The organism is Clostridium hominis, from assembly GCF_014287825.1.
In the GTDB taxonomy this organism is placed as follows: Bacteria; Bacillota; Clostridia; order Clostridiales; family Clostridiaceae; genus Clostridium; species Clostridium hominis.
On sequence record NZ_JACOOO010000037.1, the window covers coordinates 115343 to 164721 of the forward strand.

The window sequence follows — 49379 nt, forward strand, 5'->3', positions numbered from 1 at the left end:
TTTCATTCATTTTTTTGTTTTTATTTAGTATCCATATAAACTTAGTCCTTTAGTAAATAGATTATATAAAAGAATTGTTAATATAATTAGTCCTCCAATAAAAAGTAACTTACCTTGCTTTTCAACTACTGTTTTTTCTGTACAAACAAATTCATTATTACTTATCTCAAAATCAATATTATTTTCCTCAAGTTTTTTTATTATATTATCCTTACACTCTATAGTATTTTCAATAATCTTTTCTTTTAATTCTAAGGTATTTAAAGTTAAATATATCCATTCTTTATCGTTATATATAACTACCTTATTTTCTACTTCATAATGTCTCAAGTATTTGAAGTATTGTGCGGTTTCTAATAATAAAAGTCTTTTATTTGTTTTTATTAAAATCATTGCTGAACTCCAATCAAATATAGGATGCGCTATTGCACTTCCAGTACCAGCAACTATAATTCTAGTTGTATCAGCTTTATAATCACGTCCTATTATTTTTTCCTCTATATATTCATCTGATTCTAAAGATTTTCTTACTTCATCTAGTGCCTTATTTAATAGCTCTTTATAAATTATATTAACCTTTTTATTTTTTATTTTAGTTTCTATATTTTTATCAACTTTAACATTTTCAATATCTTTCATTTCTTCATCTGATACATATTCCACTTTATTATTCATATAAACTCTCCTTTACATATTCATTATTTATCAATTCTCTTACCCTCTTTTTAAGCCTACTTATCCGTTTATACATTACATTTTCACTTACTTTATATTCATTACATAATTCAACCGTGGAATTATTTAGTATATATTTCTTAACAAATAACCTTTTCTCTTCATCATTAAGCTTACTTAAAGCTTCATTTATAACATTTATCTTATTATTATTAAAAAACTTTTCTTCTGAGCTTTCCTCATTTCCATAACCATCACTTATATCATCATAAGAATAATGTTTTTTTAACTTTCTTTTATAATCTAATGCTTTATTTTTTGCTATAGTTGCAACCCAGGTTTTAAAAGATGCTTTATATTCAAAACTACTACATTTATCTAAAATTATCATTATGACATCATCATAACATTCTTCTATATATTCTTTTTCATATGGTTCATTCAAAACATAAGTTATTACTTTTAATATCAATGTTGAATAATCATCTATAAATGTTTCTAGTGCCTCTTTCTCTCTATCAATAAGTCGTTGTATTAACCTTTTTACCGTCATTAATTCTTTCCCCCTTTGCCTTTCATCTATATAGACGCATCCTTTTTCTAATTCTGACATAAAAGCATAAAAAAAAGAAGTACAGAAACCTCTGTACTTCTTCTCTTATATAAATTATTCTATTACACTTACTTTTAATAGGTTAGTTGATCCAACTTGACCCATTCCAGCAGCTATAACAATTGTATCACCTTTTGTAGCGAATCCATTTTCTATTGCTAATTCTGTAGCTCTTTCTAATCTTTCGTCCATAACCTTCTTATGCTCAGCAACTATTGGATATACACCAAAGTTGAATGCTAAGCTCTTAGCAACTAATTCTGTTTCAGTTACAGCAACTATAGCACAGTCTGGTCTGCATTGAGAAATTCTTCTTGCAGTAGCTCCGCTCTTAGTTGAACAAACTATTGAAGCAGCTTGTAATTCATTAGCAGCGTTGCAAGCAGCTCTTGAAATAACTCCAGATATAGCTGGGATGTGCTTCTTAGCTCTTGAAACAGCTGTCTCGTAGCTTAATTGTCTTTCAGTTTCAACAGCTATCTTAGCCATAGTTTGAACTGATTCAACTGGCCAATCTCCATTAGCTGATTCTCCTGATAACATGATAGCATCTGTACCATCTAAAATTGCATTAGCAACGTCAGAAACTTCTGCTCTTGTTGGTCTTGGATTTCTCATCATTGAGTCTAACATTTGAGTTGCAGTAACAACTATCTTTCCAGCATGGTTACATTTTTCAATCATCATCTTTTGAACTGCTGGTAATTTTTCGAATGGTATTTCAACCCCTAGATCTCCTCTAGCAACCATTATACCGTCTGAAACTTCGATAATTGAATCGATGTTATCAACACCTTCTTGGTTTTCTATTTTAGAGATTATTAGGATGTGCTCTCCACCATTTTCCTTTAATATTTCTCTTATAGTTTCTACGTCTGATGCTTTTCTTATGAATGATGCAGCAACAGCGTTAACTCCCATTTCACAACCGAATTTTAAGTCAGCTATATCTTTTTCAGTTAAAGCTGGTAATTTAATTGATACTCCTGGAACGTTAACTCCCTTATGAGTAGCAACAAATCCTGTATTTTGAACAACACAGTGTATTTTGTTTCCTTCGATTGATTCAACTGTTAATCCAACTAAACCGTCATCTATTAATATAGTATCTCCTGGTTTAACATCATTAGCTAATCCAGCATAAGTTACTGAACATTCTTGAGTGTTACCTATAACATCTCCACCTGCGTGTACAGTGAATTTATCTCCTGCTTTTAATTCAACCTTCTTAGGATCGAATTTACCAGTTCTTATTTCTGGCCCTTTAGTATCTAACATAACAGCAATTTCTTTATTGTGCTTCTTAGCTAATTCCTTAACTAAATTAATTCTCTCTGCATGTTCTGCATGATCACCATGTGAAAAGTTGTGTCTTGAAACGTTCATTCCTGCTTCAATTATTTGTGATAATACTTCTGGTTTTTCACTAGTTGGACCTATAGTACATATTATTTTAGTTTTTCTCATGTAAATAACACTCCTTCATGATTTAGTTTTTATATCTATTAACAATGTTTGTTACTTTGATATTTCCTCTGAAATAGAGAATAATTTTTCATCAAATTTTCTACCTAAAGCTAAAGCTTCATCTATATCTTGGTCAAAGATTTGATTTTCTTTTATTCCAATAACTCTTGAAGTTTTTCCTTCTAGTAAAACTTCAACAGCTTTTGATCCCATTCTTGAAGCTAAAACTCTATCAAATGCTGATGGAGATCCACCTCTTTGAATGTGACCTAATATAGTTGCTCTTGTTTCAATTCCTGTTTGCGCTTCAACGTATTTAGCTAAGTCATAAGCTCCACCAATACCTTCTGCTAATAAAACTAAGTTATGGATTTTTCCAACTTCTTTACCTTCTTTAATTACTTCACATAATTCGTCTTTATCGAATCCTTTTTCTGGAGTTATTGTGTATTCAGCTCCACAAGCAACACCTGCATAAAGAGCTAAGTCTCCACAATTTCTTCCCATAACTTCTACGATAGAAACTCTTTCGTGAGAACTTGAAGTATCTCTTATTTTATCTACACCTTCTATAACAGTGTTTAAAGCTGTATCAAATCCTATTGTGTAATCTGTATAGCTTAAATCATTGTCAATAGTTCCTGGTAGACCTATAGTCTTAACACCTAGTTTAGATAGTAATTTAGCTCCCATGAAAGAACCATCTCCACCTATAACAACTAAAGCGTCAACACCATTTTGTGCTAATAATTCAGCAGCTTCTTTTCTTACTTCTTCTTGTTTAAATTCTAGACATCTAGCAGTTCTTAATATTGTACCACCTCTATGTATTATGTCTGATACTGATGATCTATCCATTTCAAATAATTCACCATTAATTAATCCTGCATATCCTCTTTGAACTCCAACTACTTCTAACCCATGATGTAGTGCAGTTCTAACAACAGCTCTTATTGCTGCATTCATTCCAGGTGCATCCCCACCACTAGTTAAAATAGCTATCTTTTTGATACTCATAAAATATTCCTCCTCGTCACCATGATGGTCTGTGCATGTCCCACCTAGTTTGAAATATTCCTCTATATTATTATTTTATTATTAACTTTTTATTACCTTTATTTATTTTACTTGCAAACATAAAGTAATGCAACTAAAATAACCATCTAATTTGTAGTTTTTTATCGATAGAATCTTGACTTCTATGTCTATTATACCCTAATTTTGACGAAATTATATACTATTTAAATACATATAACAGTATATATGACCACTATTTAGTTATTCATTTCCATTAATGTTAATTGTAAACTTTGTCATTTTAAATGTGCTATACTATTTCCATATTTTTATTATTTTTTGTAAATTTTCATAATAATAAAATAAGAGGTAATTTTTAGCCTCTTATTCTATTATTTTTATATTTTCTTCACCATATACTTTATATAGTTGATCTAATAATTCATTATTAATATTTACCCACATTTCTCTAGGCATTCTATAATTTTTTCTATCATCTGCTGTAAATACATATATAGCTGTATCCCCTTTATGTTGAGATGCTATATGTATCAAATTAGGTTTAGTTTGTTTTGCTTTTGCAAGATTTTCAACCCTTATAAATAATTTTGATGAATTTACTTTTTCTAAAGGTTCTATTGTTTCACATATAAGCTTAACTGGTTCGTCTTCCTTCATGCTTACTCTACCCTTAATAACAACCATACTATCTACTGTAATTAAGTCCCTTACTTTATCTAAAGTCTTAGGGAACACTATTACTTCTATGCTACCGCTTAAATCCTCTAGCTTTATAAAAGCCATAATTGTATTACTTCTGGTTACCTTTTGATTTACTTCAGAAATAATACCACCTAGTATTACTTTGTCTTCATCATGGATAGAATACTCATCATCATCAACCCCCTCTAAGTGAGCTTGTTGTGACTTATAAATTTTATCTACACTTATGGAAGTATACATTTTTAAGCTTTGGACATATTCATCTAATGGATGTCCTGTCAAATACATACCTGTCATTTCTTTTTCCATAGCTAATAAGTTATTCTTTGAAAATTCATTTATATTAGGATAATTTACTTCTGGCTCATTTATATTTTCTTCAACTAAACCAAAAAGACTTATCTGCCCCTCTATATTTCTCTTCTTTTCATTAGATACACTATCCATTACCTTTTCATATACAGCTAAAAGCTTTGATCTAAATATTTTGAACTCATCAAAGGCTCCAGCCTTTATTAAGCTTTCAACAGCTCTTTTATTAATAGCTGATAAATCTATCTTATTTATAAAATCTACTAAAGATTCAAATCTACCTTTATCACTTCTTGAAGCTACTATACTTTCAACTACATTAAATCCAACATTCTTTATTGCAGCCAATCCAAATCTTATAGTATCGCCTTTAACAGTAAACTTTGAGTAACTCTCATTTATTGCAGGGGGAAGTACTTGTATCCCTTGACTTTCTGCAAAATTTATATAATGAGCTACTTTTTCAGCAGTTCCCATAACCGAATTTAACATCGCTGCAATAGTCTCAACAGGATAATAATACATTAGATATGCAGTCTGATATCCAACTACTGCATACGCCGCAGCATGTGATTTATTAAAAGCATAAGACGCAAAATCCATCATTGAGTCAAATATTTTATTTGCAGCTTCTTCTGAAATTCCATTTCTTAAACATCCAGGAACCTCAACATTTCCTTCATCATCAACGATACCATATATGAAATTCTTTCTTTCCTGCTCCATAACACTATGCTTCTTCTTTGACATGGCTCTTCTAACCATATCACTTCTACCAAGAGAATACCCTCCCAGTTTTCTAACTATTTCCATAACTTGTTCTTGATATACCATTACTCCATACGTAACATCTAGAATACTTTCAAGTTCTGGAGTCTCATAATGTACACTATCTTTATTTTTCTTACCTTCTATGTATCTTGGAATTTCTGCCATAGGACCTGGTCTATATAGCGATATTCCGGCTATAATATCCTCAAGACAATCGGGCTTAAGCTCCTTCATGAAAGACACCATACCTGGCGATTCTAACTGGAATACACCTGCTGTCTTTCCTTCACCAATCATCTTGTAAACACCTTTATCATCAAAATCTATCTTATCTAAATCTATATCTATTCCCTGATTTATCTTAATCATCTTAACAGCGTCATTCATAACAGTTAAGGTTCTAAGTCCAAGGAAATCCATCTTTAATAATCCAAGCTCTTCAAGAGTTGTCATATCAAACTGAGTTACTATAGATTCATCATTTTTCTGTAAAGGTACATACTTTACAAGTGGTTTTGATGCTATAACCACACCAGCCGCATGAGTAGATGAGTGTCTAGGTAACCCCTCTAAGGTCTTACTAACATCTATTAAAGTTTTTACTCGCTCTTCTGTATCATAAGCTTTCTTAAGCTCTGGGTTTAACTCTAAAGACTTTTCAATAGTTATCCCAAGCATAGTAGGAATCATCTTAGCTATTCTATCAACCTCTGAGTATGAATAGTTCATAGCTCTTCCAACGTCCCTAATACAAACTCTTGGTGCCATAGTACCAAAAGTAATTATCTGAGATACATTTTTCTTTCCATATTTCTCAACAGTATAATCAATTACTTCTTGTCTTCTTTCATAACAAAAATCCGAATCAATATCCGGCATACTAACTCTTTCCGGATTTAAAAACCTTTCAAAGAGCAAGCTATATTTTATCGGATTTATTTTTGTTATACCTAAAGTATATGCCACTATTGATCCTGCCGCAGATCCTCTTCCTGGTCCTGTTGGAATTCCATTATCATTTGCATACTTTATAAAATCCCAAACTATTAAGAAGTAATCGACATATCCCATCTGATCTATTACTCCAAGTTCATAATTAAGACGTTCAACATAACTTAAAGCTTCCTCATTAGAATTACAAAACTCTCTTATAGCTTTAAGATCTATTGGCTTATCTCTAAAATCATTAAATACATCATATCTATCTATAAGACCAGCAAAACAAACCTCTTCTAAATATTCAAAATGAGTGTTGTATTCTTCTGGTACTGGGAAATTTGGAAGCTTAGAAACGTGAAATTCATAATCAAAATTACATTGTTCTGCAATCTTAACTGTATTTTCTAAAGCTTCAGGAGCGTATGAAAATAAATCATACATTTCCTCTTGGGACTTTAAATAAAATTGATCTGATGGATATCTCCTTCTGTTAACATCCTCAACAGTCTTTCCTGTTTGAATACACATTAATATATCATGTGCCTTCGAATCACTTTTATTTATGTAATGAACATCATTGGTAGCTACTAAAGGTATTCCCGTTTCTTTAGAAAGTTTAATATTAGTATCAATAACCTTTCTTTGTTCCTGCATTCCATGGTCTTGTATTTCTAAATAAAAGTCACCATTAAAAATATCTTTATAAAGTAATGCTACCTCTTTTGCCTTTTCATAATTTTCTTTTAAAATCCAGCTTTGAACTTCTCCTCCAAGACAAGCACTTAATGCTATAAGCCCTTCACTATGCTGTCTTAAAAAATCATGGTCAACTCTTGGCTTATAATAAAAACCATCTATAGATGCTGTGGATACTATATTCATAAGATTTTCATATCCAACTTCATCCTTAACTAATAAAACTAAATGATGTGTACTATTATCTTTATCATTTATCTTAATATCTTTAGACTTTGCTGCTACATAAACTTCACAACCTAGTATTGGCTTTATTCCCTGAGCTTTTGCTTCTTTATAAAAAGCGACACATCCATACATAACCCCATGGTCAGTAAGTGCTATACTCTCCATACCAAGTTCTTTAGCCCTTGAGATAATCTTCTTTATCTTAGCAGAACTATCTAGTAAGCTATACTCACTATGAAGATGTAGATGACAAAACTTTCTTTCTCCCAAAGTATCACCTCACTTTTAACAATATATATTCAACTTTTATACTATTTTTTGATGTTAATCACTTTTCCACTTTTGTATCAACAAAACTTTTAGCCTGCAACTAGGCATTTTTCACCCTTTGCGTCATCAAAGTTTTTCCCCTGCCACAGGCACTTTTCATCTTTTGAGTATAAAAACCTTAACCTAGCCGAAGGCTACATAAAATAGTCTACTGTCTTTGATATTTCTATATAAGGTTTAATAACCTTCTTTACTTTTTCAACATGATATTCATTTACATCATAAGAAAGGTAATCTTCTTTATTATCAAACTTAGTAATTAATGCAATATCATAGCTTCTTTCACTTCTTATATCATCTACACCAACTTCTAGATGTCTTAACTCAGAAATATTACCTTTCATACTTAAAAGAGTCTTCTTAACAAACTCTATATTATCATTAGTAGGTTGGTTTAACTTAAAAAATACTATATGTGTATACATCCTCTCACCCCTTTAAATAGTTAATAGTTAATAATTAAGAGTTAATGATAAAACTACTTCGTAGTTTCTTTAAAATAAAAAATCAATTTCAAAATTCAGCATTAGCTGAATTTATTCCTTAACTTTTAACTATTAATTCTTAACTCTTAATTGAATTAGTAGTTTCCAGATCTCACTTCTTCTGCTATTTTTTCTATTTTTCTTAATCTATGATTAATTCCTGATTTACCTACTGGTGGATCTAGCATTTCTCCTAATTCCTTTAATGACTCATCAGGATAACTTAATCTTAACTCTGCTACTTCTCTTAAGTTTTTAGGTAATCTTTGTAATCCTATTGTACTTTGAATAAGCTTTATACTTTCTACCTGTCTTACAGCTGCATTTACTGTTTTACTTAAGTTTGCAGTTTCGCAGTTAACTAATCTATTTACGTTATTTCTCATTTCTTTCATTATTCTTATGTTTTCAAGCTCTAATAATGAAGTATGAGCACCAACTATATTTAGAAGATCAACTATTTGTTCACCTTCCTTAATATAAATTATAAAACTGTTCTTTCTTTGAATCACTTTTGAGCTTAATCCAAAAGAGTTTATTAGCTTACATAATTGAACTGCATATTCTTCACTATGAGTAACAAACTCTAAGTGATATGTCTTTTCTGGGTTACTAATACTTCCCCCTCCGATAAATGCTCCTCTTATATATGCTCTCTTAAGCTCTTCTGTTTTAACCATCTCAGGTTCGATAGTATAATCTATAGTCAATACATCCTCAACTTCTTTAAAGATTCCTGTCTCTTTAAGTAAATCTCTTACTCCCATATATTCTTCTATAAGAACCATATAAATATTGTTCTTCTTTAGGGAATTACTTTTTTTAACTAGAAGTTTTGAGTGTATATCAAAATAATCTTTTAATATCGTAAATATATGTCTTGCTGATGCTGGATTTTCTGTAGTTATTTTAAAACTAAGGCCTTTACCACTGAATCCAATAGTTCCACTTACCTTCATTATTGCTGATATTTCAGCTAAAGCCTCTTCTTTAGATATGTCTATATACCTACATATTTCTCCTTTAACTTTTGATGAAAACGACATACTTCTATTTCTCCTAACTATGTTTAAATATATATTTTATTATATCATAAACTGAGCCAACTGTGTCATAGAAAAACAGTAAGTATTAAAGGATAAATATAACTTTCTTAGAGAAATGTACTTAGATTAATTTAAAAATAAAATTATTATAATATATTTAAAATAAAAATATGCCTTCTACTGTTAATTTCGAAGGCATATTTTACTATAAAAGAACTTATTAATTCTAAAACATATTAACTACTTCTTATTTCTTTCTCTCATTTTTTGTAGTGAATAAGCATATTCAATAATTTTTTCTTTATCCAACTTTAATTCTTTTTCTATTACTGTTTTCATTATTATCTCAGCTAAATACTCTGAATCATGTTTCACATAACCCTTAGTTATCTTTACTAAATTATCTTCAACTATTTCAACACCTAAGCTCTTTATTTTATCTCTATCTAATTCAACTAGCTTAGATCCTTCTTTTAAGTATCTTGATTCAATATCTTCTGGAATAATTCCATTATTAGCTATAACATATTGAACACATTTCTTTCCACCATAATTTATTAAAGTCCTTAAATGATCTGATGCAGCAAAATCATCTGTTTCTCCTGGTTGAGTCATTATATTTGATATATATATTTTTATTGCATCGCTATTACATATAGTATCTGCTATATCAGTTACTAACATGTTAGGAATTATACTTGTATAAAGACTTCCAGGTCCCATTATAATAGCATCTGCTTCTTCTATTGCCTTAAGCGCGTCTACTAAAGGCTTAGCATTTTTAGGATTTATCATAAGTTTCTTTATCTTAGATTTTCTTGCTATAGCTTCATCAGGTATTCTTGATTCTCCATCAATCTTATCACCATTCTCTAATATAGCTACAAGCTTCATATCATCTAGAGTTACAGGTAATACTTTACCAGTAACAGCAAGTACTGAACTCATTCTTTGGACAGCCTCTTCAAAATTATCACTTATCCCAGCCATTGCAGCCAAAAATAAATTACCAAAGCTTTGTCCTTCAAGACTTCCTTCTTTAAATCTATATTGTAATAACTTTTCCATTATTGGTTCAGTATCAGCTAGTGCTAATATACAGTTACGTATATCTCCCGGAGGAAGCATTCCAAAGTCTTCTCTTATCTTACCAGAACCTCCACCATCATCTCCAACAGTTACTATTGCAGTTATATTGTTAGTATATTTCTTAAGCCCTCTAAGCATAGTTGAAAGACCTGTTCCTCCACCAACAACCACTATCTTTGGTCCGCTCACTAAAAGTCTCTCATCGTCTATTAAATCTTCTACATCTTTATCATTAATAGTTATATTTATCTTGTCACTATTAATTAATCTTAATATCGACTTAAGCCCCTCAGATATAGATATAACTATAACTACTATTCCTAGTAAGGCTAAAAATATAAACACCATTTTACTAGTTAAGTCATATCCTTTATGAATAAATATTTCTCCTACCCCTAATGAAAGTAGCATAGTTCCGACAAAACCAAGTAACACCCATCTTTTTATCCTTGCTCCTGGCTTCATCAAGTAATCAAGTATCATAACTTTTTATCTCCCTTATGAACATCCTCTTTAATATCCCTATGCTCAACATACACATTATAGTTACTCTCATGTAACTTTTCATATATAGAATTTGCTATGGCTACAGATCTATGTCTTCCCCCTGTACATCCTATCGATACTATAAGCTGACGTTTTCCTTCTTTATTGTAGTTTGGTATTAAAAATTGTAACATATCTATAGTTTTTTCTAAAAATACCTTTGTTTCCTCTTGTTGTAATACATAATCTTTAACTGGTTCATCATTACCTGAATAAGGCTTTAACTCTGGAATATAAAAAGGATTAGGTATAAATCTTACGTCAAATACTAAATCTGAATCAACAGGTATTCCATACTTAAATCCAAAGCTTAATACAGTTATTGATAATTGCTTTTGTGGAGCTTCTACATCTCCAAAATTCTTAAGCATTTCTTCTCTTAAATCCTTTATAGCATACTTAGATGTATCAATTATTATATCAGCCTTTTCTTTTACTTCCTTTAACTTTTCCCTTTCAAGTTCTATTCCAGTTATCACTCTTCCACCTGGTGATAATGGATGACTTCTTCTCTTTTCTTTAAACCTCTTAACAAGAACTTCATCAGATGTGTCTAAAAATAGTATTTCATATTTAAATTGTTCCTTAGATAATTCCTTTAAGCTATCAAATAAATCATCGAAGAATATTCCTCCACGTATATCTATAACTAATGCTACCTTATCAATTTTCCCATCACTTTGCTTGCACACATCGGCAAACTTTGTTATTAGTGTTGGTGGAAGGTTATCCACACAAAAATATCCCATATCTTCTAAACTATTAGTTGCTTCTGATTTTCCTGCACCTGATAATCCAGTTACTATAATAAACCTCATCTTTTACCTCCACTTTATTTTAGTTAAGAGTTAACGATTAAGAATTAAGATTTATCTATAAAATTACTATTTAATCCTTAAAACTTAATTTATAAATACAAATATTAATCTATCTTAACTACAATTATTTTACTATTAAATTATATCATAATATAGCATATAAACAATTTTATATATTAACATAAACATACTTATATTACTTTATGTAACGCCCAAATCATCAATCATATACTATAAAAAATTATAGAATGATTCATTGTGAAAGCTAAGATAATATTTTAATTTACCTATTTCAACATATTCAATAGGTAAATTATAAAATACAAAAGGTTTATCTTGCTTTAAACTAAGATAAACCTTTATTTTATAAATTTAAATTATAGATCTTCTCCGATTATTCTTACTTCAGTGTGAAGTTCTACTCCAAATTGTCTCTTAACTTCATCCTGAATATGATGTATTAAATCTAATATATCTTTAGCAGTGGCTCCGCCTTTATTTATAACAAATCCCGAATGCTTCTCTGATACTGCTGCACCACCAATACTACATCCTTTTAATCCTGCATCTTGTATCAATTTACCTGCAAAATATCCTTCTGGACGCTTAAATGTACTTCCTGCTGATGGATACTCAAGCGGTTGCTTTGACTCTCTTTTCCCTGTTAAGTCATCAACTAAATCCTTTATAGACTTTATAGTTCCTTTTTCAAGCTTAAAAGTTGCAGATAAAACTACATATCCTTTTTTCATAACTATAGATGATCTATACCCTAACTCTAATTCTTCATTGGTTAAAGTAATCACTTCACCATTCTCATCTATAACATTTGCACTTTCAATAATTTGTGACATTTCTCCATTATAAGCACCTGCATTCATAAACACAGCTCCACCTACAGTTCCAGGAATACCACAAGCAAACTCAAAACCTGTTAGTGAATTTTCAACAGCTTTATCTGAAACTTGCTTTAACATAGCTCCACATTCTGCTTCAATTCTTTCTCCGTCTACAGTTATATTGCTTACCTTAGTTAAAGATATAACTACGCCCCTAAATCCACCATCTTTAACTAATAAGTTTGATCCGTTTCCTATAACATAAAAAGGTATATTATTTTCCTTACAAATAGTAACTGTCTTTACTATTTGCTCCTTATTTCTAGGAGTTACTAATATATCAGCAGGTCCACCTACTTTAAAATTAACATATTGGCTTAATTTCTCATCTATTTTAACGTCTTCATCACTATAAAAAGTAGTAAATAAATTAACATAATTATTATACTTATTCATTATTGACTCCTTACTTTTCAATATTCTTCATAGTTAAATAGTATAAATTAAATACTAATATTTAACAAGTGCTTTAGAGTATATTCTATTTATTTCCATTAAAGTGGTTATATATACTTTCAGCAGCTTTTTTATCTATCGATGGTGTTTCTAGAATTTCTTCAAGAGTAGCTTCTTTTATTTTATCTACACTTCCAAACTTCATAAGTAAAGCTCTTCTTCGTTTTTCACCTACATATGGTATATCATCTAATATTGAATGTAGAGTTCTCTTATCTCTTAAACTTCTATGATAAGTAATTGCAAATCTATGAACTTCATCTTGAATTCTTCTTATCATCTGCATTAAATTTGATGATCTATTAATAATTAATTCTGTATTATTATATACAATTCCTCTTGTTTGGTGTTTGTCATCCTTAACCAATCCACAAACAGGTATGTCTATATTAAGCTCTTTTAATACTTCAATGGCAACATTTACTTGCCCTTTTCCCCCATCCATCATGATTAAATCTGGGAATACAGAAAATTTTCCAGCAGAAAATTTTATTTTACTTTCTTGTATAGCCTTTATTTCTTCTAACCCATGAGTAAATCTTCTTGTAAGTATCTCTCTCATACTATCATAGTCATTTGCACCTTTTACTGTCTTTATTTTAAATCTTCTATAATCACTATTTTTAGATCTACCTTCCTCAAAGACTATCATAGTTCCTACTGAGTCTACTCCTTGAATATTTGATATATCGTAAGCCTCAATTCTTGATGGCCAATTTTCTAAATCTAATAATTTTTGTAATTCCTCTAAAGAAATCCTATTTATTTCTTTTTCTCTAAAATACTTATCTTTAAACTTTTCTAAAGTTATCTTAGCGTTATTCTTAACCATTTCAAGCATTTCTTTTTTCATTCCCTTTTGAGGAACCTTAACAAATACCCTTGATCCTCTTTTTATAGATAAATATTCTTCTATTAATTCTTCATCCTGTATAGCTGGTACATATATTGTCCTCGGAACCTTGGCTGTTCCTGAATAAAATGAAGTTATAAACTCTTGCAGAAGTTCTTCAAGACTTTCATTTGCTGTATTTTCAAATATAAAGTGTTCTCTTCCTAAAATCTTTCCATCACGAGAAAAGAATACTTGAATACAGCTATCTTTCTCATCTTGGTCTACATTGATAAAATCTTCATCACCTTCCATTGTCTTAAATATCTTTTGCTTTTCAACAATCGCGTCTATAGCTAAAATTTTATCTCTATATCCTGCTGCCTTTTCAAACTCTAAATTCATAGATGCTTCTTCCATCTTTGACTTAAGCTCTTTAATTACTACATTATCTTTTCCACTTAAGATATCTATAATATTATCTATCATCTTTCTGTATTCTGCTTTTGATATATGTCCACCACAAGGTCCCAGACACTTTTTAATATGATAGTTTAAACAAGGCCTATACTTCTCTCCATTTTCCTTTATAGAAAGCTTACAAGTTCTTATTGGAAATATCTTATTAATAAGATTTATAGTTTCATAAACCGCAGTTCCATTAGTATATGGACCAAAGTACTTACTTCCATCCTTCGCATAATTTCTAGTTACAAAAACCTTAGGAAAATCATCTTGAAGCGTTACTTTTATAAATGGATAAAACTTATCATCCTTTAATAATATATTGTATCTAGGACTATACTTCTTAATTAAATTACATTCTAAAATTAAAGCTTCCATTTCAGAATCAGTTACTATGTACTCAAATTCAGCTATGTTTTTAACCATAACCCTAACCTTTTCAGAGTGATTTTTAGAATTTTGAAAATAACTTTTAACTCTATTCTTTAAAACCTTAGCTTTTCCAACATATATAACCTCTCCTAAAGAATTCTTCATCATATAAACACCAGGCTTATCAGGAAGATTCTTTAGATGATACTCAAAATCAAACATTTAATCACCTCCAAAATCAATTAAAAGTGACAAGTGACAAATTAAAAATTTAAGAATAAATTCAGCATAGCTGACTTTAAAACATAAATTTCCGAAACTATATATCAGCTTCTACCTTAACTTGTCATTTGCCACTTTTCACTTGTCACTGAACTAATATCCTAAAACTGCTTGTCGTACTACTTGGCTAGCTATTACTGCTGCTGATCCTGCACCACTTTCTCCATTTTCAACTATAACTGCTACTGCAATTTGTGGATCGTCCATAGGTGCTGCAGCAATAAACCATCCATGTGGTACTGCCTCTGTTCCATCAGGTAGATTATAATCTGCTGTACCAGTTTTACCACCAGCATTTGTTCCCTCAAAAGCTGGCCATCTGTGAGTATTATTATCTACAAGATATTTCATATAATCTTTTACTGTCGCAGCTACATCTGAAGGAATAGCTTGACGTATTTCTTCACTAGATATATTTCTAACAACATTTCCATTCTTATCTACTATACTATTTACTAGTTTTGGCTTCATTAGGACTCCATCATTTGCTACTGCTGCTGTAACTAATGCCATTTGTATTGGTGTTGATAATACTGAACCTTGCCCTATTCCACTTTGAGCCATATTACCTTTTTCATATTCTTTTAATGTTGGGAATTGGCTTGCTGTAGCTGTAAATCCTTCACCTTTAATTACTGAATTAAATCCAAAGCTTTCTGCTGTATCCTTTAATTTTTCATTTCCTAATTCCATACCTAAACTACCAAATACAACATTACTTGAAACTCTATAAGCCCTTCTTAAATCTATAATTCCATGAACTTCATAAGCAAAATTATTTAGCTCTGTTCCATCATCAAATGTTATTTTTCCTTCATCATCAAATTGTCTTTCTGCTATTCCTGGAATATTCTCTAGAGCACTTGATAATGTTACTGTTTTAAATACTGACCCCGGAGGATATACCCCATCTATAGCTCTATTTATAAGAGGAGTATCATCTCCACTTCCTGCATTAGCCTTCTCTATCTCTGCATCTAAATCATTAGGATTAAATGTTGGTTTAGATACCATAGCTAAAATTTCTCCTGTCTTAGGATTTATAGCTACTACAGATCCTTTATTATCTCCTAATGCATCATAAGCAACTTGTTGAAGTGCAGTATCTAAAGTTGTTACTATTCCATTACCTTCCTTACTATCTGATTTTCCAACAAGCATTCCAAAGTTCATATCATCAATAAATGTCTTGAAATTCTCCTTAAAGTTAAAACTACCTGTATTAGCCTTATCTTCTTTTAAATTTCTTATAAAATCTTTTGGATGAACAGTATCTAAAAAGTCATTTATTCCATTTCTAAATGTACTATAATTGCTTAATTCATTATCATAAGTTTCTTCTAAACCACTTAGTCCATATGTTTGATCTATATATCCCAATGGATGAACAAACAAGTTTCCATATAGATAATTTCTTTGTTGAGATTTTTCATCTATTCTTTCGCTTGTTGCTAATTCTGTTCCATTTCTATCGTAAATGCTACCTCTTAATATTTCATTTCTTTTTGCCCATAATCTAACATTTCCTGAGTCATTTGCTATATCAGGACCTTTAAACACTTGAAAATATGCTATATATGATATTAAAGCAATAAAACAAAATAAAAATATAGTCATAATATGTCTCACACTTTTACCTAAATCATTCATCCTTTACGCCTCCTCAGAAATTTTCTGCAATATTCCTAATGCAAAAAATGTAGTTAAAATCGAAGAACCACCGTAACTTATGATAGGTAAAGTTATACCTGTAAGTGGTATTACTGCAAATATTCCACCTATTATAACTAGTGTTTGACATGCTATCATTGTACTAAATCCTACTGCTATTAATTGTGAGAACTTATCATCAGTAACAAAAGCTGCTCTTATTCCCCTATAGAATAATAAGAAATAAAGTATCATAATACCTACAGCAAATATAATTCCAAATTCCTCACATATAACTGCATAAATAAAATCCGAATCATTAACAGGTATATACTCTGGATATCCCTGCCCTAGTCCAGTTCCAAATAGTCCTCCTGAAGCAATTCCATATAACCCCTGAACTATTTGCAGACCCTCATCATATCTATAAGCCCATGGATTTCTCCATACCATTACTCTTCTTTTTACGTGACCAAATAAAAAATACGCAGCAGTAGCTCCAACTGCTGATAATCCTAGACACGTAAATACATACTTCTTTTTACCTGTAGCTACATATAACATAGTTACTGATATACCGAAGAATATTAAGGCAGACCCTAAATCTGTTTGTAACACCATACAAGCAAGTGAGAACATACTCACCAATGCAGGTTGTAGCAATCCCATAAAGTCTTCCTTAAAGTTTTTCTTATCCTCATAAGTTGCTAAAGCTGAGGCTAGATATAAAACTAACGCTATCTTTCCAAACTCTGATGGCTGAAACATAAATGGACCTATTTCTATCCAGTTCTTTGCTCCACCTATATCTGGATTACCAAATATCAATGCTAATGGCATTAATATTAAAGTTATTATCATATATACTTTTTTATACTTAGCAAAACTTCTTAAATCAGGCAATATAGCTACTATCAATATGTACCCAATCAATCCTAGAGTAACCCATACTAACTGCTTTATTGCTAACATCTTATCTAATCTATACAAAGTTGCTATTCCTATGACAGCTAATGTACTTGCAAAAATAAGGATGAATTTATCCCCATCTGGATAAAATCTCCTTATTACAAAATGAGAGTATCCTATTAAGACACATAAAATAACTCCCATAATTATTGCAAATTTATCATAAGGTTGTTCTAAAAAACCTAGATTCACAAAAAGCAGTAAGCATAATAAGTATATTAATCTTAATAGCTTTTTTTCTCTTTTCAATACTTTCATTTAATTCACCCCTAAAGCTTATCTGCTCTTAGTACTGTAAAAATTGCACTTCCTATTTTTATTTCATCACCCGTTGTAAGTTTTATTTTTCCTTCAACCTTTTCCTCATTCACATATATACCATTTGTACTATTTAAGTCTTCAATATATAATGTATTGTTTTTTGCATACACTCTAGCATGATGTCCTGATACGAATGGTTCTGATAATATAATAGAATTATCGTCCATTCTACCTATTGTTACATCACCTCTTATTAACATTACTGATTCTTCTTCAAGGTCTTCATTTCCACCAGCTTTTGTAATTTCAAGACCATATTTATTTAAGTTTGGATTTGTATTTTTCTTTCCTCCTGTTTTAACATCCTTGTACATTATTTTTAATGCATAATATATTATTAAATATAGGATTATGATAAATACTATCCCTGATGCAAATGTAATCAGCTTACTTATATTCATTTGTCCACCTCATATTTTCTTATATTTACCATTATATATTAAATGTTATCTAAAAAAATAACAAGATATTGACCGCTATCTTAATATCTTTTTAAGATATTTTCCAGTGTAAGACTTATCTACCTTAGCAATCTCTTCAGGCGTACCTGTTGCAATTATAGTTCCACCCTTATCTCCACCTTCAGGACCAAGATCTACTATATAATCAGCACATTTTATCATATCTAAGTTATGCTCAATAACAACTACAGTATTACCTGCATCAACTAATCTTTGTAATATCTCAACTAACCTATTTACATCATCTACATGAAGTCCTGTAGTAGGTTCATCTAAAATATATAAAGTCTTTCCAGTACTTCTCTTAGACAGTTCAAATGCTAACTTAATTCTTTGTGCTTCACCACCAGATAATTGAGTTGAAGGTTGACCTAATCTTATATATCCTAACCCTACATCATATAAAGTTTGGATCTTATTCTTGATTCTAGGTATATTTTCAAAGAACTCTAAGGCTTCTTCCACTGTCATATTTAATATATCATCAATGTTTTTACCTTTATATTTTACCTCTAATGTCTCTCTATTATATCTCTTTCCTTTACAAACTTCGCAAGGAACATATACATCAGAAAGGAATTGCATTTCTATTTTAATTATTCCATCTCCTGTACAAGCCTCACATCTTCCACCTTTAACATTAAAGCTAAATCTCCCTGGCTTATAGCCTCTCATCTTAGCTTCTGTTGTTTGTGAGAATAATTCTCTTATTATATCAAAAGTCCCTGTATAAGTTGCTGGATTCGACCTAGGAGTTCTTCCTATAGGGCTTTGATCAATGTCTATAATCTTATCTATATTCTCAAATCCTGTTATTTCTTTATGTTGACCAACTGGATTTTTACTCTTATTTATTATTCTATTTAATCCTTTATATAATATTTCATTTACTAAGGTACTCTTTCCTGACCCTGAAACACCAGTTATCATAGTTAAAACTCCAAGAGGAATCTTAACCGATACATTCTTTAAGTTATTTTCCTTAGCGCCAGTTACGGTTATAAAGTTTCCATTACCCTCTCTTCTTACTTCTGGAACCTTAACTTCCTTTTTACCTGTTAAATATTGACCAGTTATAGACTCTTTACACTCTTTAATTACATCAACAGGTCCTGCTGCTATAATTTCTCCACCATGTTCTCCTGCTCTTGGTCCAATATCAACTATAAAATCAGCCTCTCTCATAGTATCTTCGTCATGTTCAACTACTATAACAGTATTCCCAACATCTCTTAAGTTCTTAAGAGTCTCAATAAGTCTATCATTATCTCTTTGGTGAAGCCCTATACTTGGTTCATCTAAAATATATAAAACTCCCATAAGCGCTGAACCTATTTGAGTAGCTAGTCTTATTCTTTGAGATTCTCCTCCAGATAAAGTTCCTGAACTTCTAGCTAGATTTAAGTAATCTAATCCCACATTTAATAGGAAATTTAACCTGCTTTTTATCTCTTTTAATACTTGCTCTGATATTACCTTTTCCTTATCAGATAGCTCTACTTTATTTATAAATTCAAGTTCTTCTTTTATTGACAATGTTGTGAATTCATAAATATTTTTATCACCAATAGTAACAGCTAAAGCTTCATTATTTAATCTAGCTCCCTTACATTTAGGACACTTATTATTGCTCATATACTGCTCAATTTCACCTTTGATAAGATCTGAGTTAGTTTCTCTATATCTTCTTTCTAAGGCATTTAACTCACCTTCATATGAATAAAGGTATTTAGATTTCACTCCATCCTTTACATATTCTACAGTTAACTTCTTTCCATTAGTTCCGTAAAGAATTAAATCTAATTCCTTTTTACTTAATTCCTTTACTGGTCTATTTAAATCTATATCATATTCTTTAGCTAAAGCTTTTAATATAGCAAAAGTCCATGAATCTTCCTTAAGTCTTCCTTCTCCCCAAGTTGCTATAGCGCCTTCCATAATGCTTAATTCTCTATTAGGAATTACTAGATTAGGATCAAGCTCTATTAAAGTTCCTAACCCATCACATCTATCACATTTTCCAAAAGGTGTATTAAAAGAGAATAGTCTTGGTTCTAGCTCATTAATACTAATACCGCAATCAGGACAAGCAAAATTCTCACTAAACAATATGTCTTTTCCGCCAATAATATTTATTACAACTAATCCATCAGCCAACTTAAAAGCGGCTTCTATTGAATCAGTTAATCTACCTTCAATTCCTTCTTTTATAATAAGTCTATCTACGACAGCTTCAATATTATGCTTTTTATTTTTCTCTAACTTTATCTCATCTTCTGCTAATTCATATATTTCACCATCAACTCTGGCTCTAACATATCCATTCTTTTTAATATTATCTAATAACTTTTCATGAGTTCCTTTTTTTCCTCTTACTATAGGAGCTAAAACTTGAATCTTAGTTTTTTCACCTAAATCCATAACTCTATCAACAATTTGATCCACAGTTTGTTGAGTTATAATTTTTCCACACTTAGGGCAATGTGGAATGCCTATTCTTGCATATAATAATCTTAAATAATCATATATCTCTGTTATAGTTCCAACAGTAGATCTTGGATTTTTACTTGTTGTCTTTTGATCTATAGAAATTGCAGGAGATAATCCTTCGATATAATCAACATCTGGCTTATTCATTTGTCCTAAAAATTGTCTTGCATATGCAGATAAAGATTCTACATATCTTCTTTGACCTTCAGCATATAAAGTATCAAATGCTAATGAAGACTTTCCAGAACCAGATAATCCAGTAAATACAATTAACTTATCTCTTGGTATCTCTAAAGAAACATTCTTTAAGTTATGTACTCTTGCGCCCTTTACAATAATTTTATCCTTCATAAACTACTCCAATCCACTTAGTATTAACTTCGTTAATAGATGAAAAGTTCCTCCGAAGTTCACTTCGTATATTACTTATTTTTTACATAATTTTCGACCTTTAGTCTCGAACTTGTGTTTGTATATAATTGTAGATATTTCCTCGGAAATTGTCAATCGTTATTTCTTTAGTTTCTCTATCATATCTCTAAGTTCTGCCGCTCTTTCAAATTGAAGATTCTTAGCCGCATCCATCATTTCATCAGTATATTGCTTAATTAATTTTTTCTTATCCTTAGCAGATAATTCAACTTTTTCACCTGTATTGTAGTCTGAGGATTCCTCTGCAACTTTAGTTGCTTCAATTACTTCTCTAACTTCCTTCATAATTGTCTTTGGGACTATTCCATGTTCCTCATTATATTGATTTTGTATTTCTCTTCTTCTATTAGTTTCTTTTATTGCTCTATCCATAGAACCAGTAATTCTATCAGCATACATTATTACTTTACTTTCAGAATTTCTTGCTGCTCTACCTATAGTTTGTATCATAGATGTTTCTGAACGTAAGAATCCTTCTTTATCAGCATCTAATATTGCAACCAATGCTACTTCTGGAATATCTAATCCTTCTCTTAAAAGGTTAATTCCGATTAGAACATCGACTTCCCCTAATCTTAGACTTCTAATTATTTTCATTCTTTCTATAGTCTCTATATCAGAGTGCATATAAGTTGTTTTTATACCTAATTCAGTTAAATACTTAGTTAAGTCTTCTGCCATTCTCTTCGTAAGTGTAGTTACAAGAGTTCTAAATCCTCTTTCAGTAGTTTTAATAATCTCTGCATATAAATCATCTATTTGGCCTGTAACAGGTCTTATTTCTACTACTGGATCTAGCAACCCTGTAGGTCTTATTATTTGCTCTGCAATATTAGTTGAATGATCTATCTCATATTGAGCTGGTGTAGCCGATACGAATACTACTTGATTTAGTTTCTTCTCAAACTCTTGAAATTTTAAAGGTCTATTATCATAAGCACACGGAAGTCTAAATCCATACTCTACTAATGAGTCCTTTCTTGATCTATCACCAGCATACATTGCTCTTACCTGAGGCAAAGTAACATGACTTTCATCTATAAACATTAAGAAATCATCTGGGAAGAAATCTAAAAGAGTCTTCGGTGCTGTTCCTGGGTCTCTTCCATCTAATATTCTTGAATAATTCTCTATTCCACTACAATATCCCATCTCTTTAATCATTTCTAAATCAAAGTTCGTTCTTTGTCTTAATCTTTGAGCTTCTAACAATTTGTCCTGCGATGTAAGTTCTTTAAGTCTTACTTCTAGTTCATCTTCAATTTTATGTATAGCCTTATCCACAGTCTCTTGTGAGGCAGCGAAGTGAGATGCAGGGAATATAGCTATATGCTCTCTTTCACCTAATATCTTACCTGTTAAGATATCAAACTCTCTAATTTTTTCAATCTCATCTCCAAAAAACTCTACTCTTATACCTTTTGTAGAAGATGATGCCGGCACAATATCTAAAGAGTCTCCTCTAACTCTAAAAGTCCCTCTAGAAAAATCTATATCATTACGTTCATATTGGATTTCTATTAGCTTTCTAATAATTTCATCTCTTTCTTTTTCCATTCCAACTCTAAGTGATATTGTAAGCTTTTTATATTCATCCGGATTACCTAATCCATAAATACACGATACTGAAGCTACTATTATTACATCTCTTCTTTCAAATAATGCAGATGTAGCAGAGTGTCTAAGCTTATCTATTTCATCATTAATAGAAGCATCTTTTTCAATAAATGTATCAGTTTGTGGTACATATGCTTCCGGTTGGTAGTAGTCATAGTACGAAACGAAATATTCTACTATGTTATTTGGGAAGAACTCCTTAAACTCAGAGCATAATTGTGCTGCTAGAGTTTTATTATGAGCCAAAACAATAGTAGGCTTTTGTACCTTTTCAATTATATTTGCCATAGTATATGTTTTTCCTGATCCAGTAACACCTAATAATGTTTGAAACTTCTCTCCAGATTCTATACCATTAGTTAAGCTTTCAATAGCCGTAGGTTGATCTCCCATAGGCTTAAACTTAGAATGTATCTTAAATTCTCCCATTACTTCAACTCCAAACTTTTTATAATCTAATATAACCATTTTACTTTTAATTTTTACCATATTCAAATGTTTTATAAGTGAGCCTCCAAATTTCATATTTGGCTAGGCGAACTTACTCCTACGAATGTATATGAATAGTGAGTTTCCTTTTAAATCTTTGATTTGGTTGCTCGAATTTATTTGTTTCATCAAACTTATATAGCAAAAGAAACTGCCTAAAGCAGTTTCTACATTAATTTTCAACTATTTACTTTTTATTTCTAAGCTCCTCTAGAACTTTCTTTAAATCATCTGCTCCTACTCCTAGTATGTCTTCTTGTTTTACCATTCTAGGTACTAATAAAATCCCTAATCCTTTATTTCTAGGTTGTACCAAATATTCAACAATGTTACCAGCATCTTTTTTTATCTTAATTCTTAACTTAAATATACTTTCTTTTGCAATTTTAAAAATATCTGTTTCTGAATTAACCTCTTCATCATTAATAGCTATAATCTTATCTCCCCTTCGTATCCCAGCTTCAAATGCCGGAGAACTAGGTGCTACTTCAAGAACTGAAATTCCTTCTTCATCACTAACATATATATATTCACCTTTTGCTTCTACTCTCTTTTGATATCTTAAAATACCTTCATAAGCAAGTGGTACATATATTATTGTTAATATTTGTCCTATTATTCCAAGGCTACTTAACTGAGCCACTCCTATTACTGATACTCCATAAATAAATGCTATTAATCCAGAACTTAATGACTTTTCTTTCTTTTTCTTAGTAAATGTAACAGCACTGTATCCTATAATCCCATAGAAAGGTATTGCTGCTATCATTGCTGTAGCTAGTATATTAATCATATTGGTATGATTAATAATTGGCCACCAATTAGGGGGATTCATTGCTGTTCCTGATGATATTTGCCCATTAAAAATCATAAAAATAGCTATAGGTAATGCCCAATATCTATTTAGTGAAAACCCACCTATTATTTTTCCTTCTTTACTTGTAAATACAGGAATTGCACCTCTACTTCCATCTATTATTATTAATACACCTTGAATAACATATATAACGCCTATAAATGTCATAAGAGATAGTATATCAACAGTAATAAATGATTTTTGATTTATCAAGTTAGCTAAAGCATTAAATATCAAGCTCAATATAGCTAATATAGTGCTTGAGTATGCAAAATCAACAAATTTAGGTTTATAAAATAACATTAATATAGAAATCATAAATACAAATTCTATACCTGAATTTTCATTAAAACTTATTCCTAATATACTTAATATTAAACTACCTAATGCCCCTGCAATTATACCTAGTACAATTTGAGATAATGTAAGTTCTAAGGGAGAGTCTAAACTCTCCCCAATAGTCATCTTTTGAACAATTGATATACGTCTATTTTTAAGATAAAACATTATTCCCATAATTATAAGCATAAGCAAATGTAAGGGTTCAACTATAGCTGTCGCTACGGATTTCAAAGTATATATTATTAAATCCATACTAGTCTCCTATTTACTTTACTTTTCTCTTATTATCTCTAAAGCCTTTTGGAATTGTGGGTCTATATCTCTGCTATACTCTGCTTCTAATACTTCTTGTGGAATTTCTACAGTTATCTCTGGAGCTATTCCAGTTCCATGTATATTTTCTCCATTAGGAGTATAATATTTAGAAGTTGTAACCTTTAATCCACCTTCATTATCAGGTAAGCTTATAAGTTGTTGAACTATACCCTTACCAAAAGTATTTGTTCCAATTATCGTAGCAGCTTGATGATCTCTTAATGCACCTGTAACTACTTCTGATGCAGAAGCACTTCCGCCATCTACAAGTACCACTAATGGAGTTCCTAATAAATCGCCACCTTTTGATTTTGAAACTACCTTTTGATCATACTTATCAATTGTATAAGTTACTATTTCACCCTCTTTAATAAAATGAGATGCTATTTCAACACATTGATCTAAGTATCCACCTGGGTTTCCTCTTAAATCTAATATTAGTTTTTTCATTCCTTGTGCTTTTAATTCATTTATTTCATCTGTGAATTTCTGGCTTACTTCTTCATCACTAAATGTAGTGATTTGTACATATGCTGTAGACTCATCTAACATTTCGCCCTTCACTGATTCATTTTTAATTTCAGCTCTAACTATCTTAACCTCAATTGGCTCTCCACCATCTCTTTGAATAGTTAACGTTACTGGTTGACCTTCTTCTCCTCTTACTCTAGCTACTACCGCTTCAGTATTAAGATCAACTACTTCATAATCATCTACTTTTAATATTACATCTCCAGCCTTTAATCCTGCTTCTTCTGCAGGTGACCCTTCGATTGGTGCAATTATTGTAACTTTATTATCCCTAACTCCTAATTGAGCTCCTATCCCATAAAAACTTCCTTGACTAGACTCCATAAAAGTATCAAATTCTTCTTGAGTCATATAAACAGTATATGGATCTTGAACAGCTGATGCCATACCCTTCATGGCTCCTTCTAATAATTTTTGATCATCTATATCGCCATCATATTTTGAATAAATAAGATCTCTTAATGTAAATAAATACTTATATTTTGAAGTATCTCCTACACTAGATAAATCTTCAATAGCTTTCTGAGGTGCACCCTTAAAAATCACTCCATTAATAGCTAATTTATTCCCTAAGTATAGTAATGCTCCATGTGATGCTACTAATGCCACAATTATTAATACTATCCTTAATGCCTTTTTTCCACCTTTTTTAGAGTTATTTTCACCTCTGCTCAAATCCTCCATACCTTATACTTCCTTTCGAAATTGATTTTGAAAATCACTAATATTTTATATTAAAATATTGATATGATGCATCCACTAATGCAGACACATCATATCAATAAAAAATTCCTAGAAAACTAGACTATATTAAACTATTAAGAACTTTCTTAAAGCTGCAATACTTCCTATTGCACCTACAACTACACCACCAAGTATAAATCCACCTAACATAGTAGTTAATACAAATGCCGGGGTAACCAAGTTAATTAAGAACATTGATGATACTATCCACTTAAATACTCCATTATACGCAAAGTATAAAAGAACACTTGATAAGCCTGCTCCTACTGAACCGATTATAATACCTTCAATAACAAAAGGCCATCTAATAAACCAATCTGTAGCTCCAACAAACTTCATTATTCCTACTTCTCTTCTTCTAGAGTAAACAGTTAATTTAATAGTATTCATTATTAGGAATACAGATACTCCTATAAATATTATAAATAATCCTATCCCTACTATTTGAACAACATTAACAAATGAACTTATCTTTTCAATTTGTTCCTTTTGGTTTCTTATACTTTCTACTCCGCTCATTTTTTCTACCGCTTTACTTACAACGTCAGCATAACTTGGGTCATCTAAAGTAACTATGAACGAACTTGGTAATGGGTTGTTTGTTAAGTCATACCCTTCTAGTATGCCCTTATTTTCAGCTAAATTATCCTGTAAGTTTAAAAAAGCTTCATCTTTTGATTCATATGTAACAGCTTTTACACCACTTTGTTCATTAAGCTTAACTTCAATTTCTCTTTGATCTACCATTTTTATGTCATCATTTAAGTATACTCTTATTTCTACTTGAGATGCTATGTCTTCAATACTTTTATTAAAATTTAATGCTAATAAAGTAAATGTTCCAAATATAAAGAATGTTATTAAAACAGTTAGCATTGCAGCAAAACTAATAGTTCTATTTCTTTTTATACTTTTTAGGGCATCTACTATAAAATAGTTAACAGTATTAATCTTCATTTTCGTACATCCCCCTTGAATCATCTCTTACAATATTTCCACTTTCTATAGCTATAACTCTCTTCTTCATAGTATCTACTATGTCTTTTGCGTGAGTAGCCATTACTATAGTAGTTCCTGCAGTATTTATATCCTTAAGAAGATCCATTATTTCCTTAGCTGTTTCTGGATCTAAGTTTCCTGTAGGCTCATCGGCAATTAATACTGATGGGTTATTAACAATAGCTCTCGCTAATGAAACTCTTTGTTGTTCTCCTCCTGATAACTCATTAGGGAACATTTTATATTTATGAGATAATCCAACTAGAGATAATACTGTTGGTACTCTTTTTCTTATTTCTCTTGGTGATGCTTCTACTACTCTCATAGCAAAGGCTACATTTTCATAAACATTTAAGTTAGGAATTAGTCTAAAGTCTTGGAATACCATCCCTATCTTTCTTCTGTAATATGGAACTTGCTTTCTTGTAACATCAGCTAATTTTTTATCTGCTACTATTACATCTCCTGTTGTAGGTTCAACTTCCTTAAGTAACATCTTTATAAAAGTTGATTTACCTGATCCTGAAGGGCCAACTAAAAATACAAATTCACCTGTATCTATTTTAACATTTACATCCGATAGTGCTTTTACATTGTTATTGTATATCTTCGATACGCCTTTAAACTCTATCATATCTACACCTCTCCTCCACATGTTTACCTTATACTATAGGCTTATTATATCATAATAGCATTATTCCACCAAGTTTTAAAGTTTTTCCAGTTAATTTACTTTAATTATAAGATTTAAATCCTTCACCTAGAACTTCTGTAGATTCATTTACTGTTATGAATGCTTCTGGATTTTTTTCTCTGATGAATTTTTTTAATGTTATAAATTGTTTAGTATCTAAAACTGTGTATATAATCTTAACATCACTTCCTGTAAATCCACCTTGTGCATTTAGTACTGTACATCCTCTATTTATATCCTTAGTTATATAATCTAAAACTAATTTCTCCTTATTAGTTATGACAAATACTTGCTTGCAAGTATTAAATCCATCTATAAACTTATCTATTAATATCCCAATCATAACTACACTGAAGAAACCAAATAATCCTTTATCAACACCAAAGGCTCCAATAGCCATTAAACAAACTAATGAATCTGTAATAAGAACTGCACTTCCTACACCTATTGCTGTATATTTGCTTATTATAGCCGCTATTATGCTAGTTCCTCCTGTTGATGCTCCCTCATTAAATACAATAGCTGCTCCCATAGCTAAAATCCCTGATCCAAAAAAGCTAGCTAAGAATAAATTCTCTGTTAAAATTCCTGGAGTAAAAAAGTTTTCAATAATGTACATAAATACAGAAAGCATTATAGTTGCATAAATACTTTTAGCTCCAAATGATTTTCCTAAAACAAGAAACGCTAATCCAAATAATAATATATTAAGTACAAATACAACTAAACTCGTACTAATTCCTGTAACACTATTAACTACAAGTCCTATACCAGATACCCCTCCAGAAGCAATATCATTTGGAAAGAAGAAATATTCTAATGCTATAGCTGTTAACGCTATTCCAATAGTTATAAGTAAATACTCCTTAAATTTTTTCATCTGTAACCACCCATCCCATCATTAATTATTCATCTCTTACTCTTCATCAATACCTTTAAAACCTTCTCCCATAACCTCATGAACTTCCCCCACAGTTATGAAAGCATATTTATCAACATCTGATATGAACCTTTTTAATTTTATAAATTCATTTCTACCTAATATAGCATACAAAAGGGTAGTATCTTTCCCAGAAAATCCACCTACTCCATGTATAAAAGTACAACCTCTTTCAAGCTCTTCTAATATAAACTTACTTATCTCTTCATTTTTAGGACTTATTATTGTTACTTCTTTACATACATTGAAACCAGCTATAACTTTATCAATTGCAAAGCCATTTATTATTACAGCTAATAATGAATATAGTCCTGCATTTATACCAAAAGTAATTGCTCCTAATAATGTTACGAAAAAGTCTACCATTAGTAAGCCCTTCCCTATATCAATATGCATAAATTTATTAAGTATCTTTGCAATAATATCTGTTCCACCGGTTGATGCATTTGCATTAAATACTATAGCCATACCTAATGCAGAAATGATAGTTCCAAAAGCTGTAGCTAACATTAAATCGTTAGTTATATTAAAAGGAACAAACTTTTCTAAAAAATATATAAATCCTGACAATACTAAGCTTGCATATATACTCTTACCACCAAACTTACTTCCTATAATCAAAAACGCAACTACATATAATATAGCATCCATTATAAGCATAATAATTCCTATTGGTATATATGGCAAATAATTATTTATAACTATCGCTAATCCAGTTATCCCACCTGCTGTAATATTATTAGGCTCAAAAAAATAAACAACTGATATTGCTACTAATAATACTCCAATAGTTATTAATCCAAAATCTTTTATTTTATCCTTGCTCATAATTCCTCTCCTTCTCAACTAATTCATTTTTATTAGTTTTACTCATTTATACCCCATTTATCCAAAATATTCTAAAATAAGATAACAGTCAAGTTATATTATTTAATAATTTAATAATTTTTCTCTTTATAATTTGTAATTAAAGGAAAATAATTACTAAGCTTTTATCGCTTATTTTCTAAATATTAAATTATATTAATAATTTTTCAACTACAAAAGACTGCGATTATAAACCGCAGTCTTTTGTTATAAATATCTATTTTTTTAAAGCAATTGCCTTTTTAACTTTAGTTACTATCTCTTCTGACGTTAAGTTATAAGCCTTTAATAATTCGTCTGGTTTACCACTTTCTCCAAAAGTATCTTTAATTCCAACTCTTAAAACTGGAACTGGATAATTTTCAGCTAAAACCTCAGCTACAGCTGATCCTAGTCCACCAATTATGCTATGTTCTTCTGCAGTAACTACTGCGCCAGTTTCTTTTGCAGCTTTTATTATTAATTCTTCATCAATAGGTTTTAAAGTATGGATATTTACAACTTTAACATTGATGCCTTCTTTAGTTAATAACTCTTTTGCCTCTATAGCTGTATCAACCATTATCCCTGTAGCAAATATAGTTGCATCAGTACCTTCTGAAACTACTACACCTTTGCCTAGCTCAAACTTATAAGTAGCTTCATCATTAATAACATTAACTGCAGCTCTACCTAATCTTACATAACAAGGTCCATTATATTCTGCTATAGCTCTAATAGCAGCTTTAGTTTCAACATCATCACTTGGAGATATAACTACCATATTTGGTATACTTCTCATTAATGATAAATCTTCAACTGATTGGTGAGATGCACCATCTTCACCAACTGTTAATCCAGCATGTGTAGCACATACTTTAACATTTAGTTTTGGATAACATATTGAGTTTCTGATTTGCTCAAAAGCTCTTCCTGCTGCGAACATAGCAAAAGTACTTACAAATGGTACTTTTCCACAAGTTGATAAACCTGCAGCTACTCCCATCATATTTCCTTCAGCTATCCCCATATTTAAAAATCTTTCTGGACAAACAGCTTTAAAATCAGCAGTTTTAGTTGACTTAGAAAGGTCTGCATCTAATACTACTATGTTACTGTTTGTATTTGCTAATTCAGCTAATGCTTTACCGTAAGATTCTCTTGTTGCTATCTTCTTGTTCATATTATCTGTCCCCTCCAATTTCAGCTAAAGCTTTTTCACATTGCTCTTTGCTTGGTGCAGTTCCATGCCATCCAGCTTCATTTTCCATAAATGATACACCTTTACCTTTAATAGTTTTACAAATTATTGCAGTAGGTTGACCCTTGTGATTCTTAGCCTTTTCTATAGCCTCTATTATTTCATCAATGTTATGACCATCAATAATCATTACATTCCATCCAAAAGCTTCAAACTTTTTATCTATAGGAGTTGGATTCATTACCTTTGTAATATCCCCATCTATTTGTAATCCGTTAAAATCTATAAATGCAGTTAAGTTGTCTAGTTTATAGTGAGCTCCACACATAGCAGCTTCCCAAACTTGACCCTCTTCTAATTCTCCATCACCTAAAAGAGTATATACTCTGTAATCTTTATTATCTAATTTTCCTGCTAAAGCCATACCAACAGCTGTAGATATTCCTTGACCTAATGATCCTGTAGACATATCTATTCCTGGTAAGCACTTCATGCTTGGATGTCCTTGTAATCTTGAACCAAATTTTCTTAATGTCTTTAATTCTTCTACATCAAAAAATCCTTTTCTTGCTAATGCGCTATATAAAACTGGTGCTGCATGACCTTTTGATAATACAAATCTATCTCTATTAGGATTTTTATCATCAGCTGGATCTATATTCATTTCTTTAAAGAAAAGAGTTGTTACTATATCTGCTGCTGATAATGACCCACCTGGGTGCCCTGATGCAGATTCTGTTAACATAGTTACTATGTCTGCTCTTATATTTTTAGCCATTAATTTTAATTCTTCGGTATTCATAATTTTGAACATCCTCCTTTATGTATATAAAAGTATAAATCTATTATATGTAAAATCTTTAAAAATATTTTACCATAAATACTAATCACTGTATACTATATAATTTCAAAAAGTATACATTATTTGTTCATGATTCTTATATTGTATATCACTTTGTGCTATTAATTAATCATTTTCTCTATTAAAATATACAATTATCACTTATATAAATCTATTATCTATAATTTTATAAAACAAAAGCAGAGCAATTATGCTCCGCTCAAAATTTAATAAATAATAAAGTATTAAATCAATCCTATGCTAATAAGTAATGCTCTATCTACCTTTTTCATATCAGCATCTGTCATATGCCCTATTTTCTCTTTCAGCCTTCTTTTATCTAATGTTCTGACTTGCTCTAGCAATACAACCGAGTCTCTATTTAATCCATACTCTTCAGATGAAATTTCAACATGGGTTGGAAGTTTAGCCTTATTAATTTGAGATGTAATAGCAGCTACAATAACTGTTGGGCTATATTTATTCCCAATATCATTTTGTATTATTATCACCGGTCTAATTCCACCTTGCTCAGAGCCAATAACAGGGCTTAAATCTGCATAAAAAATATCCCCTCTTTTTACAACCATAGTCGTCATTAAATTCACACTCCGCAAAGCCATTTCTCATATTCATTAATACTGTCAAATTGATAATGTAAGGTTTCAGGTGACGACTCAAATAATTCAGAAATCTCTAAATTAATATTAGACATCTCAATATATCCATTTTTCATTAATTCATAAAATTCTATATTATTTTCGCCTTCGTTATATCTTATTAAATCTTTGCCGATAAATTTCCTATTTTTTTTAAATTGTAACTTATTTTTATTTTTTGATTTATTACTAAATAATTTTGACATATTTCGCCTCCTAAGAGTGCATATTTTCTACTATAAGAAAATTATATTGCAAAATATGTCAATTTGTAAATAGAAATGTCTTTATTTTTATAAATAATTTCTTACATTTACCATTTTTCCATCTTTAATATAAATTCTAGGAACTCTTCTCCCTATCATACACAGTATTTCATAATTAATAGTATCTAGTATTTCAGCCATATCATCAGCATTATTCTTTATTCCATTATCTTCGCCTAATAATATGACTTCATCTCCAACATTAACTGGACCTATATCTGTAACATCTACCATGCATTGATCCATACATATCTTCCCTACTACTGGAGCTAACTTACCATTTATTATTACTTGAGCTTTTCCGTAAAGCCCTCTAATATATCCATCTGCATATCCTATAGGTAAAGTAGCTATTACGCTATCTCTTTCAGTCCTAAACTTTCTTCCATACCCTATGTACTCACCTTTTGGAAGTTCCTTTACATGAATAACCTGACATTTTAATGATAATGCTGGCATTAATTTTAACTTATCTTTATTTATATAATCTGATGGATAATAACCATAAAGTATTATCCCAGGTCTTATTGCATTATAATGCGCATCTTCTATATCAATAATAGATGCACTATTTGAAATATGTTTTACTCCTAAGTTTACTTCTCTTTTCTCTATCTCATTTATAAAGGAATTAAATTTTTCTATTTGATTATGTGCATAGCTTTTATCTTCTTCATCTGCATTTGAAAAATGTGTAAATACTCCTGTGATTTTTAAGTTGATTAATTTACTAATTTCTACAACTTCTTCAACACTTTTTTTATTAGGTAAAAATCCTATCCTACCCATACCAGTATCAACAGCTATATGAATTTTTGCTATCTTTCCTAAAGCCTCTGCCTTTTTAGATAATTCTTTAGCATAATCTAAAGAGTAAACAGTTTGTTCTATATCATTATTTATTAACATTTCTGCAAATGATACATCAGTATATCCTAATATTAAAATAGGTACTTTTATCCCTGCTTCTCTTAGCTCTAAAGCCTCGCTTAACGTAGCTACAGCTAGTTTGTCAGCTCCACTTTCTACAAGAATAGGGGCTACATCTATAGCCCCATGTCCATAAGCATTAGCTTTAACAACTGCTATAATTTCTTCAGCATTAATATTTTTCTTTATTTCATTTATATTATTTATAATGTTATCTAAATTTACTTCTGCCCATACTGGTCTAATATTTACATCCATTTTATCAACACCTCATATTTATTATATCAAACTATAATAAACTATCATCTATTTGTTTTACTTTTTTAAAATCCTTAAATATTATTCTTAGTGTATCTTCACCATCTTTGTTATACACAATTATTCCTATAGGCGTTCTATTCTTTTTATCTACAAACAATCTAGCTATATTTAAATGTTCATTATCTAAAAACAATTCTAAATCAACTTGTATATAAACTGTATCTCCCCATTCTTCTTGATCTTGTTTTAATGAATCACTTTTAATTGGGAATGATAATATTTTATTCATAAACGCTAAAGGATGTAATACATCTAAACTTTTATCTATTACATAGTCTGAGTTAGATATATTATCTATAACTTGGATACCATCGTTTTTGTAGACTTTAACTATATCTTCTCCAAACTCTACCCTTACGCCTTTATCCTTCGAATAATACTGTACTGTATCTTCTCTTTCTTCGCCTCTGCTGTTTTTAATTATATATTCTACATTGGCTTCATAGCACTTTATATCTTTTAAAGATTTTATAATTTCCTCATTTGTTGGAAGCATAACTCCTCTAAAGACAATAACTAATAATATTGAAATAAAAGGAATACATAATAATACTGCGATAATAATTTTTTTCTTCATAAATCCTCCACTTACTAATATTTCATTATTACTAATATTAAGTAATCTTCAGATTTATTCGTATTTTACATTATTATATTATGAATAATAGTTGAAATACCTTCTATTATTTCACTTGCAGTTATAGAATACTTACTTTTACTTACTATTTCTCCAGCTTTCCCATGAACATATGCACCAATTAATGCACTTTCAAGAGGACTGTGTTTCTGTGCTAATAATGATACTATCATTCCAGTCAAACAATCGCCAGAGCCACCAGAGGCCATTTTACTATTACCAGTGGTATTTATATATACTTTTTCACCATCTGTAATAACCGTATTATAACCTTTAAGTAAAACTATACTTTCATATTTCTTAGCATATTCTTTAGCAATATTTATTCTATCGCTTTCTACTTCTAAGATACTCCTACCAACAAGCCTAGCCATCTCTCCAGGATGAGGTGTTAAAATCATTCTCCCTTTTAATCTATCTAAGATTTCAGGCCTTCTTGATAATATATTTATCCCTTCAGCATCTATAACTAAATGACAATTACCTTTTTTAGAAATATATAATAGAAAATCTTCATATTCCCTACTACTTTGCAATCCAGGTCCATATGCTATAGCATTTGCTGTTGTTATTAACTTCTCCACCTTTTCTTCTTCATTAAAATTAGAAGTCATGGCTTCTATTAACATTCCGCTTAATATATCTTGTATATCTTTAGGAGTTACTAATGTAGTTAATCCTGCTCCGGTCTTTAAACAAGCTTTTGTAGCTAAATAAGCTGCACCTGTAAATCCTTTGCTCCCAGCAAAAATTACTGCTCTCCCATAATCACCTTTATGTCCATATATTTCTCTTTTTCTTATAATCTCTTTATAAGAATAATCTTCTAGGATAGTTATTCCTTCATTTATACTATCTTTTACTTCATCAGGAATTCCAATTGGAACTACCTCAAGATCACCTAGATATTTAAATGAATTGTAGTTTATAAATCCTAATTTTACTACTTCAAAAGTATATGTAGTTTTTGCTTTAATAGCCCCTCCCATTGGATTTCCAGTGTTACAATCTAATCCTGAAGGAACATCTATAGCTATTATATCTTTTTTACTATCATTCATAGCTTCTATTACTTCTTTATAAAATTCATTTAATTCTTTATTTATGCCTACGCCAAATATGCTATCCACAATTATTTCATTAGAATTTATTACTTCTTTTAAGTTATGTATATCACTTATGTCTTTTATAAAAGATATTTTACAGTTCATATTGTCAATTATGTCGTAATTAATATTAAAATCATTACTATAATTTTCTCTAGGACTTATAATAACAAAATGAACTTCCTTTTTAGCTAATACAAGTTTTCTACCAATAGCAAGTCCATCTCCACCATTATTTCCAGTACCACAAACAACTGTAAAACTTTTACCTAAATCTTTAATTCTTGAAAATACCTCATTTGCTGCATTTTCCATTAGAACAATACTTGGAATACCTACTATTTCAATAGCTTTTTGATCTACTATTCTACAGCCATTTCTACTCATAACATACATCTATCTAACCTCCATAGTAACAAATGCAATTGCACAAGTTTTATTATGTGATATAGATATATGAAATATAACTTCTTCATATTCTAGAAACTCCTTTACCTTATCAGAAATATTAACTATAGGCTTTCCAAGTTCATCTCTAAGAACCTCTAAGTCATTAAAGGCAAAACCTCTAAACCCTCTTCCTATAGCTTTACTTATAGCCTCCTTAGCAGCAAAGTTCCCAGCTATACTTTCAGCCTTCATGGCTTTACTTTTAAACAACTCTATCTCTTTTCCTGTAAATGTCTTTTCTAAAAACTTAGGTGTTCTTTCTATGGCTTTCTTTATTCTTTCAATTTCTATAATATCTGTTCCAACTCCAAGTATCATGCTATCACCTCTTATGTATCTATTCTTCTATACATAATCATTATAACAATTACATACTTCCAACTAAAGATTCAACATCATTAAAATCTTCTATACATTCATCAACATATGATCCTATAACATCTATTAAATGAATAGGTGATACATTATTTTTGTATAATAGTTCTAATATACTTCTAACTTTATCTTCTTTTGTTGAAATTATATCTACTGAATCTCTTTCAATATTTACTAAAACATCTTCTCTTAAATCTTGTCTTTCAACCTCAATTCCAAAAGCTTGTCCAGTCTTTGTTTGACATTGAGTTAATCTGTAGAAGTACATAATCTTTTTTCCCTTATTTTCAATAGCTAAACTTAATGATTCTACTATCTTCATAGCAATACCTCCTTAACATATTTCATATTAATAAAGATATCACATTATTTTTTTAAATTATGTCAAAAATTGTTTCCTGTTTAACTAAAATTTCCTTACTAATTCTACATAAAATGTTGTTTTAGAATAATTAATATTACATTTTTCCATGTTATATGTAAATATAAAGCAATTTTTATTTATTTATTGTCGAATAACATAACAGATAAATTAAAAGACTGATAAAAAAAGATCTATAAACTACTTTTTTAGTAATTTATTCACTCTTTTTTTACAGCCTCTTTTATCAAATTTATTGAGTTTCTATATTCATATCTTCATCACTTCTATCAATTCTTCTATTACCGACAAATTTAAAATCCTCTGCAACTACTTCAGCTATATACTTCTTATTTCCAAGCTTATCTTCATAGCTTCCGGTTCTTAATCTACCACTTAAACTAATATAGCTTCCTTTTCTCATATACTTACATATTACTTCTGCTTTTCTACCCCAAATAGTGACTGGTATTAAATCAGATTTTCTTGTTCCATCAGCTGCTTTAAAATTTCTTTCAACTGCAACTATGAATCTAGTAAATACCTTCTCACCATCTTCTATAGTCTTTAGTTCAGGGTCTTTAATTAATTTTCCTACTAAAACTATTTTATTCATTTAATTCCACCTCCTGAATATTACTTCTTTGATTATGCCCAACTTAATTTATTCTATACATTACATGACTACTTTTTAGCTATTAATCTTTTACTAAAAAAGAACTATGCCACGCATAGTCCTTTAACTTATTTTATTCTCAAATTATTTTTTCGAATTACGAGGACAGAATTTATCTCTCCGCCTAAAATTAATATTATTGATGATATATAAAGCCAAGTCATCAATACAAAGACAGCCCCCAAGCTACCATATAGCCTTGAATAATTACTAAAGTTATTTATATAAAATGAAAACCCTAATGAAACTATAAGCCATCCTATTGTACTAACTATAGCTCCTGGGAATGCTTCCCTCCAGCTTATTCTTTTAGCCGGCGTATATCTATATATTCCTGCAAATATACAAATCATTATAGTTAAAACCATAATATATCTAATCAAATTCCACAGCTTTCCTATAAGTGCATTATACGGTATATATGAAATCAATAAATCACCTATTAGATTTCCAAATACTAATAATACTAATGCTACAACTATAGTAAATGCTAAGGCAAATGTACATATTAAAGCTATTATTGCTCTCTTTATAAACGATCTATTTTCTTTTAAATTATATGCCTTATTAATTCCTTTGGTAACAGCTCTAAAAGCAGAAGATGCTGCCCACATAGATAAGACTATAGATACTCCTAATAATCCTGTATATTGATTTTCTACAACCTCTACTATAATGGTAGATGTTAACTCAAAAACACTACTAGGAAGTATAGCACTTAACCCCTCAATTATTTGCATGGAATCCAACTTACTAAAACCTATTATTGTCATCAAAAATATTAAAAAAGGGAAAAATGATAATATTAAATAATATGCTAACTGTGCTCCTAATGCGAAGATATCATCATTCTTAACCTTAATAATAAAATATATCATAAAATCAAAGAAAGACCTCTTCTTAATTCTGTTCTCTTTGGACATAAATTTCACCACATCTTTATAAATAATTTGTTATTCTATTATATAATAGTTTTTACCAAAATTTATTATACTTTTAATATTTTTATTTTTCTATCTTAATTATTTAATAACTATGTTGTATAATTCAATTAAATAACAATTTTCGGGGGTGTAATAATGTTACAAGTAATAGAAAACGATTTTTTAAAAATATCTTCATCAACACACGGAGGAGAACTTCACAGTATACAAAGCAAGAAAACTAATACTGAGTACTTATGGAATGGAAATCCTGACTTTTGGAAGTACCATGCTCCAATCCTTTTCCCTATAGTTGGTAAAGTTAAAGATGGTAAATATAAAGTTGATGGTAAAACATATGAACTTCCTCAACACGGTCTTGCTAGAGTTAGAGAATTCTCTCTTAAAAATTGTGAAGATAATAAACTAACTTATGAATTAATTTATTCAGAAGATACGCTTAAAGTTTATCCTTATAAATTTTCTTTATACATTTCATATGAATTAATAGATAATAACCTTAAAGTTTCTTATAAAGTAACTAACCTAGATGATAAAACTATTTATTTCTCAATAGGAGCTCATCCTGGATTCATGTGCCCTATAAAAGATAATGAAAGTCTTAATGATTACTACTTTGAATTTAATAAAAAAGAAACAGCAGATCTAATGACTTTAGATATGAATGTAGGATTAATATCTCATAATACTATTCCATATTTAAATAATGAGAATACTATACCACTTCATAAAGAATTATTTAAAAATGATGCATTAATATTTAAAAACTTAGACTCTAACTTAATTAGTATTAAGTCAAAAAATCATAATCAGTCACTATCAATGGATTTTACAGGTTTCCCTTATATGGGATTATGGGCTATGCCAACAGGATGCCCATTTGTTTGTATAGAACCTTGGTTTGGTCATGCTGATTTTGTAGACTTCGACGGAGAATTAAAAGATAAAGCAGGAATTCAATTACTTGAAATCGGAAAAGAGTTTAACTGCTCATACAGCATAATAGTAACAGAGTAAAAGCTCAAAGAAATTCAATTGAAAATTATAAATGCTAAATGATAAATTAAGGAGGAAACTGCTTAATCAGTTTCCTCCTTAATTTAGAATTGAAAATTTGTAATTGTAGATTAAATAAAGTGCTCCGCACTTATTTATATGATTCTAATTCCCACTCTTGTGGTAACATACTTCTATATTTAAAATTGTTGTATCTATTATCTACTAAAAGAACTCTTCCTTTATCTGTTTCTGTTCTTATAACTCTTCCTGCTGATTGCAACACCTTATTTATCCCTGGATAAGCATATGCATAATCAAATCCATTTATCCCAAAGTATTCTCGAATTATATCATTTTCTATAGATACCATAGGAAATCCTACTCCTACTATAATAGCCCCTATAAGTTTATCTCCAGGTAAATCAACCCCTTCTGAAAACATACCACCTACAACTGAAAAAGCTGCTACATTAGCTCCCCCTTCAAATTTATTCAAAAACTCCTCTTTATCACTCTCCGAAAGTCCTTCCCCTTGAACTATAGTGTTTTCTTCACCATAAATTTCGACATATCTTGAATAAACTTTCTTTAAGTATTCAAAGGAAGGTAGAAATATCATATAATTTCCTTTTAAATCATTTATAAAACCATTAATAATTGTGCATAACTTATCTATATTATTATATCTATTCACATATCTCATATCTAATGGGTATAAATATGTTGATAAATTCTCTTTTTTAAACGGAGAACTAAATTTAACTCTAAAACTTTCTTCATTTCCACCTAATAAATCTATATAATATTTAACCGGAGATAGAGTAGCTGAAAAAACTACTGTTGAACAAGAACCATTTATAACTTCACCTATATTTTTAGATGGATCTATACAAAATATCTTTATAGAAAACTCATTCTTATCCTTCTTTAATATTGTTGTATACTGTTCTGAATATAGTTCACTTAAAGCAACAAAACTTCTTACTTCATAATAAAAATCTAATATTTCTTCGTATCCATTAGTATTTTTACTTTTTACTAAGTACTCATCAGATTCAGCTATAAACAATCTAAGTAGTTTTATTAATTCTTTATATTTAACATTATGATATAAGACATTAAGATTTCTTTCTTCTAACTCTCTTCTTATTTCAATTAACTCTTTATTTATGCTATTAACTACCTTATATAGTTTAGGAACTCTCCCTTTTAATAACCTAGTTACTGATAATACCTTGCTCTTAAAAATCTCTCCACTATACATATCTCTAGCTCTGTTAACTAAATTATGAGCCTCATCAATTAAAATTATATTTTTAGAATTATCATCTTCAAAAATTCTTTTCAATTTTGCTCTAGGGTCAAAAGCATAATTATAATCACATATAATCCCATCACACCATAGTGATAAATCTAAAGACAATTCAAATGGACATACTTTATATTTCCTTGCATATTTCTCAATTACAGTTCTAGAAAATGTACTTTCTTCTTTTAATACTTCACTTATTACTGAATTAATCTTTGAGAAATAGTCTACTGCATACGGACAATCATCAGGGTTACATTTAACTTCATTATTTATACAAGCTTTCTCCTTTGCTGTAATAGTTATAAATCTAAACTTTAAACCGTTGTTAATAAGCCTTGTATAAGCTTCTTCTGCAACTACTCTGGTTATAGTTTTAGATGTTAAGTAAACTATTCGTTCCCCTCTTCCTTCTCCTAAATTCTTCACCGAAGGAAATATAGTGGAGATAGTCTTTCCTATACCTGTTGGAGCTTGAGCAAATAATAAACCGCCTTGCTTTATTGAACTATAGCAATTAACCGCTAACTCTCTTTGCCCTTTTCTATATGTTTCAAAAGGGAATTTCAAATCTTTTATGCTCTTATCTCTTTCAATCTTAAAATTTTCTCTTAATCTAACTGTATCTATATATTGGTCTACTATATTAAATACAAATTCTTTTAAAGACTCAAAAGAAAATACCTTTTGAAAACTCTTAACTTCATTTGTATTCAAATTATAATAACTTAATCTTATTGAAATATTATCTTCTTCATTATCCTTACAATAGAAATACCCATAAAACTTACTTTGTGCCCAGTGCAATGGATTATAATCTTCTTCTATATATAATAAATCTCTATAAGTAGATTTAATTTCTTCTATTATAATTTCATCATTTTCTTTTATTATTCCGTCCGCTCTACCTTCTACTAATAAAACAATATCTCCATAATCAAACTGCCCTTCCATCTTAACTTCTTTTTCATATTCCACATATATTTTAGCATTATCACTTTGAAGCTTTCCGTGAGCTATAGTTCCTTCTATAGCTCTTGTTCTAGATACATGTCTATCATCAAGACTTCCTTGCTGTAAAATATATTCAACTATTCCTCTTACAGATTCTCTAACTACTAAACTCATGTTTAATCCCTACCTAAATTTAATATATTTATTATATCAAATTTTGATTATAATCATAATAAAAGAACTGCCTAGTTAAGACAGTTCTTATTCTGAATGATACTCATTTACTATTTTTTGAACTAACTTCTTAATTGCGCTTGCTTGAGCAATTAATGTCATAACGACTACAAAAGTTCTTATACTATTTTCGTCTTTTTCATCTAAATCAAGTTCTTTTATTACTTCAGTTAATTTATCTTCGTCTAATGCTGGGGTATTTAAATACTCTTTAAAACTATTACTTTGGGTTTCGACAAAAATTTTATATGCCGTTTCCCAGGCAATAATATCATCTGATCTATCATTTATATCATTAAATGCTAGTCTAAATACCTTTTTTATTTCTTCAGTAGTAAGTACTGGTCTCATAAAACTCAATAATACAAGTTGAACCAAATGAATTTTAGTATATCCTCTTTTCTTACCATCTTCCGGCTTACTAATTACTTCACTTTTAATATAATTTTGTACTATATTATTAGTATATTTATCATCTACAAACTTATCATTTAAAAAATCTATAACTTGTGATAAGAAAAGGTCATACTTAGGTAAATCGTCATATGATATTGTCGAATCTTTAGAAATTTCTTCCGCCAATTCTTTTATATAGTTATCATCCATTTTATCAGCCATTTCTATTCACCTCACCTTTTATTTCTTTATTATATTATATAGTAAAAAAAAACTTATTACAAGTTACTTTTTCCTTTTTATGTAATTATTTTTGTTCAATTCAATATTTTCTTTTTATTCGTCACATTTTTTACCAATTTTTTTAAATTTTTTTTAATTTCTTATCAATTTTAAAACTTTTTCACTTCAAAACAAGTAGACAAGCCATTTTTCGTGGTATACTTTTATTACATATTTTTTAAAAACGCCCTTGACTTTTCAAAAATATGGTAGTATAGTTTATTTATGAATTTATTTAGAATTAATATTCTATATAAATATTTTTTTTTATGTTTTTGTATTGACTTTAAATTACAAATTTGTTAATATTAAACTGCAAAATGTCGAAACTTGTTAAGGAGGAATTTAAAATGAAATCAACTGGTGTTGTTAGAAGAGTAGATGAACTAGGAAGAATAGTTATTCCTATAGAATTAAGAAGAACTTTAGATATAGCTGAAAAAGATGCTTTAGAAATTTATGTAGATGGTGAGCAAATAATCTTAAAGAAATACGAGCCTGCTTGTATCTTCTGTGGAGATGCTAGAGACGTTGCTAACTACAAAGGAAAAAATATCTGTAAAAACTGCTTAAACGAGTTAAAGTCAGATAGATAGTTTATATACATACTTAAAAAGGAGCTATTGCTTAAATGCAATGCTCCTTTTTTTAATAAATTACGAAGTACTTTATTTAATGAAAAATTATAAATTCATAATTATAAATTAATGCGAAAACTACTCAGCTAGTTTCTTTTTTAAATTCCTCTCAAGGAATTTTCCCTTAATTTATCATTTATCATTTATCATTTAGAATTTATAATTTTAAGTTGAATTGTCGCTTTTATTCAATTTCTATCGCTACCTTATAAACATCCTTCTTAGGTAAGTCTCTCTCCTTAGATACAATTTTTATAGCTTCTTTTTTACTTATTCCAGTATATATAAGATTCTTCAAATGTTCTTCTATAGATATATTTGCAAAAGCCTCTTCTTTTTCAGCTTTAATCTCGCTATCTGTCTTCCCTTCAATAACCAATACAAACTCTCCTCTTGGCCTATTAGCTACAAACCAATTATATGCATCTTCTATTGTTCCTCTAAATATATCTTCATGCAACTTAGTTAATTCCCTACACACAGCAATTCTTCTATTCCCTAAGGATTTATTTAAGAAATCTAATGTATCTATAAGTCTATGTGGTGATTCATAAAATATAACTGTCTCCCTTTTATCTTTCACTTCTTCCATAAGAGCTTTTCTATCCTTATTTTCTCTTGGTATAAAGCCTCTGAATACAAATTTAGTGGTATCTAGTCCCGAATAAACTAAAGCTGTTGTAAAAGCTGTTGCTCCCGGTAATACTTCAAAAGGTATATCTTGTTCTATACACTTTTGTACTATTACACTTCCCGGATCTGATATTCCTGGTGTCCCAGCATCAGTAACTAAAGCAATATTTTTACCGTCTTTTAATTTATCTATTATATCATCACTCTTGCCTTGCTCATTATGCTGATGGTAGCTAAATAAAGGTTTTTTAATATTAAAGTGATTAAGTAGTTTTAAAGTTTGCCTTGTATCTTCAGCCGCTATTTCATCAGAATTTTCTAATGCTTCTAAAGCTCTTAACGTAATATCTTTTAAGTTGCCTATCGGCGTTGGTACTAAAAATATTTTTCCTAAAGTCATTTTAAAGTCTCCCATAAATTTTATCTATTTCTTCACTATAATTTCCGTTTTCGTTATATACATACAACGGCTCTTCCCATTTTAAGAAAGCTCCACCATCTCTTTGTCCTTCAACTAAAACTATATTAGGTGCTTTCTTAGCACTTGGATGAATCATTTTAACCCTTTTAGGTTCTATATTATACTTTCTCATTAATCCAAATATATCTGCTAATCTCTCTGGTCTATGTACAATAAACATTCTACCATTATCAGCTAATAACCTTCTAGCTGATACTATAACATCTTCTAAGTTACAAAGTATTTCATGTCTAGCTATAGCAAGTTTATCATTAGAATTTAAAATTCCAGCATTATTAAGCTTGTATGGTGGATTAACAGTAATAACATCAAATCTACCTAATTCACTAACAAGCTTTTTATCTTTTAAATCAGCGCACTTAAACCTTACTATATCATCAGTATTATTTAATTTTGAACTTCTATTGGCCATCTCAACCATATCTTCCTGGATTTCTACACCCCACACTTCTTTAGGACTATACTTTCCATAAAGTAAGAAGGGAACTATTCCTGTTCCTGTACATAAATCTAAAACTCTATGCTTCTTTTTTACATTAGCGAAATCTGATAAAAGTACAGCATCTACACCAAATCTAAATCCTGATTGCTTTTGAATCAACATTAACCCATTTAACTGTAAATCATCAATACTCTCATCTATATTTATATTAACGTCCATATTAATCCTCCAAATATCTTTACTACTATTATGCACAAAAAAGACTAGGAATTAAACCCTAGTCTTAAAATACATATTAAAGTACTCTTCTAGCTGTATAGAATGATGTTACAGGTGATACCTTAACCGAATCTCCTGGTTGAGGAGCATGTATGTAACTTCCTCCTCCAACATATATTCCTACGTGATCTCCACTATAAGTAAATACTAAATCCCCTGGTTGAAGTTCATCATAAGATACTGCTGTTCCAACTCCCATTTGGCTATAAGTTGTTCTTGTAATATTTATCCCTGCAGCATTACTAAATACAAAGCTTGTAAATCCTGAACAGTCAAAGCTTGTTGGACCTGTAGCTCCCCAAACGTAAGGCGATCCAATATATCCATAAGCAAAGTCAACTACAGCATTTCCTGTTGCAGAAACTTCACCTCTATTAGGCTTATTAGCTGCAGCTTGTTCAGCTTCAATCTCAGCAACTCTAGTCTTAGCTGTCTCAATATATTCATTAATTTCTTCTTCAACTATACTACTCTTAATTTGGTTATCTCTAATATTTCTTAACTGGCTAATTGCACTTTGTAAAGCATCAAGTGAACTTGATGAATCTTGAATTACACTAATTTGATGTTGAATTAGCTTTCTTTCAGATACAGCTAAATAATCTCTTTCAAATACAGCTTGTTCAGCTTGTGCTTCTGCAACTAATCTTTTTTGTTCTGCTTCCTTAGCTTGGAATTCTTCCAAAGTCTTAGAAGTTTCCTCATTAATTTTAGTTAACTCAGCACTTTTCTCATCAAGTGATTTAATCTTATTATCAAGTTTTTCTTGCTTATCGTTAAGTTCTTTAACCATTTTCTTATCGATGTTAACTAATCTTGTTGTTGCTTCTAACTTAGTTAATAAATCATTAAAGCTATCTGCACTAAATATAAGTGTTAAATAACTTGCTTGTCCACCTGACTTGTATAGTTCTCTAACTCTTTTACCTAATACTTCTTCAGTTTTCTTTATTTCTTCTTTAGCAGTTTCAATTTCTTTTTCAGTGTTTGTAACTTCAACTTTAATGTCATCCATTTGTTTTTGGTTACTTTCAATCGTTTCCAGTAATGGTTCAATCTGCCCATTTAATGCGTATATTTCCCCATTTATTTCATCTATCTTTTGAGTTAATCTGTCATATTCTTGTTGATTTTCTATTACTTCTTGATCTGGTGTTGCGAAAGCCGGCATACTAAAGCTTGCTATAATTGTCGTGGCCAATATCGCAGATAAAATTTTCTTTCTCATCTTTGCTTGGTCGTAAGACCTTCCCCCTTTCCTTTTGTAACACATTACCATTATAACACTTATGGAAAGTTAGGACAATGGTAATTTTTCTTATTTAGTCATAATACGCAATTATAATGTATACAATACATAAAATTTAACATACTTACACTTGTATGAAAACAACTTGTCACTTTATTTATATTACTAATTAGTATTATTTATTATAATAATTTATAAATATATTATAAAAAAAATATTGACACATCACTACATAAGATTTATAATAATTATGTGCTACGGGGTGTAGCGCAGATGGGAGCGCGCGTGGTTTGGGACCATGAGGTCGCAGGTTCGATCCCTGTCACCCCGACCAAGGTAGGTAATAAACCTACCTTTTTTTATATTCAAAATTAATATATAACTATACATAACTTTAAATATATTTACTTACGAGGTGATACTTTGAATAATATTAAAGCTGCAATTTTTGATCTTGATGGAACTTTAGTGGATTCTATGTGGGTTTGGGAGCAAATAGACATAGATTTTCTTAAATCTAAAGGATATACTCCACCTAAAGATTTAAAAGATGATATAACTCATTTAACATTCAACCAAACTGCAGAATATTTTAAAAATAGATTTAATTTGTCTGATTCTATTGATGAAATTACTGATACTTGGCATAACATGGCATATAGTTTTTACTCATCTAAGGTAAAGCTTAAGCCAGGCGTAATTTCTTTCCTCAATAAATTAAAATCATTAGATATAAAAATCGGACTAGCTACCAGTAATTCAATTCCTTTATTAGAGGCTACCTTAAAGAATAATGGTATTTATCATTTATTTGATGCTATAACAGTTACTGAGGAAGTAAAAAAGAGTAAAGAAAACCCCGATGTATATCTTTTATGTGCTAATAAACTTAATGTACCTCCTGAAAATTGTATAGTTTTCGAGGACATAATAGCTGCTGTAAAAGGAGCTAAATTAGCAGGCATGAAAGTTATAGGTGTATACGATAAAGCTTCTGAAGACCAAGAAGAGCTTTTATCTAAAGCTTGCGATAAATATATCTATGATTACAACGAATTACTTTAATCATACATAAGTTTTATTATTTCTAAAGTTAATAACATAATAAAAGAACTGTAATAGTTACAGTTCTTTTATTATGTCTTTATATATTAGAATCTTTTTACTTCATACTTATCTTCTAATTCTTTTATTACAGTCATAAATTTGTTTTCTTGAGCTTGTTGAGTAAGTCTTCCAACAACTTCTTGTTTAACTGCTTCGAAAGGCATAACATCTGCACCCTTTTTAGACTCTACTTTTATTAAGTGATATCCAAATTGAGTTTTAACTGGTTCACTTACTACTCCAGTTTCTAATTCAAATGCAGCATTTTCAAATTCAGGAACCATCATTCCTCTACCAAACTCACCTAAGCTTCCACCTTGCTCTTTTGATGGGCATGAAGAATATTGATTTGCAGCTTCTTCAAAAGTTAATTCATTATTATCAATCTTAGCTTTTACTTCTGAACATAATTCTTCATTATCAACTAATATATGCTTAGCAGATACAGCTTCTTTTCCTTTGAACATATCTTTATTAGCTTCATAATATTTCTTTGCATCATCTTCAGTTACAGTAATTTCTGATAATACCTTATTAACTGTAGCTTGAGTTAATAAATCTTTCTCAACTTGCTTTACTTGAGCTTTAAATTCTTCAGTTTTATCTAATTCCATTTCTAGTCCTAATTTGTTCATTAATTCAAATTGAACCATTTGTTCTAATAATTGCTTTTTACCCATATCAGAAGAAAAATATCCTCTTTTATCTTCAGGGTATCTCATTATTATATTATTTAAATCATTTTCTGTTATTTCATTTCCTGAAATTATTGCTAATACTTTGTTTTCCATCACATTAACTCCTTTTCATCTTTATATTTAAAATTATAACAGATTTTCCAATGTTGTATACATAAATAAATTTATTATTGTAAATACAAAAATTAAATTATATAATAATTATTATTATTAAATAATATTTTATACTTAGGAGGTATATATGATTGAAATAAATTCTATAGTTCCTAACTTTTCACTTATCGGGTCTGATAAAAAAGAACACTCTTTAAGTGAATATAAAGGAAAAAAGATAATACTGTATTTTTATCCTAGAGATAACACTCCTGGATGTTCTACTGAAGCTTGTGACTTTAGAGATAATAACTCTATTATAGAAGACATGAACACAATAGTTATTGGTGTAAGTAGAGATTCTCTAAAAAGTCATGATAAGTTTATTGAAAAATTCAATTTGCCATTCTTACTTTTAAGTGATGAAGATGAAACTCTTTGTAACCTATTTGGAGTTATTAAAGAAAAAAATATGTATGGAAAAAAAGTAATGGGAATAGAAAGAAGTACATTTATTATTAACGAAGAAGGTGTTCTAGTAAAAGAATACAGAAAAGTTAAAGTAAAAGGTCACATAGATACTATTTTAGAAGATTTAAAAAATATGTAACAAAAAAGCACTAACAAAAGTTAGTGCTTTTTTCCTGGTGGCTCGACCAGGAATCGAACCAGGGACACGAGGATTTTCAGTCCTCTGCTCTACCGACTGAGCTATCGAGCCACATTACCTAGCAACGTCCTACTCTCCCACACAGTCTCCCGTGCAGTACCATTGGCGCTGTAGAGCTTAACTTTCCTGTTCGGAATGGGAAGGAGTGTTTCCTCTACGCCATCATCACTAGATGTATTCAGAGTGTTCTCTGAAAATTGCACATGAATTTTATATTTTTTATTGGTCAAGCCCTCGACCTATTAGTATCAGTCAGCTAAATATGTTACCACACTTACACCTCTGACCTATCAACCTTGTGTTCTTCAAGGGGTCTTACTAGCTTATGCTATGGGAAATCTCATCTTGAGGTAGGCTTCACGCTTAGATGCTTTCAGCGTTTATCCCTTCC

Annotated in this window: 43 protein-coding genes, 2 tRNA genes and 2 rRNA genes; 5 read left to right on the forward strand and 42 right to left on the reverse strand. The window is 30.0% G+C overall.

The window, feature by feature from the left end:
- Nucleotides 1–24: 24 nt before the first annotated feature.
- The 33 genes from H8S20_RS15800 to H8S20_RS15960 form a co-directional block, all read right to left on the reverse strand.
- The gene (locus H8S20_RS15800; RefSeq protein ID WP_186860694.1) at nucleotides 25–675 is read right to left on the reverse strand and encodes a hypothetical protein; all 651 of its coding nucleotides are present in this window, start codon (nucleotides 673–675) and stop codon (nucleotides 25–27) included.
- A complete protein-coding gene (locus H8S20_RS15805; protein WP_081921832.1) occupies nucleotides 668–1288 on the reverse strand; it encodes a sigma-70 family RNA polymerase sigma factor in 621 nt (206 codons plus the stop codon). The genes H8S20_RS15800 and H8S20_RS15805 overlap by 8 nt, the downstream gene beginning before the upstream one ends.
- Nucleotides 1289–1342: 54 nt before the next feature.
- Complete coding sequence (gene pyk / locus H8S20_RS15810) at nucleotides 1343–2755, reverse strand: pyruvate kinase (RefSeq protein ID WP_032120328.1); 1413 nt, start codon at nucleotides 2753–2755, stop codon at nucleotides 1343–1345.
- Between the two features lie 51 nt (nucleotides 2756–2806).
- Nucleotides 2807–3766 (reverse strand): 6-phosphofructokinase, encoded by a 960-nt coding sequence (pfkA, locus tag H8S20_RS15815; RefSeq protein WP_032120378.1) that lies wholly within the window; start codon nucleotides 3764–3766, stop codon nucleotides 2807–2809.
- A gap of 390 nt (nucleotides 3767–4156) precedes the next feature.
- Nucleotides 4157–7711, reverse strand: coding sequence for a DNA polymerase III subunit alpha (locus tag H8S20_RS15820; RefSeq protein WP_186860695.1), 3555 nt, complete (start codon nucleotides 7709–7711; stop codon nucleotides 4157–4159).
- A 194-nt stretch (nucleotides 7712–7905) separates the two neighbouring features.
- A complete protein-coding gene (locus H8S20_RS15825) occupies nucleotides 7906–8196 on the reverse strand; it encodes a Dabb family protein (protein WP_032120330.1) in 291 nt (96 codons plus the stop codon).
- Nucleotides 8197–8351: 155 nt separating this feature from the next.
- Nucleotides 8352–9302 (reverse strand): DNA-binding protein WhiA, encoded by a 951-nt coding sequence (gene whiA, locus H8S20_RS15830; protein ID WP_186860696.1) that lies wholly within the window; start codon nucleotides 9300–9302, stop codon nucleotides 8352–8354.
- A gap of 240 nt (nucleotides 9303–9542) precedes the next feature.
- Entirely contained in the window at nucleotides 9543–10874 is a 1332-nt protein-coding gene (locus H8S20_RS15835) for a gluconeogenesis factor YvcK family protein (RefSeq protein ID WP_186860697.1), read from the reverse strand.
- Nucleotides 10871–11755 (reverse strand): RNase adapter RapZ, encoded by an 885-nt coding sequence (rapZ, locus tag H8S20_RS15840; RefSeq protein ID WP_186860698.1) that lies wholly within the window; start codon nucleotides 11753–11755, stop codon nucleotides 10871–10873. Before rapZ ends, H8S20_RS15835 begins: the two co-directional genes overlap by 4 nt.
- Nucleotides 11756–12132: 377 nt before the next feature.
- Nucleotides 12133–13050 (reverse strand): UDP-N-acetylmuramate dehydrogenase, encoded by a 918-nt coding sequence (gene murB / locus H8S20_RS15845; RefSeq protein ID WP_032120334.1) that lies wholly within the window; start codon nucleotides 13048–13050, stop codon nucleotides 12133–12135.
- An 85-nt stretch (nucleotides 13051–13135) separates the two neighbouring features.
- Nucleotides 13136–15001: an excinuclease ABC subunit UvrC gene (gene uvrC / locus H8S20_RS15850; protein WP_032120335.1), complete on the reverse strand. Its 1866-nt coding sequence runs from the start codon at nucleotides 14999–15001 to the stop codon at nucleotides 13136–13138.
- A 153-nt stretch (nucleotides 15002–15154) separates the two neighbouring features.
- On the reverse strand, nucleotides 15155–16711 hold the full coding sequence (locus H8S20_RS15855) for a peptidoglycan D,D-transpeptidase FtsI family protein (RefSeq protein WP_032120336.1): 1557 nt from the start codon (nucleotides 16709–16711) through the stop codon (nucleotides 15155–15157).
- Between the two features lie 3 nt (nucleotides 16712–16714).
- Complete coding sequence (locus H8S20_RS15860; RefSeq protein WP_032120337.1) at nucleotides 16715–17938, reverse strand: FtsW/RodA/SpoVE family cell cycle protein; 1224 nt, start codon at nucleotides 17936–17938, stop codon at nucleotides 16715–16717.
- A gap of 11 nt (nucleotides 17939–17949) precedes the next feature.
- Nucleotides 17950–18402: an FHA domain-containing protein gene (locus H8S20_RS15865; protein WP_032120338.1), complete on the reverse strand. Its 453-nt coding sequence runs from the start codon at nucleotides 18400–18402 to the stop codon at nucleotides 17950–17952.
- Between the two features lie 75 nt (nucleotides 18403–18477).
- Nucleotides 18478–21303: an excinuclease ABC subunit UvrA gene (uvrA, locus tag H8S20_RS15870; RefSeq protein WP_032120339.1), complete on the reverse strand. Its 2826-nt coding sequence runs from the start codon at nucleotides 21301–21303 to the stop codon at nucleotides 18478–18480.
- A 159-nt stretch (nucleotides 21304–21462) separates the two neighbouring features.
- Nucleotides 21463–23430: an excinuclease ABC subunit UvrB gene (uvrB, locus tag H8S20_RS15875; RefSeq protein ID WP_032120379.1), complete on the reverse strand. Its 1968-nt coding sequence runs from the start codon at nucleotides 23428–23430 to the stop codon at nucleotides 21463–21465.
- 247 nt (nucleotides 23431–23677) lie between these two features.
- Complete coding sequence (locus tag H8S20_RS15880) at nucleotides 23678–24940, reverse strand: PDZ domain-containing protein (RefSeq protein WP_032120340.1); 1263 nt, start codon at nucleotides 24938–24940, stop codon at nucleotides 23678–23680.
- A gap of 18 nt (nucleotides 24941–24958) precedes the next feature.
- On the reverse strand, nucleotides 24959–26218 hold the full coding sequence (locus H8S20_RS15885) for a S41 family peptidase (RefSeq protein WP_032120341.1): 1260 nt from the start codon (nucleotides 26216–26218) through the stop codon (nucleotides 24959–24961).
- A 126-nt stretch (nucleotides 26219–26344) separates the two neighbouring features.
- Nucleotides 26345–27235 (reverse strand): permease-like cell division protein FtsX, encoded by an 891-nt coding sequence (gene ftsX / locus H8S20_RS15890; RefSeq protein WP_032120342.1) that lies wholly within the window; start codon nucleotides 27233–27235, stop codon nucleotides 26345–26347.
- Complete coding sequence (ftsE, locus tag H8S20_RS15895) at nucleotides 27225–27911, reverse strand: cell division ATP-binding protein FtsE (RefSeq protein WP_032120343.1); 687 nt, start codon at nucleotides 27909–27911, stop codon at nucleotides 27225–27227. The genes ftsX and ftsE overlap by 11 nt, the downstream gene beginning before the upstream one ends.
- A gap of 100 nt (nucleotides 27912–28011) precedes the next feature.
- Entirely contained in the window at nucleotides 28012–28851 is an 840-nt protein-coding gene (locus tag H8S20_RS15900; RefSeq protein WP_186860699.1) for a YitT family protein, read from the reverse strand.
- Nucleotides 28852–28887: 36 nt separating this feature from the next.
- Nucleotides 28888–29739: a YitT family protein gene (locus H8S20_RS15905; RefSeq protein ID WP_186860700.1), complete on the reverse strand. Its 852-nt coding sequence runs from the start codon at nucleotides 29737–29739 to the stop codon at nucleotides 28888–28890.
- A 256-nt stretch (nucleotides 29740–29995) separates the two neighbouring features.
- Complete coding sequence (locus H8S20_RS15910; protein ID WP_186860701.1) at nucleotides 29996–30940, reverse strand: transketolase family protein; 945 nt, start codon at nucleotides 30938–30940, stop codon at nucleotides 29996–29998.
- 1 nt (nucleotide 30941) lies between these two features.
- Nucleotides 30942–31760 carry a transketolase gene (locus H8S20_RS15915; protein ID WP_186860702.1) on the reverse strand — a complete coding sequence of 273 codons (819 nt, stop codon included), beginning with the start codon at nucleotides 31758–31760 and terminating at the stop codon, nucleotides 30942–30944.
- Between the two features lie 284 nt (nucleotides 31761–32044).
- Entirely contained in the window at nucleotides 32045–32398 is a 354-nt protein-coding gene (locus H8S20_RS15920; RefSeq protein ID WP_032120348.1) for a type II toxin-antitoxin system PemK/MazF family toxin, read from the reverse strand.
- 5 nt (nucleotides 32399–32403) lie between these two features.
- Entirely contained in the window at nucleotides 32404–32664 is a 261-nt protein-coding gene (locus tag H8S20_RS15925) for a hypothetical protein (RefSeq protein WP_032120349.1), read from the reverse strand.
- An 87-nt stretch (nucleotides 32665–32751) separates the two neighbouring features.
- Complete coding sequence (gene alr / locus H8S20_RS15930; protein ID WP_186860703.1) at nucleotides 32752–33912, reverse strand: alanine racemase; 1161 nt, start codon at nucleotides 33910–33912, stop codon at nucleotides 32752–32754.
- A gap of 31 nt (nucleotides 33913–33943) precedes the next feature.
- Nucleotides 33944–34552: a germination lipoprotein GerS-related protein gene (locus H8S20_RS15935; protein WP_032120351.1), complete on the reverse strand. Its 609-nt coding sequence runs from the start codon at nucleotides 34550–34552 to the stop codon at nucleotides 33944–33946.
- A gap of 65 nt (nucleotides 34553–34617) precedes the next feature.
- Nucleotides 34618–36114, reverse strand: a complete 1497-nt coding sequence (locus H8S20_RS15940; protein ID WP_186860704.1) for an NAD(P)H-hydrate dehydratase — start codon at nucleotides 36112–36114, stop codon at nucleotides 34618–34620.
- Nucleotides 36115–36486, reverse strand: coding sequence for a holo-ACP synthase (acpS, locus tag H8S20_RS15945; RefSeq protein WP_186860705.1), 372 nt, complete (start codon nucleotides 36484–36486; stop codon nucleotides 36115–36117).
- A 49-nt stretch (nucleotides 36487–36535) separates the two neighbouring features.
- Entirely contained in the window at nucleotides 36536–36865 is a 330-nt protein-coding gene (locus H8S20_RS15950; protein WP_032120354.1) for a DUF6514 family protein, read from the reverse strand.
- A 292-nt stretch (nucleotides 36866–37157) separates the two neighbouring features.
- Nucleotides 37158–37520, reverse strand: coding sequence for a single-stranded DNA-binding protein (locus H8S20_RS15955; protein WP_032120355.1), 363 nt, complete (start codon nucleotides 37518–37520; stop codon nucleotides 37158–37160).
- Nucleotides 37521–37648: 128 nt separating this feature from the next.
- Complete coding sequence (locus H8S20_RS15960) at nucleotides 37649–38503, reverse strand: YihY/virulence factor BrkB family protein (RefSeq protein WP_042282332.1); 855 nt, start codon at nucleotides 38501–38503, stop codon at nucleotides 37649–37651.
- 156 nt (nucleotides 38504–38659) lie between these two features.
- Here H8S20_RS15960 and H8S20_RS15965 point away from each other — a divergent pair, with 156 nt between their 5' ends.
- Entirely contained in the window at nucleotides 38660–39541 is an 882-nt protein-coding gene (locus H8S20_RS15965; RefSeq protein WP_032120356.1) for an aldose 1-epimerase family protein, read from the forward strand.
- Between the two features lie 130 nt (nucleotides 39542–39671).
- On the opposite strand, the gene H8S20_RS15970 is transcribed toward H8S20_RS15965, so the two are convergent.
- Together H8S20_RS15970 and H8S20_RS15975 are read right to left on the reverse strand one after the other, a co-directional pair.
- A complete protein-coding gene (locus H8S20_RS15970; protein WP_186860706.1) occupies nucleotides 39672–41960 on the reverse strand; it encodes an ATP-dependent DNA helicase in 2289 nt (762 codons plus the stop codon).
- An 87-nt stretch (nucleotides 41961–42047) separates the two neighbouring features.
- Nucleotides 42048–42638, reverse strand: coding sequence for a DUF1836 domain-containing protein (locus tag H8S20_RS15975; protein WP_032120358.1), 591 nt, complete (start codon nucleotides 42636–42638; stop codon nucleotides 42048–42050).
- A 410-nt stretch (nucleotides 42639–43048) separates the two neighbouring features.
- On the opposite strand from H8S20_RS15975, the gene H8S20_RS15980 reads away from it, so the two are divergent.
- Nucleotides 43049–43294 (forward strand): AbrB/MazE/SpoVT family DNA-binding domain-containing protein, encoded by a 246-nt coding sequence (locus H8S20_RS15980; RefSeq protein WP_032120359.1) that lies wholly within the window; start codon nucleotides 43049–43051, stop codon nucleotides 43292–43294.
- 226 nt (nucleotides 43295–43520) lie between these two features.
- Here the strand turns inward: H8S20_RS15980 and rsmI are convergent, their stop codons facing one another.
- From rsmI to H8S20_RS15995, 3 genes are all read right to left on the reverse strand, one after another.
- Entirely contained in the window at nucleotides 43521–44369 is an 849-nt protein-coding gene (gene rsmI, locus H8S20_RS15985; protein WP_186860707.1) for a 16S rRNA (cytidine(1402)-2'-O)-methyltransferase, read from the reverse strand.
- Nucleotide 44370: 1 nt separating this feature from the next.
- Entirely contained in the window at nucleotides 44371–45111 is a 741-nt protein-coding gene (locus H8S20_RS15990; RefSeq protein ID WP_186860708.1) for a tRNA1(Val) (adenine(37)-N6)-methyltransferase, read from the reverse strand.
- A 76-nt stretch (nucleotides 45112–45187) separates the two neighbouring features.
- Complete coding sequence (locus tag H8S20_RS15995; protein WP_186860709.1) at nucleotides 45188–46399, reverse strand: C40 family peptidase; 1212 nt, start codon at nucleotides 46397–46399, stop codon at nucleotides 45188–45190.
- A 279-nt stretch (nucleotides 46400–46678) separates the two neighbouring features.
- On the opposite strand from H8S20_RS15995, the gene H8S20_RS16000 reads away from it, so the two are divergent.
- Nucleotides 46679–46754 (forward strand) — tRNA-Pro (locus tag H8S20_RS16000).
- Nucleotides 46755–46843: 89 nt separating this feature from the next.
- A complete protein-coding gene (locus tag H8S20_RS16005; RefSeq protein WP_186860710.1) occupies nucleotides 46844–47485 on the forward strand; it encodes an HAD family hydrolase in 642 nt (213 codons plus the stop codon).
- A gap of 86 nt (nucleotides 47486–47571) precedes the next feature.
- On the opposite strand, the gene H8S20_RS16010 is transcribed toward H8S20_RS16005, so the two are convergent.
- Complete coding sequence (locus H8S20_RS16010) at nucleotides 47572–48318, reverse strand: peptidylprolyl isomerase (RefSeq protein WP_032120364.1); 747 nt, start codon at nucleotides 48316–48318, stop codon at nucleotides 47572–47574.
- Between the two features lie 148 nt (nucleotides 48319–48466).
- Between H8S20_RS16010 and bcp the strand changes: the two genes are divergently transcribed.
- Nucleotides 48467–48928 carry a thioredoxin-dependent thiol peroxidase gene (gene bcp / locus H8S20_RS16015; RefSeq protein WP_032116977.1) on the forward strand — a complete coding sequence of 154 codons (462 nt, stop codon included), beginning with the start codon at nucleotides 48467–48469 and terminating at the stop codon, nucleotides 48926–48928.
- A gap of 35 nt (nucleotides 48929–48963) precedes the next feature.
- Here bcp and H8S20_RS16020 read toward each other — a convergent pair.
- The 3 genes from H8S20_RS16020 to H8S20_RS16030 form a co-directional block, all read right to left on the reverse strand.
- Nucleotides 48964–49039 (reverse strand) — tRNA-Phe (locus H8S20_RS16020).
- Between the two features lie 5 nt (nucleotides 49040–49044).
- Nucleotides 49045–49161 (reverse strand): 5S ribosomal RNA (gene rrf, locus H8S20_RS16025).
- A gap of 49 nt (nucleotides 49162–49210) precedes the next feature.
- A 23S ribosomal RNA gene (locus H8S20_RS16030) occupies nucleotides 49211–49379 on the reverse strand; the annotation flags it as partial.

Bases quoted from the DNA above. Each gene is read 5' to 3' on its own strand.
- H8S20_RS15800 (WP_186860694.1), bottom strand. From the start codon at position 675: ATGAATAATAAAGTGGAATATGTATCAGATGAAGAAATGAAAGATATT.
- H8S20_RS15805 (WP_081921832.1), bottom strand. From the start codon at position 1,288: ATGTCAGAATTAGAAAAAGGATGCGTCTATATAGATGAAAGGCAAAGG.
- pyk (WP_032120328.1), bottom strand. From the start codon at position 2,755: ATGAGAAAAACTAAAATAATATGTACTATAGGTCCAACTAGTGAAAAA.
- H8S20_RS15825 (WP_032120330.1), bottom strand. From the start codon at position 8,196: ATGTATACACATATAGTATTTTTTAAGTTAAACCAACCTACTAATGAT.
- whiA (WP_186860696.1), bottom strand. From the start codon at position 9,302: ATGTCGTTTTCATCAAAAGTTAAAGGAGAAATATGTAGGTATATAGAC.
- H8S20_RS15835 (WP_186860697.1), bottom strand. From the start codon at position 10,874: ATGATACTTGATTACTTGATGAAGCCAGGAGCAAGGATAAAAAGATGG.
- rapZ (WP_186860698.1), bottom strand. From the start codon at position 11,755: ATGAGGTTTATTATAGTAACTGGATTATCAGGTGCAGGAAAATCAGAA.
- murB (WP_032120334.1), bottom strand. From the start codon at position 13,050: ATGAATAAGTATAATAATTATGTTAATTTATTTACTACTTTTTATAGT.
- uvrC (WP_032120335.1), bottom strand. From the start codon at position 15,001: ATGTTTGATTTTGAGTATCATCTAAAGAATCTTCCTGATAAGCCTGGT.
- H8S20_RS15855 (WP_032120336.1), bottom strand. From the start codon at position 16,711: ATGAATGATTTAGGTAAAAGTGTGAGACATATTATGACTATATTTTTA.
- H8S20_RS15860 (WP_032120337.1), bottom strand. From the start codon at position 17,938: ATGAAAGTATTGAAAAGAGAAAAAAAGCTATTAAGATTAATATACTTA.
- H8S20_RS15865 (WP_032120338.1), bottom strand. From the start codon at position 18,402: ATGAATATAAGTAAGCTGATTACATTTGCATCAGGGATAGTATTTATC.
- uvrA (WP_032120339.1), bottom strand. From the start codon at position 21,303: ATGAAGGATAAAATTATTGTAAAGGGCGCAAGAGTACATAACTTAAAG.
- uvrB (WP_032120379.1), bottom strand. From the start codon at position 23,430: ATGGGAGAATTTAAGATACATTCTAAGTTTAAGCCTATGGGAGATCAA.
- H8S20_RS15880 (WP_032120340.1), bottom strand. From the start codon at position 24,940: ATGGATTTAATAATATATACTTTGAAATCCGTAGCGACAGCTATAGTT.
- H8S20_RS15885 (WP_032120341.1), bottom strand. From the start codon at position 26,218: ATGGAGGATTTGAGCAGAGGTGAAAATAACTCTAAAAAAGGTGGAAAA.
- ftsX (WP_032120342.1), bottom strand. From the start codon at position 27,235: ATGAAGATTAATACTGTTAACTATTTTATAGTAGATGCCCTAAAAAGT.
- ftsE (WP_032120343.1), bottom strand. From the start codon at position 27,911: ATGATAGAGTTTAAAGGCGTATCGAAGATATACAATAACAATGTAAAA.
- H8S20_RS15900 (WP_186860699.1), bottom strand. From the start codon at position 28,851: ATGAAAAAATTTAAGGAGTATTTACTTATAACTATTGGAATAGCGTTA.
- H8S20_RS15905 (WP_186860700.1), bottom strand. From the start codon at position 29,739: ATGAGCAAGGATAAAATAAAAGATTTTGGATTAATAACTATTGGAGTA.
- H8S20_RS15910 (WP_186860701.1), bottom strand. From the start codon at position 30,940: ATGAACAAGAAGATAGCAACAAGAGAATCTTACGGTAAAGCATTAGCT.
- H8S20_RS15915 (WP_186860702.1), bottom strand. From the start codon at position 31,760: ATGAATACCGAAGAATTAAAATTAATGGCTAAAAATATAAGAGCAGAC.
- H8S20_RS15920 (WP_032120348.1), bottom strand. From the start codon at position 32,398: ATGACGACTATGGTTGTAAAAAGAGGGGATATTTTTTATGCAGATTTA.
- H8S20_RS15925 (WP_032120349.1), bottom strand. From the start codon at position 32,664: ATGTCAAAATTATTTAGTAATAAATCAAAAAATAAAAATAAGTTACAA.
- alr (WP_186860703.1), bottom strand. From the start codon at position 33,912: ATGGATGTAAATATTAGACCAGTATGGGCAGAAGTAAATTTAGATAAC.
- H8S20_RS15935 (WP_032120351.1), bottom strand. From the start codon at position 34,552: ATGAAGAAAAAAATTATTATCGCAGTATTATTATGTATTCCTTTTATT.
- H8S20_RS15940 (WP_186860704.1), bottom strand. From the start codon at position 36,114: ATGTATGTTATGAGTAGAAATGGCTGTAGAATAGTAGATCAAAAAGCT.
- acpS (WP_186860705.1), bottom strand. From the start codon at position 36,486: ATGATACTTGGAGTTGGAACAGATATTATAGAAATTGAAAGAATAAAG.
- H8S20_RS15950 (WP_032120354.1), bottom strand. From the start codon at position 36,865: ATGAAGATAGTAGAATCATTAAGTTTAGCTATTGAAAATAAGGGAAAA.
- H8S20_RS15955 (WP_032120355.1), bottom strand. From the start codon at position 37,520: ATGAATAAAATAGTTTTAGTAGGAAAATTAATTAAAGACCCTGAACTA.
- H8S20_RS15960 (WP_042282332.1), bottom strand. From the start codon at position 38,503: ATGTCCAAAGAGAACAGAATTAAGAAGAGGTCTTTCTTTGATTTTATG.
- H8S20_RS15965 (WP_032120356.1), top strand. From the start codon at position 38,660: ATGTTACAAGTAATAGAAAACGATTTTTTAAAAATATCTTCATCAACA.
- H8S20_RS15970 (WP_186860706.1), bottom strand. From the start codon at position 41,960: ATGAGTTTAGTAGTTAGAGAATCTGTAAGAGGAATAGTTGAATATATT.
- H8S20_RS15975 (WP_032120358.1), bottom strand. From the start codon at position 42,638: ATGGCTGATAAAATGGATGATAACTATATAAAAGAATTGGCGGAAGAA.
- H8S20_RS15980 (WP_032120359.1), top strand. From the start codon at position 43,049: ATGAAATCAACTGGTGTTGTTAGAAGAGTAGATGAACTAGGAAGAATA.
- rsmI (WP_186860707.1), bottom strand. From the start codon at position 44,369: ATGACTTTAGGAAAAATATTTTTAGTACCAACGCCGATAGGCAACTTA.
- H8S20_RS15990 (WP_186860708.1), bottom strand. From the start codon at position 45,111: ATGGACGTTAATATAAATATAGATGAGAGTATTGATGATTTACAGTTA.
- H8S20_RS15995 (WP_186860709.1), bottom strand. From the start codon at position 46,399: ATGAGAAAGAAAATTTTATCTGCGATATTGGCCACGACAATTATAGCA.
- H8S20_RS16010 (WP_032120364.1), bottom strand. From the start codon at position 48,318: ATGGAAAACAAAGTATTAGCAATAATTTCAGGAAATGAAATAACAGAA.
- bcp (WP_032116977.1), top strand. From the start codon at position 48,467: ATGATTGAAATAAATTCTATAGTTCCTAACTTTTCACTTATCGGGTCT.